Annotated in this window: 52 protein-coding genes (1 of these 52 running past the window's edge); 27 read left to right on the top strand and 25 right to left on the bottom strand. The window is 43.9% G+C overall.

Annotation, left to right across the window (positions count from 1 at the left end; all coding sequences use genetic code 11):
- A protein-coding gene (locus AACT18_RS02920) for a DUF3612 domain-containing protein (protein ID WP_013868076.1) crosses the window boundary here: on the bottom strand, positions 1 to 71 show its start. Its footprint begins 1,447 nt before the window's first position; the window shows 71 of its 1,518 coding nt (coding positions 1–71); the start codon lies at positions 69 to 71; its stop codon lies beyond the left edge, outside the window.
- A 161-nt stretch (positions 72 to 232) separates the two neighbouring features.
- Between AACT18_RS02920 and AACT18_RS02915 the strand changes: the two genes are divergently transcribed.
- Positions 233 to 811: a malate synthase gene (locus AACT18_RS02915; RefSeq protein ID WP_094125681.1), complete on the top strand. Its 579-nt coding sequence runs from the start codon at positions 233 to 235 to the stop codon at positions 809 to 811.
- A gap of 118 nt (positions 812 to 929) precedes the next feature.
- Here the strand turns inward: AACT18_RS02915 and AACT18_RS02910 are convergent, their stop codons facing one another.
- Positions 930 to 1,946 (bottom strand): GGDEF domain-containing protein, encoded by a 1,017-nt coding sequence (locus AACT18_RS02910; protein ID WP_017045993.1) that lies wholly within the window; start codon positions 1,944 to 1,946, stop codon positions 930 to 932.
- A gap of 232 nt (positions 1,947 to 2,178) precedes the next feature.
- On the opposite strand from AACT18_RS02910, the gene AACT18_RS02905 reads away from it, so the two are divergent.
- Positions 2,179 to 2,556, top strand: coding sequence for an MmcQ/YjbR family DNA-binding protein (locus AACT18_RS02905; RefSeq protein WP_017045994.1), 378 nt, complete (start codon positions 2,179 to 2,181; stop codon positions 2,554 to 2,556).
- Here the strand turns inward: AACT18_RS02905 and AACT18_RS02900 are convergent.
- A complete protein-coding gene (locus AACT18_RS02900) occupies positions 2,553 to 3,470 on the bottom strand; it encodes a chemotaxis protein (protein ID WP_019281245.1) in 918 nt (305 codons plus the stop codon). The genes AACT18_RS02905 and AACT18_RS02900 overlap by 4 nt on opposite strands.
- Positions 3,471 to 3,655: 185 nt before the next feature.
- Here AACT18_RS02900 and ppiC point away from each other — a divergent pair, with 185 nt between their 5' ends.
- Both ppiC and AACT18_RS02890 read left to right on the top strand, forming a co-directional pair.
- Positions 3,656 to 3,934: a peptidylprolyl isomerase PpiC gene (ppiC, locus tag AACT18_RS02895; RefSeq protein WP_094125682.1), complete on the top strand. Its 279-nt coding sequence runs from the start codon at positions 3,656 to 3,658 to the stop codon at positions 3,932 to 3,934.
- 375 nt (positions 3,935 to 4,309) lie between these two features.
- A complete protein-coding gene (locus AACT18_RS02890; RefSeq protein WP_013868071.1) occupies positions 4,310 to 4,981 on the top strand; it encodes a LuxR C-terminal-related transcriptional regulator in 672 nt (223 codons plus the stop codon).
- Positions 4,982 to 5,051: 70 nt separating this feature from the next.
- Here the strand turns inward: AACT18_RS02890 and malK are convergent, their stop codons facing one another.
- Positions 5,052 to 6,170: a maltose/maltodextrin ABC transporter ATP-binding protein MalK gene (gene malK, locus AACT18_RS02885; RefSeq protein ID WP_017045996.1), complete on the bottom strand. Its 1,119-nt coding sequence runs from the start codon at positions 6,168 to 6,170 to the stop codon at positions 5,052 to 5,054.
- 657 nt (positions 6,171 to 6,827) lie between these two features.
- On the opposite strand from malK, the gene malE reads away from it, so the two are divergent.
- From malE to malG, 3 genes are all read left to right on the top strand, one after another.
- Positions 6,828 to 8,009, top strand: coding sequence for a maltose/maltodextrin ABC transporter substrate-binding protein MalE (gene malE / locus AACT18_RS02880; RefSeq protein WP_094125099.1), 1,182 nt, complete (start codon positions 6,828 to 6,830; stop codon positions 8,007 to 8,009).
- A gap of 76 nt (positions 8,010 to 8,085) precedes the next feature.
- Complete coding sequence (malF, locus tag AACT18_RS02875) at positions 8,086 to 9,660, top strand: maltose ABC transporter permease MalF (protein ID WP_013868068.1); 1,575 nt, start codon at positions 8,086 to 8,088, stop codon at positions 9,658 to 9,660.
- 12 nt (positions 9,661 to 9,672) lie between these two features.
- Entirely contained in the window at positions 9,673 to 10,563 is an 891-nt protein-coding gene (gene malG, locus AACT18_RS02870; RefSeq protein WP_010317575.1) for a maltose ABC transporter permease MalG, read from the top strand.
- 320 nt (positions 10,564 to 10,883) lie between these two features.
- Here the strand turns inward: malG and AACT18_RS02865 are convergent, their stop codons facing one another.
- Positions 10,884 to 11,129, bottom strand: a complete 246-nt coding sequence (locus AACT18_RS02865; protein ID WP_094125098.1) for a hypothetical protein — start codon at positions 11,127 to 11,129, stop codon at positions 10,884 to 10,886.
- A gap of 93 nt (positions 11,130 to 11,222) precedes the next feature.
- Positions 11,223 to 11,708: an acyl-CoA thioesterase gene (locus AACT18_RS02860; protein ID WP_010317579.1), complete on the bottom strand. Its 486-nt coding sequence runs from the start codon at positions 11,706 to 11,708 to the stop codon at positions 11,223 to 11,225.
- Between the two features lie 300 nt (positions 11,709 to 12,008).
- Here AACT18_RS02860 and AACT18_RS02855 point away from each other — a divergent pair, with 300 nt between their 5' ends.
- Positions 12,009 to 12,590 carry an acyl-homoserine-lactone synthase gene (locus AACT18_RS02855; RefSeq protein WP_017046000.1) on the top strand — a complete coding sequence of 194 codons (582 nt, stop codon included), beginning with the start codon at positions 12,009 to 12,011 and terminating at the stop codon, positions 12,588 to 12,590.
- 3 nt (positions 12,591 to 12,593) lie between these two features.
- Here AACT18_RS02855 and AACT18_RS02850 read toward each other — a convergent pair whose 3' ends face one another.
- From AACT18_RS02850 to AACT18_RS02835, 4 genes are all read right to left on the bottom strand, one after another.
- Positions 12,594 to 13,316, bottom strand: coding sequence for a helix-turn-helix transcriptional regulator (locus AACT18_RS02850; protein ID WP_094124992.1), 723 nt, complete (start codon positions 13,314 to 13,316; stop codon positions 12,594 to 12,596).
- Positions 13,317 to 13,454: 138 nt separating this feature from the next.
- Positions 13,455 to 14,216 carry a DeoR/GlpR family transcriptional regulator gene (locus AACT18_RS02845; protein WP_013868063.1) on the bottom strand — a complete coding sequence of 254 codons (762 nt, stop codon included), beginning with the start codon at positions 14,214 to 14,216 and terminating at the stop codon, positions 13,455 to 13,457.
- Between the two features lie 196 nt (positions 14,217 to 14,412).
- Entirely contained in the window at positions 14,413 to 15,330 is a 918-nt protein-coding gene (locus tag AACT18_RS02840) for a sensor domain-containing diguanylate cyclase (RefSeq protein WP_094124991.1), read from the bottom strand.
- A 129-nt stretch (positions 15,331 to 15,459) separates the two neighbouring features.
- Positions 15,460 to 16,359, bottom strand: coding sequence for a DMT family transporter (locus AACT18_RS02835; protein WP_094124990.1), 900 nt, complete (start codon positions 16,357 to 16,359; stop codon positions 15,460 to 15,462).
- Positions 16,360 to 16,458: 99 nt separating this feature from the next.
- Here AACT18_RS02835 and AACT18_RS02830 point away from each other — a divergent pair, with 99 nt between their 5' ends.
- Complete coding sequence (locus AACT18_RS02830) at positions 16,459 to 17,247, top strand: AraC family transcriptional regulator (protein WP_026028665.1); 789 nt, start codon at positions 16,459 to 16,461, stop codon at positions 17,245 to 17,247.
- Between the two features lie 132 nt (positions 17,248 to 17,379).
- Here AACT18_RS02830 and AACT18_RS02825 read toward each other — a convergent pair whose 3' ends face one another.
- Positions 17,380 to 18,291, bottom strand: coding sequence for a M14 family metallopeptidase (locus AACT18_RS02825; protein WP_176428322.1), 912 nt, complete (start codon positions 18,289 to 18,291; stop codon positions 17,380 to 17,382).
- 280 nt (positions 18,292 to 18,571) lie between these two features.
- Between AACT18_RS02825 and AACT18_RS02820 the strand changes: the two genes are divergently transcribed.
- The 3 genes from AACT18_RS02820 to rlmC all read left to right on the top strand — a co-directional run bounded on the left by AACT18_RS02820 (position 18,572) and on the right by rlmC (position 22,184).
- Positions 18,572 to 19,900 (top strand): HD-GYP domain-containing protein, encoded by a 1,329-nt coding sequence (locus AACT18_RS02820; protein ID WP_094124988.1) that lies wholly within the window; start codon positions 18,572 to 18,574, stop codon positions 19,898 to 19,900.
- A gap of 135 nt (positions 19,901 to 20,035) precedes the next feature.
- Complete coding sequence (locus AACT18_RS02815; protein ID WP_094124987.1) at positions 20,036 to 20,947, top strand: DUF808 domain-containing protein; 912 nt, start codon at positions 20,036 to 20,038, stop codon at positions 20,945 to 20,947.
- A gap of 88 nt (positions 20,948 to 21,035) precedes the next feature.
- Positions 21,036 to 22,184 carry a 23S rRNA (uracil(747)-C(5))-methyltransferase RlmC gene (rlmC, locus tag AACT18_RS02810; protein ID WP_176428323.1) on the top strand — a complete coding sequence of 383 codons (1,149 nt, stop codon included), beginning with the start codon at positions 21,036 to 21,038 and terminating at the stop codon, positions 22,182 to 22,184.
- 73 nt (positions 22,185 to 22,257) lie between these two features.
- On the opposite strand, the gene pyrC is transcribed toward rlmC, so the two are convergent.
- Positions 22,258 to 23,286, bottom strand: coding sequence for a dihydroorotase (gene pyrC, locus AACT18_RS02805; protein WP_088729749.1), 1,029 nt, complete (start codon positions 23,284 to 23,286; stop codon positions 22,258 to 22,260).
- Between the two features lie 208 nt (positions 23,287 to 23,494).
- Between pyrC and AACT18_RS02800 the strand changes: the two genes are divergently transcribed.
- The 4 genes from AACT18_RS02800 (at position 23,495) to AACT18_RS02785 (ending at position 29,627) form a co-directional block, all read left to right on the top strand.
- Positions 23,495 to 25,312, top strand: a complete 1,818-nt coding sequence (locus tag AACT18_RS02800) for a hybrid-cluster NAD(P)-dependent oxidoreductase (protein WP_094124985.1) — start codon at positions 23,495 to 23,497, stop codon at positions 25,310 to 25,312.
- Between the two features lie 586 nt (positions 25,313 to 25,898).
- A complete protein-coding gene (locus AACT18_RS02795; protein WP_013868046.1) occupies positions 25,899 to 27,107 on the top strand; it encodes a NupC/NupG family nucleoside CNT transporter in 1,209 nt (402 codons plus the stop codon).
- Between the two features lie 198 nt (positions 27,108 to 27,305).
- Positions 27,306 to 28,538 (top strand): peptidase T, encoded by a 1,233-nt coding sequence (gene pepT, locus AACT18_RS02790; protein WP_094143031.1) that lies wholly within the window; start codon positions 27,306 to 27,308, stop codon positions 28,536 to 28,538.
- A 210-nt stretch (positions 28,539 to 28,748) separates the two neighbouring features.
- On the top strand, positions 28,749 to 29,627 hold the full coding sequence (locus AACT18_RS02785) for a mechanosensitive ion channel family protein (protein ID WP_094143029.1): 879 nt from the start codon (positions 28,749 to 28,751) through the stop codon (positions 29,625 to 29,627).
- Positions 29,628 to 29,720: 93 nt separating this feature from the next.
- Here AACT18_RS02785 and norR read toward each other — a convergent pair whose 3' ends face one another.
- Positions 29,721 to 31,307 carry a nitric oxide reductase transcriptional regulator NorR gene (gene norR / locus AACT18_RS02780; protein ID WP_094125336.1) on the bottom strand — a complete coding sequence of 529 codons (1,587 nt, stop codon included), beginning with the start codon at positions 31,305 to 31,307 and terminating at the stop codon, positions 29,721 to 29,723.
- Positions 31,308 to 31,510: 203 nt separating this feature from the next.
- Between norR and hmpA the strand changes: the two genes are divergently transcribed.
- Positions 31,511 to 32,698: an NO-inducible flavohemoprotein gene (gene hmpA / locus AACT18_RS02775; protein ID WP_094125622.1), complete on the top strand. Its 1,188-nt coding sequence runs from the start codon at positions 31,511 to 31,513 to the stop codon at positions 32,696 to 32,698.
- A gap of 191 nt (positions 32,699 to 32,889) precedes the next feature.
- On the opposite strand, the gene AACT18_RS02770 is transcribed toward hmpA, so the two are convergent.
- Together AACT18_RS02770 and AACT18_RS02765 are read right to left on the bottom strand one after the other, a co-directional pair.
- Positions 32,890 to 33,435: a YaeQ family protein gene (locus tag AACT18_RS02770; protein WP_094125621.1), complete on the bottom strand. Its 546-nt coding sequence runs from the start codon at positions 33,433 to 33,435 to the stop codon at positions 32,890 to 32,892.
- A 70-nt stretch (positions 33,436 to 33,505) separates the two neighbouring features.
- Positions 33,506 to 33,715 (bottom strand): cold-shock protein, encoded by a 210-nt coding sequence (locus AACT18_RS02765; protein WP_010318975.1) that lies wholly within the window; start codon positions 33,713 to 33,715, stop codon positions 33,506 to 33,508.
- 796 nt (positions 33,716 to 34,511) lie between these two features.
- Here AACT18_RS02765 and AACT18_RS02760 point away from each other — a divergent pair.
- The 4 genes from AACT18_RS02760 to AACT18_RS02745 all read left to right on the top strand — a co-directional run bounded on the left by AACT18_RS02760 (position 34,512) and on the right by AACT18_RS02745 (position 36,932).
- Positions 34,512 to 34,874: an NADH:ubiquinone oxidoreductase gene (locus tag AACT18_RS02760; protein WP_094125347.1), complete on the top strand. Its 363-nt coding sequence runs from the start codon at positions 34,512 to 34,514 to the stop codon at positions 34,872 to 34,874.
- A gap of 209 nt (positions 34,875 to 35,083) precedes the next feature.
- Positions 35,084 to 35,323 carry a hypothetical protein gene (locus tag AACT18_RS02755; RefSeq protein ID WP_017046015.1) on the top strand — a complete coding sequence of 80 codons (240 nt, stop codon included), beginning with the start codon at positions 35,084 to 35,086 and terminating at the stop codon, positions 35,321 to 35,323.
- Between the two features lie 164 nt (positions 35,324 to 35,487).
- Positions 35,488 to 36,492, top strand: a complete 1,005-nt coding sequence (locus AACT18_RS02750) for a response regulator (RefSeq protein ID WP_017046016.1) — start codon at positions 35,488 to 35,490, stop codon at positions 36,490 to 36,492.
- A 2-nt stretch (positions 36,493 to 36,494) separates the two neighbouring features.
- Positions 36,495 to 36,932, top strand: a complete 438-nt coding sequence (locus tag AACT18_RS02745; RefSeq protein ID WP_017046017.1) for a PAS domain-containing protein — start codon at positions 36,495 to 36,497, stop codon at positions 36,930 to 36,932.
- Between the two features lie 78 nt (positions 36,933 to 37,010).
- On the opposite strand, the gene AACT18_RS02740 is transcribed toward AACT18_RS02745, so the two are convergent.
- Positions 37,011 to 38,012 carry a 2-hydroxyacid dehydrogenase gene (locus tag AACT18_RS02740; RefSeq protein WP_017046018.1) on the bottom strand — a complete coding sequence of 334 codons (1,002 nt, stop codon included), beginning with the start codon at positions 38,010 to 38,012 and terminating at the stop codon, positions 37,011 to 37,013.
- A 565-nt stretch (positions 38,013 to 38,577) separates the two neighbouring features.
- On the opposite strand from AACT18_RS02740, the gene AACT18_RS02735 reads away from it, so the two are divergent.
- The 4 genes from AACT18_RS02735 to AACT18_RS02715 all read left to right on the top strand — a co-directional run bounded on the left by AACT18_RS02735 (position 38,578) and on the right by AACT18_RS02715 (position 42,795).
- Positions 38,578 to 39,621 (top strand): GMP reductase, encoded by a 1,044-nt coding sequence (locus AACT18_RS02735; RefSeq protein WP_064626434.1) that lies wholly within the window; start codon positions 38,578 to 38,580, stop codon positions 39,619 to 39,621.
- 794 nt (positions 39,622 to 40,415) lie between these two features.
- Complete coding sequence (locus tag AACT18_RS02725) at positions 40,416 to 41,486, top strand: DUF6765 family protein (protein ID WP_094124121.1); 1,071 nt, start codon at positions 40,416 to 40,418, stop codon at positions 41,484 to 41,486.
- Positions 41,487 to 41,520: 34 nt separating this feature from the next.
- Complete coding sequence (locus tag AACT18_RS02720) at positions 41,521 to 42,459, top strand: hypothetical protein (protein ID WP_094124122.1); 939 nt, start codon at positions 41,521 to 41,523, stop codon at positions 42,457 to 42,459.
- Between the two features lie 3 nt (positions 42,460 to 42,462).
- Positions 42,463 to 42,795: a hypothetical protein gene (locus tag AACT18_RS02715; RefSeq protein WP_017046104.1), complete on the top strand. Its 333-nt coding sequence runs from the start codon at positions 42,463 to 42,465 to the stop codon at positions 42,793 to 42,795.
- A gap of 874 nt (positions 42,796 to 43,669) precedes the next feature.
- Here AACT18_RS02715 and luxN read toward each other — a convergent pair.
- From luxN to AACT18_RS02695, 4 genes are all read right to left on the bottom strand, one after another.
- Entirely contained in the window at positions 43,670 to 46,249 is a 2,580-nt protein-coding gene (gene luxN / locus AACT18_RS02710) for a quorum-sensing autoinducer 1 sensor kinase/phosphatase LuxN (protein WP_094144269.1), read from the bottom strand.
- The gene (locus AACT18_RS02705) at positions 46,242 to 47,438 is read right to left on the bottom strand and encodes an acyl-homoserine-lactone synthase (protein ID WP_094125229.1); all 1,197 of its coding nucleotides are present in this window, start codon (positions 47,436 to 47,438) and stop codon (positions 46,242 to 46,244) included. Before AACT18_RS02705 ends, luxN begins: the two co-directional genes overlap by 8 nt.
- Positions 47,439 to 47,700: 262 nt before the next feature.
- Positions 47,701 to 48,549 carry a universal stress protein gene (locus AACT18_RS02700; protein ID WP_017046034.1) on the bottom strand — a complete coding sequence of 283 codons (849 nt, stop codon included), beginning with the start codon at positions 48,547 to 48,549 and terminating at the stop codon, positions 47,701 to 47,703.
- 10 nt (positions 48,550 to 48,559) lie between these two features.
- Positions 48,560 to 50,050, bottom strand: a complete 1,491-nt coding sequence (locus AACT18_RS02695) for a SulP family inorganic anion transporter (RefSeq protein WP_017048956.1) — start codon at positions 50,048 to 50,050, stop codon at positions 48,560 to 48,562.
- 284 nt (positions 50,051 to 50,334) lie between these two features.
- Between AACT18_RS02695 and AACT18_RS02690 the strand changes: the two genes are divergently transcribed.
- Positions 50,335 to 50,664 (top strand): metalloregulator ArsR/SmtB family transcription factor, encoded by a 330-nt coding sequence (locus tag AACT18_RS02690; protein WP_017044464.1) that lies wholly within the window; start codon positions 50,335 to 50,337, stop codon positions 50,662 to 50,664.
- An 83-nt stretch (positions 50,665 to 50,747) separates the two neighbouring features.
- Entirely contained in the window at positions 50,748 to 51,842 is a 1,095-nt protein-coding gene (gene arsB, locus AACT18_RS02685; RefSeq protein ID WP_094125228.1) for an ACR3 family arsenite efflux transporter, read from the top strand.
- A 98-nt stretch (positions 51,843 to 51,940) separates the two neighbouring features.
- Here arsB and phoU read toward each other — a convergent pair whose 3' ends face one another.
- The 5 genes from phoU to AACT18_RS02660 form a co-directional block, all read right to left on the bottom strand.
- Entirely contained in the window at positions 51,941 to 52,693 is a 753-nt protein-coding gene (phoU, locus tag AACT18_RS02680; protein WP_017044462.1) for a phosphate signaling complex protein PhoU, read from the bottom strand.
- Between the two features lie 21 nt (positions 52,694 to 52,714).
- Positions 52,715 to 53,461, bottom strand: coding sequence for a phosphate ABC transporter ATP-binding protein PstB (gene pstB / locus AACT18_RS02675; RefSeq protein WP_237666673.1), 747 nt, complete (start codon positions 53,459 to 53,461; stop codon positions 52,715 to 52,717).
- A gap of 98 nt (positions 53,462 to 53,559) precedes the next feature.
- Complete coding sequence (gene pstA, locus AACT18_RS02670; RefSeq protein WP_176428324.1) at positions 53,560 to 54,930, bottom strand: phosphate ABC transporter permease PstA; 1,371 nt, start codon at positions 54,928 to 54,930, stop codon at positions 53,560 to 53,562.
- Positions 54,931 to 54,946: 16 nt separating this feature from the next.
- Positions 54,947 to 56,329, bottom strand: coding sequence for a phosphate ABC transporter permease subunit PstC (pstC, locus tag AACT18_RS02665; protein WP_094125226.1), 1,383 nt, complete (start codon positions 56,327 to 56,329; stop codon positions 54,947 to 54,949).
- A 67-nt stretch (positions 56,330 to 56,396) separates the two neighbouring features.
- Entirely contained in the window at positions 56,397 to 57,419 is a 1,023-nt protein-coding gene (locus tag AACT18_RS02660; RefSeq protein WP_094125231.1) for a substrate-binding domain-containing protein, read from the bottom strand.
- Between the last annotated feature and the right edge of the window lie 252 nt (positions 57,420 to 57,671).

Genomic DNA, 57,671 nt, shown 5'->3' with positions numbered 1-57,671 from the left:
CGCTTTCTTAAGTTTCTGACTTTTGTCCCTAAGAAATGTGACTGACGAACTAAGCTTTTTGATAAGGCCATTTTGTAAAATTCACACTGTAAAATTTTTGTTGTGAAATTGTAGTAAAAAATTGGTTAATCTACCAAGTAAGCAAGGTCACAAATTTGCACAAAGGTTAAACGCAAGTTTGGAATAATTGCTCTAGAACACAAAATGTTGAGTTACCTATAAGGAAAAGACGATGAATATGCTGACATTCGATAAAACAGAAATCCAAAAACTAGATAAACCCTTTATCGCTGAAGCCGTCTTCGCCGTCGAGACTATCAGTGCTAATCAACAAAATGAAAAGCAGAGTAGAGCGAAGCAACTACTCGATAGATTGTTCCCTTTGGCGACGGGCTCTCATCAAGATGTGACCAGTTATGTGATCGATTACCGCCATGTGTTGGCTTATTTCAAGGATGGGCGTCATAGTGGTTTGAAGCACCCAAAACATTTTGTTGCCTTCAATGGTGAAAAGGAGTCACCATGTTCGATCTTGTTCCGTGATGGAAGTGGTAGCCATGTTGAAGTGATGTTAGGCTGCACTAAAGGGACTGGACGCGTTGAACTGATAGAGATTAATGATATTCAGTTAGAAACGTGTACCACATTTAGCCAATCGGTGGAAGAAATGCCCAGCGCCGCAATGCGCCACTGGGTAAGCCTAGTCAAAGGTGATGAAAAGGGTAAGCCTCAAGCTTGTAGTGAAGATAAAGAGTACACCGCAAAAGATGGTGAAGACTACTACTTAAACTACAGTTTTAACCTTGCTTAGGTTATAGATGCGTATTGGGATTAAATGGGGCGTGGCGCCCCTTTTACTTTTCTATCCATAAATTGAGGTTTATGGAAATTGTGATTGCTTTTCAGCTACCCATAAGAGGTTGAAGCGATTAAAGCGGCATAACACGGTTGCGGCCTAATTGTTTTGCTTCATAGAGCAGTTTATCGGTTCTTTCTATCAAAGACTCGGACGTATCACCTAGTTGTAATTCTGTCACACCAAAAGAGGCGGTAATATTACCAACTTGGTTTCCTGAACGGCGATCCTTCACGCTCATTTTTTCTATCGAACGGCGCAGTGATTCTGCAAACTGTCTGGCAATGCGCAGTGTTTTATTTGGAACAATTAAAACGAACTCTTCACCGCCAAATCGGTAGGCAGTAATGCCATCTCGGCAGCTACTCTGAAGCTTTTTAGCGATGCCTTTGATGACGGTGTCACCAAATAGGTGGCCGTAATTGTCATTAAAAGATTTGAAGTGATCGATATCTAATAAGATCAGGCTTATTGGTTGCTGCGCGCTTATTAGGGTAAAGAGATCATCATTGAACGAACGGCGGTTATATAAACCGGACAATCCATCGAATAAAGCCTCTTTTTGCACCTCGGCAAGCTGCTCTTTCAGTCGATGAATTTCTTTACTGGCACTATTAAGTTGACCATTTAGAAACTGAGTTGAATGGCGAATATCTCGCGATTCAGTGACCAATTGGCGAACCACTTTCATCACCTCTTCGATCGATAAATCATCGTTTTCGACTCGTTCTAATTCACTAAAACTTTTATCAATCACTCTGGCAAATTCGCTGGTATCGGTTAGGGTATCTGACATTGAACTTGCGACTTCATTGACTAACACTTCAATGTTGTTGCGTAGCGTGCTTAAACTGGTTTCAGAGCGCGATGCGACATAGCTGTTATAGAGTTGAGAGCTTGCCGCGGGAGGACAAAGGCCAAAGTTTTCCAATACAGAATCGAGTTCTCGATTGAGTTGAGGTATGGCGTTGTCAACATAGGTATACCAAAGTGCATAGTTAGCAGGTGTTGCCGCCACATGATTTTTCATCATCAACGGTACTGCTTTTTTCAAATTGGCTGTAGATCTCTTAAAGTCGTCGCTGGTCATTATCGTAAAATTAATAGACAGTCACAGATATTCATACCGCTAAGATTAGCGGATATCCCAAAGTTATGCGCTAAAAAAATGCAACTAAAGTTTGAAGTTGAATTTTTATTTACAGTGAACAATCGATTCTTGATGTAGATCAAACACAACAGACAGACATAGTAGGGGGTTTTTTATATATTGAATCGCTGAATGATTAAAATAAGTTGGTTACTGAATCAAGGAGTAATAGATGGAGATGTATGATATTGAATCGTTTTTGGATATTTTACCTCAGGTAGAAAGTAGCTATCCGTTTGGTCCTGATGCGTTGGTTTTCAAAATTCGCGGTAAAATGTTTGCCTATACTTCTCAGTCGAGAGAAGAGCCGTTTGTGACATTGAAGTGCACTCCCGAAGATGGTGAAGTTCTGACCAGTGCCTTTTCCGCTATTCGTCCTGGTTATCATATGAATAAAAGACACTGGATCTCCGTTAAGTTAAACGGAGATGTTGACCAGATGATGTTAGAGGAATTATGTGAACGCTCTTATCAGCTTGTAGTAAGTAAACTGAAAAAATCAGATAGAGAAGCGCTTCAGGCTCTGTTTGTGCAAGCAAAGCTTGATTAAGCGGTATCCTTACGTTGTTCCAGTTTTTTTGCGCCACGCAGCATCGCTTCTATCAATTCTGTCGCGTTAAATTTTTCCAAAGCTTCGTGGGCTCCGACTTGGTGAGCTCTATCCAAACAGATCTCACTGGAAAGCGAGGTGTGAAGAATACAATAAGCATGGCTCAGCATTGGATCATTTTGAACCTCAAAGGCCAGTTCATATCCATCAAGGCCCGGCATTTCAATATCACTGACCAGCAAATCGATTGCACGTTGATGTTGAGCGTCTTGACGCATCAGCTCAATGGCATCAAGTCCATTTTTACAGATTTGGTAAGGGATGTTGATACTGTCTAAGGCATCTGACAATTGTTTACGTGCAATAGATGAATCATCCACCAGTAAAATACGCAATGCTTTTAATCGCTCACGTTCAATATCAGTCAGCATCGGGATCTTAGTTGATTCATACTGTGGATAAATTTTTGAAAGTAATAATTCGACGTCAAGTAACTGCACAATCTGTTTTTGATAGCGGGTTATGCCAGTGATAAAAACGTCTTTTCCCGCCACTGCAGGTGAAGACTCGATTGTTCGCCAGTCACACTCGATGATTTTCTCAATGCTACGTACCATAAACGCAACTACAGTTCGCAGGCAGTCCGTCACGATTAAGTAGCATTGTTTATATTCGCTAGGTTGAATTGCTCTAAAGCCAATGGCGGCAGCCATATCAATGACAGGTACCGTCAAGTTACGGATAGTCACCGTTCCGATCACATGGTGATGAGAATATGGGATTTGTGTCATTGGCATGTAAGGGACAATCTCTCGTACTTTCAGAGTCCCGATAGCAAAAAGCTGTTTCTGAGTGTTCAATGTGAACATCAACATGCCTTGGGATTGGTTTGCCTTACTGGGGGTTTTAGCCATAACACCTTACTCAACGTTGTTTCTTATGCTTAATACTAAACGATCTCTTACTGACGGCAATGCGTTAAATGCAAATAAACAGTATAACCGTATGTTTATTGATCTTTTGCACTCTTACATTGGGGTTGGACTCTTGAAAAGCATCCGTTACACTATTTGCAGTAGCAAATTTATTGAGAAAAATGATGGCAAGAACGGCAGCGGCTCTTCACATTTTAGTGAAGCATAAAGAACAAGCTGAAGATATTATCGCTCAGTTAAAAAAAGGAGCGAAATTTCAAACATTAGCCAGAAAATATTCTACCTGTCCTTCTGGTAAAAAAGGGGGCGATCTGGGTGAGTTTCGTCAGGGGCAGATGGTACCTCAATTTGATAAAATCTGTTTCACTAGTGAGGTACTGACACCCCATTTGGTGAAAACCAAGTTTGGTTGGCATGTTGTAAAAGTTCTATATCGGACCTAGCCTCAATAGGGTGATTTTCTCATCGATGTTGATTTTTAAAGTAATAGTCAATGAGCAGTGAGTGCCACGCTTTTTCTTAACACCAGAAGTGCGTGGTGCTTTTCATTCGTTAGGAATGACACTCGATTCTTTATCTTTTTTATTCCATTACCTTTTATAGAATGGCCTACTACACCCAAACTACTTCAAGTAGTAAGGTATATAAATAAAACAGTCATTTGTTCTCATAAATAAGAATCCACAATAACTTCATGAATTAAATGGATTTATTCATTAGGTTTTTTATTAAAATGAGAGCGGGTTATTTTGAGATATTGACTTATAGTCGCTTAACGTTAGTTTTATCAAGTGAGCGGTATGATCTAGGAGTTTAAAATGAGTGAAGAAAAAAAAATTAACGTTCGATTGCTTTCTGATGTTTGTATGCAGTCTCGCTTACTTAAAGATTCGCTAGAGTCAAAGTTGCCGATTAGTATTGATATCTCTCCGCTTTGCGATACGTGGATGAATGATAACAGTCTATCATCCTATAAAATTCAATTGGTTATCATCGACTATTCTCGCGTTGATGAAAATAATTTTGCTGATTACTCAGCATTTAAACGCTTATCCTGCCCTGATGCAAAAGAAGTGCTTATTAATTGCCCGCTAGATATTGAACCTAAAATGCTCTTTAAATGGCAGAATCTTGTGGGTGTATTTTATACCAATGATCAGCTTGAATCTTTAGTTAAGGGCATGGAAAAAGTGCTTGATGATGAAATGTGGTTTAATCGAAAATTGGCTCAGGAATATATACAGCATTATCGTGCAGGTAATTCATCTATTACCTCTCAAGCTTATGCTAAATTAACGAAAAGAGAGCAGCAAATAATTAAGCTACTTGGCTGTGGTGCATCTAATATGCAAATTGCAGATGAGTTGTTTGTAAGTGAAAATACAGTAAAAACACATTTACATAATGTATTTAAAAAGATAAATGCTAAAAATAGACTTCAGGCATTATTATGGGCAAAAGATAATATTGGTATTGAAGAGTTTAATTAAATTTTATTTATTTTTAAATAAGACAGCCCCTTTGATAGGGGCTGTCTTATTTTCTTAACTGAATTTCTTTTTATTCGGCTTCGATGCCTTTTTCTTTGTAAAGGCGGCGGCATGCACGTCCATCGCTGTGGAAGAGATGGCAGCGATGCCCTGGAATACCAATTGTCAATGTATCACCTGTTTCAACGCCCAAAGTATCAGGCTGGCGGTAAATTACATCAGAATCAGAGCCTTTCAAGTTCATGTAGACTTGTGTTTCATTACCGAGTTTCTCAACCATCATCACCTTGCCTTCAATTTTCGCGTCGCCATCTTCAGCGCTCAGCAAGTGCTCTGGACGTACACCTAATGACATACGCTCGCCGCGAGTGATCGTGGTGCCATCGACCAAAATCCAAAATGAGGTTCCATTAGAGAGTTGAACTTTCACACGTTCGGCTTCGACATCTTCGATGAATACGCTCATGAAGTTCATTTTAGGAGAACCGATGAAGCCTGCGACGAAACGATTTTCTGGGTAATGATACAACTCAAGTGGTTTGCCTACTTGTGATACGAAACCAGCATCCAAAACCACGATTTTGTCAGCCATTGTCATTGCTTCGACTTGGTCATGGGTAACGTAAATCATAGTGCAGCCCAATTTGCGTTGCAGTTTGGTTATCTCTGAACGCATCTGTACGCGCAGCGCTGCATCTAGGTTAGACAGCGGCTCATCAAGCAAAAATACATTCGGTTGTGAGACTAAAGTACGCCCAATCGCGACACGCTGACGTTGGCCACCTGAAAGAGACTTAGGTTGACGTTCGAGCAAATGGCTGAGCTGGAGAATATCGGCGGCGTGCTCAACACGTTGCTCGATCTCCTTTTTATCGGCTTTGGCCAACTTTAGGCCAAAAGACATGTTGTCGAAAAGATTAAGGTGCGGGTAGAGCGCATAGGATTGAAATACCATGCCGACGCCACGTTTAGAAGGTTCAACATCATTCATTCGCTTATCGCCAATAAACAAGTCACCCGAGGTGATATCTTCTAGGCCTGCTATGCAACGCAGTAGGGTGGATTTCCCACAACCTGACGGACCGACAAAGACGACAAATTCGCCTTCTTGAATTTCTAAGTCGACATTTTTAGAAATTAATACATCACCGTATGCTTTACATACATTTTTTAACGTGACACTCGCCATAGAGCTCGTCCTCGATCAATATTTTTTATAAATCACTGCCCATCATTATATGAGTTTTCTTGCAGGCAATGACAGCAGGAATTGGGTAAGGTGGTTAATAATGTAAGAAAAAGGGTGATGTCTTCAAATTAAGGGAGTTTGAAGAAAGCATCACCCATCCATGCCAATGATTTAGTTCACTTCCCCTGCACATTGAGCGTCTCCCCCGTTATAAAATCAATTACCACGAACGCTCATTTATGACAGCAAACCAATCTAGCGATGTAAGCCAGTAAACGATGAGTTACTGGAAAAGGCTCTTACTATCCACTCTGGGATGACTGTATTTTGTGTGATGTGTGTGTTTGATACATCCTCCTAATTGAGTTTTTTATAGGGGGGAGTAGCGATGGATGCGATGGAGGAGGGGTTTAAGGGCTGAGTTAGATCCAGTTCAAATAATTAATGGCTGTTAAGTGGAAGCATGTCACAAAAAGGTATTTTTTTGTGATTGAGCTCTCTAACCTTGAGCGATGATGATCACGAAAATAGTCCATAATATCGAGGGCGTAGGGCGTAGGAGGATGAGTCAAGTTAGGTTTTCTCTGATTATATATGACGAAATACGGCGAAACCTGTTGGTGAGCCCTACAACACAAAAATAAAAAGGATATGAACATGAAAAACGCCCTAAGCACAGTCGCGCTAAGTACTCTAGTTGCTCTTGGTTCGTTTGGTGCACATGCTGCTATTGAAGAAGGACAACTCACCATTTGGATTAATGGTGATAAAGGCTATAACGGTTTGGCTGAAGTGGGTAAGAAATTTGAGGCGGACACGGGTATCAAAGTGACCGTGGCTCACCCTGACGCACTTCAAGATAAATTCCCACAAACCGCAGCAACGGGTGATGGACCTGATATTGTGTTCTGGGCTCATGACCGTTTTGGTGGTTATGCAGAAGCTGGCTTGCTGGCTGAAATTAAACCTTCAAAAGCGATTCAAGAGGGTATCGTGGATTTTGCCTGGGATGCGGTGAAATACAACGGTAAAATCATCGGCTACCCAGTCGCGGTAGAATCCTTGTCTCTCATCTATAACAAAGATCTTGTGCCAAACCCACCAAAAAGTTGGGAAGAAGTGGAAGCGCTGAACGGCAAACTGAAGAAAGAGGGCAAAACGGCCATCATGTGGAACTTGAAAGAACCGTATTTCACATGGCCTCTTATGGCGGCTGATAGCGGCTACGCATTCAAATACACGATTGATGGTTATGATGTGAAAGATGCGGGTATCGCGAATAAAGGCGTAAAAGATGCGATGAATTTCGTGAAAGGTTTGGTGGACAAAGGCGTGATCTCTCCGGATATGGATTACTCTGTTTCTGAAGCGGCGTTTAACCAGGGCAAAACGGCAATGACGATCAACGGTCCGTGGGCTTGGGGCAACATTGAAAAATCAGGTATTAATTACGGAGTGACGACATTACCGAAATTTAACGGGCAATCTTCCAAGCCGTTTGTAGGCGTATTGACGGCTGGTATCAGCACCGCTTCTCCAAATAAAGATCTTGCGATTGAGTTTATCGAAAACTACTTACTCACCAATGATGGTCTGCGCATGGTCAATAATGACAAACCTCTTGGCGCGGTGGCTCTTAACTCTTTCCAACGTGAGCTTGATGCAGATACACGCATCGCCGCGACAATGGATAACGCAATGAATGGCGAAATTATGCCGAACATCCCTCAGATGAATGCATTTTGGGGCAGCGCGAAAAGTGCAATTATCAATATTGTAGATGGCCGCCAAACTGTCGATGCCGCACTGGCTGATGCAGAAAAACAAATGACTAAATAATTCGGTTTTGGTCAAGCCCTTAAGGAGAGGGTAACCTCTCCTTCATTTTACGTTTATATCGCTAGCAGGTTCTTCTATGCAGTCAGTTCAAGGTACAGATGCTTTGTCAGCACCCGAAACGGCACTTCCTTCCAGTAAAAATGTGCTCATTAAATGGGCATTATTAGGTACGGTTGGTATCGTTAACGGTTACGCCACTATTCTTATGTATTCTCGCGGTGAGCTCGCCTTTGCGCTGCTTACTCTCATTCTTACCGCTCTGGCCCTTTATATTTTCGGCAGTAAACATACTTACGCACACCGCTATATTTATCCGGGTATCGCGGGAATGATCTTATTCATCCTCTTTCCTTTGGCCTACACCGTTGGTCTGGCTTTTACTAACTACAGTGCTAAAAACCAACTCTCTTTAGAACGTGCACAGACCGTGCTGTTGGATCGAACTTATCAGGGCGGGGAAAGCTATCCTTTCACTCTATACAAAACGGAAAGTGGCTATCGAATTGCAATCGAAGATGGAGAGCAGACGCTCGCTACCGACGTGTTTTCCTTAAATGGCTTATCGGTGACCGATATGGACCTTCAACCTATTGAGGGTATTGAGGGCACCAAAGAGCCGATTAAAACCATTATTAATCACCGTGCTACGTTGAGCTCAATTGATCTGCATTTCCCTAGTGGTGAAGATGTACGTATGAGTGGCTTGCGCAAGTTTGCCGCCGTATCGCCGCTTTACACCATGCAAGATGATGGCGAAACGCTGGTCAATAATCAAACAGGCGAAATACTACGGCCGAATATGGATGTTGGCTTTTATCAACCAGTGGACGAAAGTGGTCAATTTATCGGTGCGACAGTATCGCCTGGTTTTGTGGTGAAAATTGGCACACATAACTTTGAGCGTGTATGGAAAGATGACGGTATTAAAGAGCCTTTCATCAATATCTTTATCTGGACGGTCGTTTTCTCAACCTTAACCGTGATTTTCACTCTTATGATAGGGCTAGTGTTGGCTAGTGTTGTGCAATGGGAAGAGCTTAAAGGTCGCGCCGTTTACCGAGTGCTATTAATCCTGCCTTATGCTGTTCCTGCCTTTATTTCTATTTTGATCTTCAAAGGCTTGTTCAACCAAAGCTTTGGTGAGATCAATATGGTGCTCAACAGTATTTTTGGCATTAGTCCTAGCTGGTTCTCAGACCCCTTTCTCGCTAAAAGTATGGTGCTGATCGTCAATACTTGGCTTGGTTTTCCTTACATGATGATTTTGTGTATGGGTCTTTTGAAAGCGATTCCAGAGGATTTATATGAAGCATCGGCGATTGATGGTGCAGGTTTTTTACACAACTTCACCCGTATCACATTGCCGCTCATGATCAAACCAATGACTCCGTTACTTATTGCGAGCTTTGCGTTTAACTTTAACAACTTTGTGATGATTCAACTTCTGACACAAGGTGGCCCGAATATGATTGGTACTTCAGAGCCAGCCGGCTACACCGATTTACTCGTAAGCTATACCTATCGTATTGCGTTTGAAGGAGCTGGTGGTCAAGACTTCGGTTTGGCTAGTGCCATCGCAACCTTGATCTTCTTACTGGTTGGTGGGTTAGCACTACTCAACTTACGTTTTACGAAGCTGTCACAGAATTAAGGAGTAATCGTTATGGCGATGGTACAAGGTCAATCTCTCAAATATCGCTTATGGGCGACTCATGTTGCTCTGTGGGCATTTTTATCGCTGATCATTTTCCCACTATTGATGGTCATTGCGATTTCATTTCGTGAAGGGAACTTTGCCACAGGCAGTTTGATCCCAGATAACCCATCTCTAGAACACTGGAAATTGGCATTAGGTTTTGCTGTCACTAATGCTGATGGCTCTGTTACACCGCCGCCATTTCCGGTTCTGACTTGGTTATGGAATTCAGTGAAAGTAGCAGGCATTACTTCAGTGCTCATTGTGGCCCTATCGACAACATCTGCTTATGCCTTTGCGCGCATGCGTTTTAAAGGTAAAGACACCATCCTAAAAGCGATGATGATTTTTCAAATGTTCCCAGCGGTACTGGCACTGGTTGCGATGTATGCACTGTTTGACAAATTAGGTCAATACATCCCATTTCTTGGCTTAAATACGCATGGTGGTTTGATTTTCTCCTACCTAGGTGGTATCGCACTGCACGTATGGACGATCAAAGGCTATTTTGAAACGATAGATAACTCATTAGAAGAAGCTGCTGCTTTAGATGGAGCTACACCATGGCAAGCCTTTAGACTGGTGCTGCTACCACTCTCTGTGCCGATTCTTGCGGTTGTGTTTATTCTCTCGTTTATTGGGGTGGTTGGTGAAGTACCAGTGGCATCTTTGCTACTTTCTGATGTAAACTCATATACATTAGCGGTGGGTATGCAGCAGTATCTTTATCCTCAGAACTATTTGTGGGGAGATTTTGCAGCAGCAGCAGTGTTGTCTGCTTTACCTATCACTGTCGTATTTTTGCTTGCACAGCGCTGGTTAGTCGGAGGACTTACGGCTGGCGGTGTGAAAGGATAATAACGATAGGGCGACCGTGAGGTCGCCCATATTGTATTAGCTTAACGTATTTGGTTTGGCCGCCGATCAGTTAAGTAATATGCAAATCTGGCGTTACGCATAGCTGGCTGTTAGCTTTATTTCCTTACTATCCAACAAACTAACAGTTTTTGTAACCAAGACCCGAGCATTGCTTGGGTTTTTTTATATCTGTATTAAAGGGTGCTATTGGTAACGCGCATGCATTATATGATGAATTGAATGTCTCAAAAGTGAAATGATGTTTGGATGCGACTCACATCTGAAATCTTTGTGTAACGTCGTAAAGGAAGGCTAAAAAGTTAGAACTCACGGCTAGAAGGGGCGCAGCCTAAGTATTGTAAAAGGACATACAAGCTCTCTTGCTGCAGCGCAACGCGGCGAAACAAATCGGCGAAGGTATCATCTCCGCCAAAGCAGGTACGGATATAGTGGTTAATTTCTTGGGGCTGGTAGCCTTCAACGTAAAGCGTTCGGACCCAGTGATACTCAATTGACTTTGGGTCGACTAACGTCGATTCGCTCAAGGTAATCTCTTTGAGAGTCAAAGTATTTTCCTACCATCGATGCAAAATGTCAGAGAGCTCGATTTAAGCAAATAAAGATGAAGGAAAAATGACAACTGAGTGCATCATGTGTAGCTATTTTAAGTACTTAACGTGAGCTTCCATCTCTTCCCCTATCTCTTTACGCATGTTCATTAAGCGTATCGCTGATTGGCGTAGGGCAATATCTTCTGCCGTTTGTGGTACCCATTCTGGGATGGGGGTTGGCTTGCCTTGCTCATCGACAGCCACCATGATGACAATACAATGGGTAGTCAGTTGGTTTTTCAACTCTTTTGGATCGCTTGCTTGCACATCAATGGCGATATGCATTGAGCTTGTTCCGGTATAAATGACTTTTGCGCTGACTTCAACGAGGTTCCCTACGTGGATAGGAGCGACAAAGCGGATCCCTCCAGCATAAGCGGTGATGCAATATTTACCGCTCCAGCCTGCTGAGCATGCATAGGCCGCTAGATCTATCCATTTCATGACAGCGCCACCGTGGACTTTACCACCAAAATTCACATCACCGGGCTCTGCTAAAAAACGCAAAGTTATTGCACGTTGGCCACTACTCATTGGGGAATCCTTGTTTTTTATTAACGGAATCATAAATAACAAAGCGTTAACCAAACTGCAATATTATTTTGAATGCAGCAGATATAAAAAATCCTCTTAGTTGCCTAAGAGGATTTTTAAAGCCGAGCGGTACGAGTTATTTACTTTATGTTGTACCTTATTGAGCCAACTGAGCGTTAGTTATTCAGTTGCGTTAATAATAGTTTAAACAGTATTTCGACGTAACTGTTCGATCGAACAGGTTCTATCTCTGATGAGATTGTTTAGCGTGATTTCTCCAATAACCTAAGGAGAAGTCACATGACTATTTCAATTTATTCACATACCTTTCAAAGTGTCCCCCAAGCTGATTATGTGTCATTGCTGAAGTTACGCTATAAGGTTTTTTCGCAACGCTTGCAGTGGGAGCTAAAAACAAATCGAGAAATGGAGACTGATGAGTACGACGTTCCAGAAGCACACTATTTGTATGCCAAAGAGGAACAGGGTCATTTAGTGGGGTGTTGGCGAATTTTGCCAACGACGTCGCGTTATATGCTTAAAGATACTTTTTCGGAATTACTCGGTGTGCAGCAAGCACCCAAAGCAAAGGAGATTTATGAGCTGAGTCGTTTTGCGGTCGATAAAGATCATTCGGCGCAATTGGGCGGCGTGAGTAATGTTACGCTGCAGATGTTTCAGTCGCTGTATCATCACGCCCAGCAATATCACATCAATGCCTATGTAACGGTCACATCGGCCAGTGTGGAAAAATTGATTAAGCGGATGGGGATCCCATGCGAAAGACTCGGTGATAAAAAAGTGCATCTTTTGGGAAGTACACGTTCTGTCGCTTTGCATATTCCAATGAATGAAGCATATCGTGCAAGTGTCAATGCATAAGCCTTATAAATAGGGATTGATATAGCCACCTAAAATAGCTTTAGTGATCGCTTGGTAGCGATTCGTCGCGCCAAGCTTTTTACAAGCATTACTGAAATGGAACTTCACGGTACGTTCTGACGTATTAATAATCGTTGCAATTTCCCATGCGCTTTTGCCTTCGGCCGCCCAAGCTAAGCATTGTACTTCACGTGCGGTGAGCACCGCTCTCGGTTTTGCGTCTTTATGGTAACGGGTGATGTTGCCAATATTATGAGCCAGTAACGGTACAATGAGCTGTGAGGTATGGATACTTTGTTGATTCAAATCGTAAGACTTGGTATCTGAGGTTGCAAAACTTATCATGCCAAATTCCCCCCTAAGTCCATGGATTGGAATGCTAAATCCCGCTTTGAGTCCATTGCAACGCGCCTCTTCAAAAATGACTCGTCCATCATCATTGACTCGTTTAGCGTCATCCCAGCGAATGGGCAAAAAATTGGTAATACTGTATTTGACAATTGGATCGATATGCATGAAGCCTGATTCATCATATTGCTGTCGCCAGCTATTGGGGTAATTGTCCGTGACAAGCGTTTCACTGGTTTTTAACGTGGGTTGAAAAGAGAGGCCAAAGAGGAAAAATTCATGATCAATTAATTTATTGAGCCCATTGAGTACATTTTCCAAATCATCGTGGCTAGTGATTTGTTGGTTCTCTTGGATCAGTCTCAGAATTTTGTACATAAGCCGAAAGTTCTAAATTGCGTCGTACTATATTGGCATTTATATCAAAAAAAACCGTAACAGTACGAGCAAATAATGAAATAGTTTATCTATTTGGCGGGAAAATCTAGTTCAAATGTCGGTTTGGCCTCAATCTATCTATACCACCTGAATGGTTACTTCATTTTCACGAGCGAATGCATCAATTTCTTCTGGTGGTTGAGCATTGGTAATGATCAAATCTACATCGGCAATTGTGCCTAGCTTCACCATGGCATTACGTCCGAATTTACTGTGGTCGACACCGAGATAAACACAGCGACTATTTTCGATGATCGCCCGTTTGACTCTCACTTCGTGATAATCGAAATCTAAAAGTGAGCCATCATAGTCAATGCCGCTAATCCCTAAAATACCGAAATCGAGACGAAATTGTGAAATGAAATCCAAAGTGGCTTCACCCGTCACGCCACCGTCTTTATTACGCACTTCACCGCCCGCTAAGATGACATTGAAATCCGGTTTGGCCATTAAAATCGTCGCCACGTTAATGTTGTTGGTGACAATGCGCAGATTTTCGTGATTGAGCATTAATGCCCGAGCGATAGCTTCAGGTGTCGTGCCTATGTCGATAAAGAGCGTTGCGCCATCGGGAATGTGTTTGACTAGCTCGGCAGCCACTTTCTCTTTTTCTTGCTGATAAGTTACTTGGCGAGTGTGGTAAGAGGAGTTTTCAGAACTAGACGCGATGGTAGCGCCGCCGTGATTGCGTCGTAACTTATTGGCATCTGCAAGTTCGTTGAGATCTCGGCGGATGGTTTGTGGGCTGACATTGAATCGCTCGACTAAATCATCGGTACTCACAAATCCGTGTGTTTGAACTAATTCGATAATTTCTTGATGGCGTTTAACTGCTTTCACCTTAAATATCCTTATTCATTGAAGCTTAAATAGGTCAATACCTTGAATGCTTACTTTGCGTAAGGCACTACGACTTTGTGAGTGTACGGTTTAATCGACCAAATTCAATCATTAGTGAATGGGATACGCGAGTATTTGCTCGTTTTAAGTGATAATTCACATTAAACGAACATTATAGGCTCTTTATGGAACATAGTTATGTTTCTTGGAATGTGGCACATTGATTCCGTCCAGCGAGCTTGGCTTTATAAAGTGCTTTGTCTGAGCGGCGATAAATTTCGAAAAAATCGGCATCGTTGCCCGCAATTTCAGAGATACCGCAACTGATACTAAAGTGTGCGCCGTTGTCAAAAAATGCGTATGCATAAAATTCTTTACGTAAACGATCTGCCACTTGAAAGGCCTCATGCGCATTGGCCTTATGCAGAACAATCAGAAACTCTTCACCACCAATTCTACCGCAGGCGTCGCCATGGCGTGTGTGCTTTCTCGCTATCTCTGCTAACTGCCAAATCACATCATCTCCTCGCTGGTGGCCATAGGTATCGTTTACTAACTTGAAGTTGTCGATATCAATCGCGATACAACTTATCGGATAATGATCACGCTGAGCCAACGTAAATTCATTACACGCTTCTCGCCACAACTTGCGGCGATTGTAGAGCTGCGTTAAGTCATCGGTATTGGCTAGAGTGTGAAGCTGTTCTCGCAGTTCGACAATATCGGTAATCTCAGTAGAAACACCGATAAGGCCAATCACTTCACCCGTTTGTGTACTTAGAATAGGTTTCTTTATTGCGCGGTAGACGCGTACTTTGGTATCAAATTTTGCTTGTGCACGTTCTTCACTGATGAAAGGCTGTTTGGTATCAAATACCATTTGATCGCTGTGTAAAATATCGGCGAGCAGTTCATCTTGAAAAAAATCGTGATCAGTTTTGCCTTTGAGTTCTTCCAAAGTTGTGCCGAACAGTTTTAGTGTTAGCTGATTTGCATACAGATACTCACCTTGACGGTTTTTTACGAACACGTATGAACCGAGCTCGTTGAGAACAAGCTCATGCAAGGCAAACAAATTATTGCTATACACATCTTCGATGTTATCAAGAATCATTATCTGGCCACCAAATTTGCTAGGTTGCCTAACGGATCTGACGTAAAGGATCCCTCAATACATTTCATTTTTGTTTATTTTTATTCTTCTTCCATAAACATAGCTCGAATCGATGCTAGATGCTCAATTTTATGGTTGTATTGCGCCCTCGATAGCTGTTGTACGGCTTTTTGTCAGTTTTATTTGGGATAAAAGAACCCCGGAAATTACCATCGTTCCACCTAAAAGATGGTAGTTTTGCACTGTTTCACCTAACAGGGTTGTGGCAAGCGAAACCGCCACCACAGGTAACAAATTCATAAACATCGCACTAGAGTCTGCACCAATTAAGTCGATCGCTTTTACCCACATCCACGGAGCCAATAAGGATGCAGCGACAGAAGCGTAAGCGATTAGGGGCAGTGAGCCTTCCGTGGGTAGGAGATGTTCACTGGTCAACCATAATGGTGTCAGCATTAAGACAGCAAACAACCCTTGCATATAAATAAGCGTCCAATTGCTTAGCGGCATTTTCCACCGTTTAAGTAACACACAATAAAGTGCGTAAACGGTTGCAGCCACCACCATTAATGCATCACCATGTGTAATATCTTGATGCAAGAAGAAGCTCATATCGCCTTGACCTAGCATAAAAGCAAGCCCTGCGAGAGAGAGGACTCCTCCGACAACACTCAAAGCTGAAATGCGCTTATGGAGCAGAGGGACGCTGATGAACACACTGAGCAGTGGTACCAGCGAAGTGATCAACGACATATTTGATGCAGTAGTCGTTAGCCCTGCGTAATAGCCAAGAGACTGATTCAGTACCATGCCTAACATGGCTAAAAAAGCCAGTTTAGTTAAATGGGGCTTGATGATTACCCATTGGCGGATCACGGTAGGTAAGCAAAAGGGGGTTAGCAACAGCATCGCGACAAACCAGCGATAAAAACTCATCGCACTTGGTTCAATGGTTTCTGCGGCGAGCTTGTTGATGATAGAGTTACCACCCCAAATTAGAACCGTGAATAGTGGAAGAAGATATACCATGTGAGCCTCGTCGCAAATTGTGCTGTGAAGTATAGTGTGGCAGGTCTCTATAATTATATATATCTCCAAAACGACATTGCGAGCGATAGGAAGACAAGTTTGAAAAAAGCGCCCAGAAATCTTCACCCTTCACTATCGATTGACAGTGCGCCATCGGATGTCTTTATGAATTTCGATGCGTTTTTGTCAAACACAGAAACGCGAACTCATAGCCATCCATGGGGACAAGTGCAGCTAATTTCCGGCGGGATTTTGGAAATGGAAGCGCAAGAAACGCGATTTCTCGCACCGCCTCATCTAGCGATTTGGGTTCCTGCGGGGGTGAAACACTGCAGCTATAATCGTAAGCCAATTGAATATTGTTCGCTCAATATTGATCGGGCTCTCACCCATGGTTTTCCCAAGCACACCAGTTTGATAAAAGTGACGCCCATCGTTTCTGCCATCATTGAGGATTTTCGATCGCGTGAAATCAGTGTGGCTCAAAACGCGCAAGATAAACGTTTAGTTCAAGTATTGCTCGACCAATTGGCAACGCAAGAAACGCAGCATCATTTTTTGCCTTCCACTAATCACAAATATTTAGCCCCGATTTTAGCGGCGGTAGAAGAAAATCCGACCGATGATACGACATTGGCTTTGTGGGCTGAAAAAGTACATACCACAGAGCGAACATTAGCGCGTCATTGCCAAACGGAACTCGGGATGAGTTTTACCGAATGGCGATTAAGAGTACGCTATCTCTATTCCATGGATTTACTGCGCACAGGACATTCAGTGAAAGAGGTAGCATTAACTCTTGGCTACAACCAAGCCAGTCCTTTTATTACTATGTTTAAAAAATACTCCGGTCAAACGCCGGAACAGTATAAAAATCGTTTGTTATAATATTGCTTAAGCGTATGTAGGCACTTCATCCTGATCAAACTATAAAGAAGTGCCTTAGACTTAATTTGGTAATTTTTTACAACGTCTATTACTCATGAATCCATGACATAGGTGGTTGGGTGTTTTATCGTTTTAGCGGCACACGTAGTCCAAAGCGCCAACAATGGCGGCGACTTGTGCGTCATTACACTCTTGCGCTGTGACTTTTGGGCTATCTGGGTACACTTCGGTGGTGGTGCCGAAGTAGCAATTTGTGATGCCACCGCATAACCCTAACGCTTTCATGGAGTAGTTAATTACTCCCTCTTGAGTGATGGGAGAGCCGATGATCTCGCCTTTACTATCGGCTGGTGCAATGTGCGTGACTTTACGTACCGATTCAATAATGGCTGCTTGGAATTCTGGCTGCGGATTTTCCGTATCGCCGACAGTATAAAACCCATCGGGAATCGTATCGGCTTCATATCTAATCCCATCGCGCGCTGCTAGTGCAGGGCGAAACTCGCTTTCATCACTGTCTGTAGTTTCATGCAAATCAATATGCACCAGCACGTCACCTAAGCTTGCGACCCAGCGTATTAAGCTTGCCGACTCTTCGGCTGGGCTATTGGCGTAAAATGAGCGATTAGGGTCAAGCGCTGATGGGTTCCAACGATTGATCGTTTCATAGCCCCAAGGGCTTACGCACGGGGCAACGGCAATGTTGAAATGAGATTGATACTGCTGTGCTTGAGTCGCTAAAAACTGCAACGCGCCGTGTACTCCACTGGTTTCGTAACCGTGTACGCCACCTGTGATCAACACCGTTGGTTTGTCAGGGTTCCATGAGCGGCTTTTTAAGGCAAATAATGGGTAGCGATCTTTGTCTATTGATAGTGCACCGTATTGCTCTACCTCAAAATCCGTTGCCAAAGCGTTAATTTTCGGCACGACTTCTTGCTGATATTCTCGTTTAATCGTCGTTTGTGCGAGCCACGCTTCGCGTTCTGCTGCTTGCCAAGGTGTGCCTGGCGTACCGATAGGATAAGTATAAACAGAGTACATGAGGGTTCCTTTCTGACTAGTTGCCCACAGAGTAAGAGGTGTGAGTGTTAAGAGCAATCAAAAATACCAAGCTGGATTTACCACAGCCCGTTAACAGGGTTCATTACCTCAACCTGTTTTTGGGCAATGCAGGTTTGTTAGAGCAAGGAAATAGTCCAACTCTGGCCTGATAACTGAGGTAAATCATTGGCTAAACCGAACGGTCACATCTAAACTGCAACCAGACCAATGCAATTGAGTGAGAACACGATTGGAGAATAGTTTCCCCCTTTCTGAACTAATGATTTCGCTAACGACCGCCTTAGACATGACGGAAGGCCAACCACCGGAGCACTGCATTCGTTGTTGCTGGGTTGGTATGCATATTGGCATGCAATTAGAGCTCGATCAGGCTGAGCTGCATGATCTGTTTTTTACCTTGCTATTGAAAGATGCGGGCTGCAGTAGCAACGCCGCGCGAATTTGCGAGTTGTATGCCACTGATGACCTCGCTTTCAAACGGCGTTATAAAACCGTCGGAACCAGTCTATCGAGTGTGATTAACTTTATCGTCAAAAATACCGGTTCAGAGCAGAGCTGGGCAGAACGTATTTTAACTACCATCGACATTTTGAAAAATGGTAATGATTATGCACAAGAGCTTATTCAAACTCGTTGTACTCGTGGGGCTGATGTGGCGCGAGAGTTGCGATTTAGCGAAGTCGTCGCGCATGGGATCCACTCACTGGATGAACATTGGAATGGTCAAGGGCGTCCTCAACAGCTAAAAGGTGAAGCCATCCCCCTTTTCTCGCGGATTGCGTTATTAGCTCAAGTATTTGATGTTTTTCAAATGGAACATGATTTGGACGAAGCAATACGCGAGGTTACAGAGCGTAGTGGTGTATGGTTTGACCCACAACTGGTTGAGATTATTGAGCAGTTGGTGGATAACCCGCACTTTGTGGCTAGCCTCAAAGCCTCTGATATCAGCCAACGAGTGATGCATTTACCACCGGCACAAGCGCATCAGCCTTTGGATGAAGCGTATTTAGACTGTATCGTCACGGCATTTGGCAAGATTGTTGATGCAAAAAGCCCCTATACCGCAGGGCACAGTGAACGAGTGGCTGTGTATACTGATTTAATCGCACGACAATTAGCCATTTCGGAAACTGATCGATCTTGGTTGAGACGCGCGGCATTACTGCACGACATTGGTAAGTTAGGGGTCAGTAATGCCATTTTAGATAAACCCGGTAAGTTAGACGATATGGAGTGGAAAGCCGTTCAGGCGCATGCCGCGTTTACTGAACAAATCTTGCGGAAATTATCGCCCTTTAAGACGTTGGCACGTATGGCAGGGGCACATCATGAGAAACTTGATGGTACTGGCTATCCGCGTGGTGTAAACGGTGATGAGATCAGCGTGATGACTCGAATCATCACGACGGCCGATATTTTTGATGCTCTCAGCGCGGAACGCCCTTATCGCTCCGCGATGCCAATTGATAAAGCACTTTTGATCATGCAAGAGAATCTACATACTGCCATTGATCCTGACTGCTTCGCCGCGTTACAGAGCGCTCTGGCTCAATTGCCAGCCGAATATACTCAGTCACTGAGCTAGTGTCCTTTACTGCTTTGCTACTTGAAGCGTCAGCACTGTTGGTGGTGGGGCCGCATAGCGTGTTTCCCTTCATCAGCGCTTGGTGTTACATTTTGTCACGCTTTGAATAATGAAAATGAATAAGAGAGAATTTGCATGGCAGGCGCGAGCTTACTTACCCTTCTTGATGATATTGCAACCGTGCTCGATGATGTGGCGTTGATGTCAAAAATGGCCGCGAAAAAAACGGCAGGCGTATTGGGGGATGACTTGGCGCTCAATGCTCAGCAGGTGTCTGGTGTTGCCGCTGAACGAGAGATCCCAGTGGTATGGGCAGTGGCTAAGGGCTCATTTCGTAACAAATTAATTTTGGTTCCCGCCGCCTTGCTGATGAGCTCGTTAGCCCCTTGGCTGATTATGCCGCTCTTGTTAGTCGGTGGACTTTTTCTCTGTTTTGAAGGGGCAGAAAAAATCTTAGAAAAAGTATTTCATACCAGCCATCACAGCACCGCTGACGCGGATGAGCGCATGCTCACTGACGTATCGATTGATGACTATGAAAAACGTAAAGTCGCTGGGGCGATTCGGACCGATTTTATTTTATCGGCCGAGATCATCGTGATTGCGTTGGGGACAGTGCAAGGCCATAGCATGGTGACACAAATTTTGGTGGTGAGTTTAATTGCAGTGGTCATGACCATCGGCGTTTATGGTTTGGTAGCAGGCATTGTGAAATTGGACGATTTAGGTTTCTACCTAGAGCGCACTTCAGATGGCGCAGGGCTGCGTGCTCGCTTTGGTAAAGGGTTGATCAGTTTTGCGCCGAAGCTGATGAAAGCATTAACTGTGGTTGGCACAGCCGCGATGTTTTTAGTGGGCGGTGGCATTGTGGTGCACAACGTCTCTTTCGTTCACCACGCGCTTGAACCTGTGATTGCAGCCGTTGCTGAACTCTCTTTATTAGCAGTAGTGATGCCAACCTTGCTTAATGGTTTCGTTGGTTTACTCGCTGGGCTGGCTGTGGTTGCAGTGTGGGGGATGGTGAGTAAATTGAAACCGTCCCATTAATTTTTTTTATGGTGATGATAATCATATTGAATGGTGATTTGCCCGCAGACGAATAGACTAGCGCTTTTCGTTTTTGGCAGTTCCCATTATGCAGTGTGCGTTTTTTGATCAACAGCTGTGCCGTTCTTGTACTCATTGCGCGGTTTCTTATTCAGAGCAGGTGAAGCGCAAAGATTTGGCACTAAAAGCGCTGTTTTCAACGCAGATGCCACAGCAGTGGCTAGAACCTGTCATAAGTGAAGAGACGGGTTTTCGTAACAAAGCGAAAATGGTGGCTCTTGGCGCGGCTCATGCACCGATCTTGGGTGTTGAATCCATGGTTGATGGGCAATCAACGCCCGTGTCGTTAGTGCAATGTGCTCTCTACCCACAAGAGACACAAGTGCTATTAACTTATCTACAAGATTGGATCCGTAGCTCGGGCATTCCTCCCTATAATAAAGCCAAGAAGAAAGGCGAACTCAAATACATATTGCTCACACGCAGCGAATATTCAGGTGAGTTTATGCTGCGTTTTGTACTGAGAAGCCGCGAAGCTTTAGGCCGAGTTGAGCAAAACCTCGCGCGGCTTCAGGCGCAGTTTCCAACCATTCGCGTCGTCTCAGTTAACCTTCAACCCATCCACATGGCGCGCCTAGAAGGTGAAGAAGAGATTTTTTTAACCGAGTGTGAGTATTTGATTGAGCAGTTTAATCAGGTGCCTATGGTTATTCGCCCGAAAAGTTTTTTCCAAACCAACCCGCATGTAGCGAAGCAGTTGTACGCGGCGGCGCGTGATTGGGTGAGAGAGATAAACCCAAGTCACATGTGGGATCTGTTTTGTGGCGTGGGTGGTTTTGCCCTGCATTGTGCCAGCTCAACCACGGCAGTCACAGGCATTGAAATTGAACCAGAAGCGATTGCCAGTGCTAAACGCTCTGCCAAGACGATGGGCATTACCAATTTAGACTTTGCTGCGCTGGATTCTGCCCAATTCTCACAGGCTCAATCAATCGCGCCTGATCTGGTGCTAGTCAACCCTCCGCGTCGTGGTTTAGGGATTGAATTAGTTGAGCGATTGGTGGCTTTATCACCCAAACACATCATTTACTCAAGCTGTAACCCGCAAACGCTGATCACTGATATGCAAGGTATTGTGGGCTACTTACCCAAAAAACTGCAATGGTTTGATATGTTTCCACATACCGATCATAGCGAAGTGATGGTGCTGTTAGAGCGTCAGCCTAAGCTGAGATAAGCGCTGTGTAGTGCAAAAATGATAATGATAAAGAGAGGGAAGCCGCGGCTTCCCTTTTTGATGCATTAATGGGCTATTTTACTGCCCACGCGACCGTTTCACCGGCGCGGATCGGCACCACAATATCTGAGCCAAATGGCATACTTTCAGCGACTGGCCACTCTTCTTTGACCAAAGTAACGGTGTCGTTATTACGGGGTAGGCCGTAAAAATCAGGGCCATTGTGACTGGCAAACGCTTCAAGGTTGCCAATTTTACCAACTTGCTCAAACACCTCTGCGTATAACTCTAAGGCTGCGTGCGCTGTGTACGATCCAGCGCAACCGCAAGCTGCTTCTTTTTTGCCTTTGGCATGAGGCGCAGAATCAGTACCCAAGAAAAATTTCTTATTGCCCGATGTCGCTGCCTGAATCAGCGCAAGCTGGTGGGTGTTGCGCTTAAGGATTGGCAAACAGTAAAAATGAGGGCGAATACCACCAGCAAGCATGTGATTGCGGTTATAAAGTAGATGGTGCGCCGTGATCGTTGCCGCTACATTCTGGTTCGCATTTTGTACAAACTCGGCAGCATCGGCGGTGGTGATGTGTTCTAACACTATTTTCAGATTTGGGAAATCATTAACAATAGGAGCAAGCACTGTATCGAGGAAGGCTTTTTCTCGGTCAAAAATATCCACATCGTGAGCGGTTACTTCGCCATGAATCAGCAGCAGCATGCCAACGTCTTGCATCGCTTCCAATACAGGGTAAATATTTTGAGCGCAGGTTACGCCAGAATCTGAATTGGTGGTCGCCCCAGCCGGATAAAGTTTGGCTGCCACGACAGCGCCAGAAGCTTTGGCTTTGCGGATCTCATCAGGTGTCGTGTTATCGGTGAGATAAAGCGCCATGAGTGGCTTGAAAGAATCACGTGGTTTTTGCGCCATGATGCGCTGTTGGTACGCTAATGCTAATTCTGTGGTGGTGATCGGCGGGACCGTATTGGGCATGATCAGTGCACGGCCGTTGTAGCGACTGATGTCTCGTACTGTATCGGCCAACACATCACCATCACGTAAGTGAACATGCCAGTCGTCTGGACGAGTAATCGTTAATGTTTTCATTGGTTGCTCCCACCGGAAAATAAATTGATTGGAGCTTAAACGGGCTTCGCTTTTAATGTGCGCGCAATCGCTTACGTTTAAGCGACAGGATGATAGAGGAAACAGGGGTGAATTTCATCCTTTAATTTTCCATAGGGTTAGCCAGCTTTGGCGATTTCCATTATCATCGCGTTATAAAAATACCTTCAAAAAAGCATAAGGATAGGCCATGTCGTCAGCTCAACTCTCACAAATTAACGTTTACCCAGTCAAATCGATAGGTGGCCTATCGCAGTCCGCCGCTTGGGTTGAAAAACAGGGGCTGGCTTTTGATCGACGCTTTATGATCGCGTTAGCTGATGGTTCAATGGTCACTGCGCGTAAATATCCAAATATGGTTAAGGTGAATTCAATACTGGTTGCGGATGGTTTGATCTTCACGGCGGTGAACCAATCTCCGTTAAAACTGCGTTATGCAGATTTCAAAATGCAACCTTCTCCAGCGCAAGTGTGGGACGATAACTTTACCGCTTACACCACAACCGATGAAGCGGATGATTGGTTTAGCCAAGTGTTAGACCAGCGTGTTGAGTTGCTGTTTACCGGAGAGCAATCAAACCGAATGCGTGAAAAAGTGGGTCACAATGTCAGTTTTGCTGATGGCTATCCAGTGCTGGTCATCAGCCAAGCTTCACTTGATGAACTTAATCGCCGCAGCCCTGAAGTGCACAGCATGGATCAATTTCGTACCAATCTAGTGGTACGAACCGATGAGCCTTTCGCTGAAGACAGCTGGAAGCGGATCCGAATTGGTGAGGTAGAATTTGAAGCGGTAAAACCTTGCGAACGCTGTATTCTCACTACTGTTGATGTGAATAAAGGGGCTTTTCGTCCAACCAAAGAGCCGCTAAGAACCTTGTCACAATTTCGCGCTAACGAAAGAGGTGGGGTGTTTTTTGGGCAAAATTTAGTCGCAAAAAATGAGGGAATGATTCGCGTTGGCGACAGCGTTGAGGTGCTTGAGTACAAAGAGAAAGAGTTTTATCGAGATTTGGGCATGAGTCACCATGTGATGACCTGTGTTGAGCGTGAAGCGATTGCGCGTGATTTTGTCACGTTCTGGCTAGAGCCGAAAAAGGGTGAAATGCCAAATTATCAACCTGGGCAGCACCTACCAATCGAAGTTGTGATCGATGGCGAGAACGTGGCGCGCCGCTACACTTTGTCATCTAGCCCATCGCGCCCGGGTCGGTTAGCGATTTCAGTCAAACGTATTGATGGCGGTAGAGTTTCTAACTGGTTGCTTGATCACTTGCGGGTAGGAAGTACATTGACCACGCAATCACCGGATGGCTCGTTTCATCTGTCGACTCAGCACCAACAACCGTTGTTACTGTTGTCGGCTGGAAGTGGCGTGACGCCTATGTTATCGATGTTGCGCTATCTTGCCGATAATCAACAAATTCAAGATGTGGTCTTTTATCATCAATGTCGCGGTATTGAGGATATTCCTTGCAGGGCTGAACTTGAAGCGCTTAAGCAGCGACATCCGGGGTTGAAAGTCTTCATTTCGCTTACTCAAGCTCCCATCGATTGGTTGGGGCTGAAAGGTCGGCTCTCTTTATCCCATCTTAAGCAAATCCAACATGTGACTGCTCGCCAAGTGTTTGTGTGTGGGCCTGATGGTTTTATGCAGAAAGCAAAAAGCTTATTGTTGAAAAAAGGGCTTGCGGAAGAATCTTACCACCAAGAAGCATTTGGTGTGGCGCACACCGTCGCAGCTGAGCTGAAAACGTTACAACTGAGCGTCAATGGCCATGTATTTGAGGGTAATAACCAAACGACCTTATTAGATCAAGCCGAAGCCGCTGGCATTGCGATTGCCAACAGTTGCCGAGCAGGGTTCTGTGGTGCGTGCAAGGTGACTGTGCAGTCGGGCAAAGTGCATCAACCTGACGTGCCAGCACTGCCTGAGCATGAACGTCATCTTGGTTTCGCTTTAGCGTGTTGTTGTATTCCTGAAACCGATATTGAGGTTGTAAACTAGTTTTCGCCTCACGCTGTTGCACTACAGTGACTTTGTCCAATAAAAATGCCTCTTGGGTCAGTGTTGACCGCAAGAGGCGTGACGTTGCTAGTGATTTTTATTCGAAACCGTTTCAGTCTCTTCAAAGTGACTCTCTTAAAGCTAGTTGGCAAAGTACAGAAATACCAATTATTCGTTTTTATATAGTTAAATTAGTTTAAATTTGTGATGAAAATTCCATATTTTTTTGTTTATTTTCCATCCAATCTTGCCTGTGTTTGATGTTTTTTTAGAATAACTGTCGAATAAATGAGCGCTTGAACGTTTGCGTAAAAATATGTGATGAAACTCTCATTTTGTTCGCTATACTTTCCGCCCGGTTATGAGCCGGTGCTCAACCCATACAAGCCGTCACACGGAAATGTGAATGACCCCAAGGACTGGACCAGCTAAGTTCCTCTGCTTGTATAAGGTGATCTTAGATGAACAATATGTTCGCATACCCCTCTTTTTGTCATGCTTTTGTTGTGCAAAAGGACAATGATTCCTCCTTTGCCAAGTTTTTTGGTTCTACCCTTATTTCCAAATTTCAAACTAGGTAAATACAATGAATATTCTTTTTGGCCTCGTCGGCATTTTAGCGCTGATCGCTTGCGCCTACCTGCTCTCTGAAAATCGATCTTTCATCAATTGGAAAACCGTATCACGTGCTTTATTGCTGCAAGTTGGTTTTGCCGCGCTGGTGCTCTACTTCCCATGGGGACAAAGCGCACTAGCCAGCATCAGCGGCGGTGTGTCGAGTTTGCTGGGTTTCGCTGATGCAGGAATCCGCTTTCTATTCGGTGATTTAGCTGATTCCGGATTTATTTTTGCTGTTCGTGTTCTGCCTATCATCATTTTCTTCAGCGCTCTTATCTCTGCCCTTTATTACCTTGGTATCATGCAAAAAGTCATCGAGTTTATCGGTGGTGGTATTCAAAAATTTTTAGGTACGAGCAAAGCAGAATCTCTGGTTGCTACGGGTAACATTTTCCTGTCACAAGGCGAATCACCACTGCTTGTGCGTCCCTTTTTGTCGCGCATGACACGTTCAGAACTGTTTGCCGTAATGGCCGGAGGTATGGCCTCTGTCGCAGGTAGCGTGTTGGGTGGCTATGCCGGTCTAGGTGTTGAGCTTAAATACCTTATTGCAGCCAGTTTTATGGCGGCACCCGGCAGTTTGATGATGGCAAAAATCATCGTACCAGAGCGCGATGTTCCACTTGATCAAACCAATATTGAGATGGATAAAGCGCAAGAAAGTAATGTGATTGACGCACTGGCGAGTGGGGCGATGAATGGCATGAAAGTGGCGGTGGCCGTCGGTACAATGCTGGTTGCATTTGTGAGCGTGATTGCGATGGTTAACACTGGGCTTGAAAGTTTCGGTGAGTTATTGGGTTTGAACGGTATAACCTTGCAACTGCTGTTCGGTTATCTATTTTCACCACTGGCTTGGTTGATTGGTGTACCAAGCCATGAAGTCTTGATGGCGGGCTCTTACATTGGGCAAAAAGTGGTGATGAACGAATTTGTGGCTTTCATTGATTTTGTTGACCACAAAGCGCTGTTGTCGGAACACACCCAAGTTATCATCACTTTTGCTCTGTGCGGCTTTGCCAATATTGGTTCTATCGCGATCCAATTAGGCTCTATCGGGGTTATCGCTCCTGAACGCCGTGCAGAAGTCGCGAATTTAGGTATTAAAGCGGTGATTGCAGGTACGCTAGCTAACTTAATGAGTGCATGTCTAGCGGGCATTTTCATTCTGCTTTAAACGCCCTGTTTGCTTCTCTCAATGCTCACTGTGGTGGGCATTTTTGATCCCTTTTTTGAATGATTGACACCTCAGTAATTGCTGAAAAGCTGATTTATAGCAAATTCCGTTTCTGATGAGCGCGTAGTATAGCTTGCAATTAACTGCGTATCCCAACATAGGCGATACGCTGACATGCTAACTTATTGAGTGCTTGCTATGGAAAATCTTGTTGAACGCTTTTTGCGTTATGTCTCTTTTGATACTCAATCTCACCCTGCCAGCCGCCGTTGCCCGAGTTCAGTAGGGCAAATGACGTTTGCCCATACACTGCATGAAGAATTAATCGCATTAGGCTTAACCGATGCTACGGTTGATGAACACGGCTATGTTATGGCGAAGTTGCAATCGAATGTTGATTACTCTGTTCCTGCGATTGGTTTTATTGCACATATGGATACCGCGCCAGACGCGTCAGGCAAACACGTTAAGCCGCAAATTGTGGAGAATTATCAAGGTGGAGACATTGCTTTAGGTAAAGGGGATGAGGTGCTGTCACCTATTCAATACCCGGATTTGCATCAACTGCATGGGTACAATCTGATCACAACTGACGGCACCACACTGCTTGGTGCCGATAATAAGGCAGGCATCGCTGAAATTATGACGGCCATTGAGAGGTTAATTGCCGACCCAAGCATCGCACATGGTGATATTTGTATCGGTTTCACTCCCGACGAAGAGATCGGCCGGGGCGCGGACTTATTTGATGTGGAGAAGTTTGGCGCACAGTGGGCTTATACCATTGATGGTGGCCCGGTGGGTGAGTTGGAGTATGAGAATTTCAATGCGGCGAGCGCTGATGTTATTTGCTATGGCGTGAATGTTCACCCTGGGACCGCGAAAGATAAAATGGTGAATGCCATCAACATCGCCGCACAATTTCAGCTTATGATGCCAGCCGATCAAACCCCAGAGACCACGCAGGGCTATCAAGGCTTTTACCATTTAAAATCCGCAGAGATGAGTGTGGCTCGCTCAACCTTGGGTTACATTATTAGAGACTTTGAACGAGAAGGCTTGGAAGCTCGTAAAGCGTTTATGCAGCAGCAAGTGGACCAGTTAAATGCCCGTCTTGAGAAAGGACGAGTTGAGTTGGTTGTGACGGACAGCTATTTCAATATGAAAGAGATGGTCGAGCCTCATCCACAAGTCATTGAACTGGCTAAACAAGCCATGATTGCTTGTGATGTTGAACCGCTGATCAAACCTATTCGAGGTGGTACGGATGGTGCGAGGCTCTCATTCATGGGCCTGCCATGCCCTAATATTTTCACTGGCGGTTATAATTTTCATGGTATTCATGAATTCATTACCATTGAAGGGATGGAACAAGCGGTAAACGTGATTGTAAAACTGGCTGAAAAGACAGCGTTGGCGAATCAACACTGATAACAAACCTTTCCTTTCGCCAATCTCAAAGGGAGTTTCTCTTCCAAAGCTATGACAGGGCGCATAATAATTGCGCCTTATGCCGACGTTAACTATTCACTCAGTTACAATACCTTTCTAAAATTTCTAACACGATCTCAATCTGCTGCTCTCTAGTGGCTTAGATGTGTTGCTGCTCATTATGCATAAAAATAAAAGAAGGGGATTGATATGGAGAAAGTGGTCGCGGTGTGGGACTTTCTTATCACTCATAAATTGGTGTTTAGTATTTTAATCATAACGTTGATTATTTTGACGCGGCGAGTTGTGCTTTCTCAAATTCGTGGCGATGTCGCACTGATTACCGAAAAGCAGCGTAAATGGATGTCACGCACCAAGAATGGCACCTTTGCGTTTACTTTGGTCATCCTCTTCGTATTGTGGCAATCGGAGATCAACGAATTTGCACTGTCAGTGACTGCGATAGCGGTCGCCATTGTAGTCGCATCAAAAGAGATCATCTTGTGTTTTACGGGTTCAATTCAGCGAGCGAGCTCTCGCTCATTTCGTATCGGGGATTGGATTGAAGTCGGAAAACTGAGCGGTGAAGTGATCGAACACAACTTGATGGCAACCGTGATCCAAGAAATCGACTTGAATCATGGTCAATACCACTACACTGGAAAAACTGCGACCTTGCCAAACAGTATGTTCTTCTCGTTTCCGGTAAAAAACCTTAATTTTATGAAGCGTTATGTGTTTCATAACTTTTCGATAGTAGTGCCTGAATTTGTAAATTTGTATCCTTTATTGCCGATTATGCATGAAAAGATTGAGAGCCACTTTGCCCATTTTATTGATGTTGCAAGGCGCTATAACAGCATGATTGAAAAACATGCGGGTGTAGATTTGCCCAGTGCTGAGCCGCACATTCAGATCAGCAGCGCAGCCGCAGGAGAACAGATCGTGCATTTCATGATTTTTTGCCCAACAGAGCGGGCCAACCATTTAGAGCAACTGATCCGCCAAGACTTTATGCAAGCGTATGAAAACGCATTTCCACGCGCTTTAGTTGCAACAGAAGTGCTGCCGAGTGAAGTGGGTAGCTAACCGCCGAATAATGAGCGCTCACACAGTATGGTGAGCGTCTTACCTGCAATTACTGTTTGGGTGAGAAAAGATATATTAGTGATGAAAGTGAGATTAACGCTCAATTGCGTGTGTTTTTTTCACCGAAATCCCTAAGCGTTTTGAAAGCCGAGTGAGATTCGCGCGATCCACTTGCAATAATCTTCCCGCTTTTGCCCAATTGAAATCGGATTGGGTCAATGCTTCACTGATCAATTTACGCTGATATTCATCCGTTGCTTCTCGCAGCCCACGTTGCCACACCTTCGCTGTGGTTTCTGTGTCGCTCAACGTACTTGGCGTGTTAACCAGGGGTAGGCTGAAATCTAACTCACCTATGTCGTAGCTGTTGACTGTGATCAACGCTTGTAAGCCTTGTCTGGCTCGTGCTTTCAGCGCTGCGCGGTTGATCACGTGTTCTAATTCGCGAACATTACCGGGCCATGAGTAGTTGAGTAACCCAGCCAGTGCGTTGGGATCGATTTTGAGCTGTGTGATACCGAGCTTGCGACGCGCTTGCTCTAAAAAATAACCTGCCAACAAGGTAACGTCACCATTTCGCTCTCTTAGCGGAGGGATATGAACAGGGTATACGCTGAGTCGATGGTAAAGATCGGCTCGGAATCTTCCCGCTTCCACCTCTTGCTTTAAATCTCGATTTGTCGCTGCCAATATCCGTACATCAATAGTTTGGACATGATCTTGTCCTACGGGCTGAATTTCATTGTTCTGCAATGCACGTAAAATCTTGCTTTGGGCAGCCAATGGCAGTTCACCGATTTCATCGAGAAATAAGGTTCCACCGTCGGCTAATGCAAACTTGCCTAAGCGATGCCGTTCTGCTCCAGTAAAGGCTCCTTTGACATGGCCAAATAGTTCACTTTCGACCAAGTTTTCTGGAATTGCGGCGCAGTTGACATAAATAAGGGGTTGGCGTTTACGCGCTGATAGTTGGTGCAGTGTTCGTGCGACCAGCTCTTTACCGACACCCGTTTCACCATGGATTAAAATGTTGAAATTAGAAGGGGCGACCACTTCCAAATCGGCTTTCATGGCCAGCATCGACGCACTTGAACCGATGATCTCTCCACCTTCTCTGTCCCATGCTTCTTCATTCAGCTCTTCTAAGCGTTGCTGTGATTGTTTGGCTTGTGCTTCAAGTTGAGAAAAGGTCAGTGCCATTTTCAAGGTAGAGGCCGCGATTGCCGACAACGCTTCTAGGCTGCGTTTGGGAATATGCTCAAACATGTTGGGATTAAGGCTATCAAGCGTCAAGATACCGAGCAGTTTGTCACCAAACAAAAGGGGCAGGCCCATACAAGAGTGCATGGGAAGGTCGCCATCATGATCCATTAATAAACCATCGAAAGGATCGGGTAGTGATGAATTCGCATCGAAAATAACCGGCCCATCAGCGTGGCAAATCTCACTAAAGCGCGGATGTTCATCAATTAAAAAGCGTCGGCCTAAGGTATCGCGAGTCAAACCTTGCATCGCAAGGGGGATTAACAAATCACCTTGGCGTGAAAGCAGCATCACACAGTCGCATTGAATGGTTTTACGAATCGCATCAAGCAGGCGATTGAACCTATCTTGATCATTCAAACCACTTGCGAGTCCTATGGTCATTTCAATCAAGGTAGAGATGGAAAAATCTTGCATGGTAAGCACTCAGGTGATGTTTTTAGATATTGTAGTGTCATAATGACATTTTTTGAAGTGTTATTTTGACCTGATTATTTAATGATTTTTTATTTTCTATTTAAAAATCAATAGATTAATGTTGGTATGCTTTGTGCTATACAAGCTTCAGTATCAGAGCGAATCTAATTCGCCATTTATAAAATCTGAGGAGAAAGCTCAATATGCTCAATAATCAACACATCGCCATTGTCAAAAGTACCATTCCTTTGCTTGAATCTGCCGGGTCAGCGCTTACGGCTCATTTCTATCAGAGAATGTTTACTCACAATCCTGAGCTAAAAGATACTTTTAATATGACCCATCAACATACTGGCCGTCAGGGCGTTGCACTGTTTGAGGCGATTGCCGCGTATGCGAAAAATATTGAAAATCTCGCCGCATTAACCAGTGCAGTGGAACGTATTGCCCAAAAGCACACCAGCTTTAACATTCAGCCAGAGCACTATCAAATCGTCGGTCATCACCTTATTGAAACGTTGCGAGAGCTTGCTGCCGATGCCTTTACTCCTGACGTTGAAGCCGCATGGACGGCGGCTTATCTCTTTTTAGCGCAAGTCTTTATTGATAGAGAAGGAGAGTTGTACTTACAGCGTAAGCAGGCGATCGGTGGTTGGGAGAACGCGCGTGAGTTTGTGTTGCAAGATAAAGTGAAAGAGTCTGAATTCGTCACTAGCTTTATCTTTGAGCCTGCTGATGGTAAAGCTGTATTAGATTATCAGGTAGGTCAGTATATTGGGGTTGAACTTAAGCCGGAAGGTGCGCCATACAGTGAAATTCGTCAATATTCCTTGTCACAAAAACCTAATGGAAAAAACTACCGCATTTCTGTGAAGCGTGAAGGCGTGGATACTGAACATCCTGGGACAGTCTCTAACTATTTACATGATTATGTTGAAAAAGGCAGTCGAGTGAAACTTTATGCGCCAGCGGGTGATTTTTTCTATGTTGAGAAGCTCGCTCCCGTTGTACTTATCTCTGCAGGTGTCGGGGCAACACCGATGCAAGCCATACTTCAACAGCTTGCGTCAGTAGGAAAAAAAGAGGTGACGTATCTGCATGCTTGCAACAATTTATCACAACACTCCTTTATTGATGAAACCGCGACATTAATGGCGGTGCATCCATCATGGCAGCAAGTGGTCTGGTATCTGAAAAGTGAGCAAACACCAGCCAAGCAAGGTTCTATGATCTTGCATGAAGTTTGCGAGCAACTGCCGCTAACACAGGGGGATTTTTATATCTGTGGCCCCGTTGGTTTTATGCAGTTCATTGTTGAACAGCTTGAATTGCTTGGCGTAGCAAGAGAGCGTATCCATTACGAAGTCTTTGGTCCACACGCCTATTTATAAAGTATAAAGCGCTATCTAAATCTAGGCTCTTTTAAGGGCCTATACCCTTCCCATTTAAAGCTGCAGCGGTGTTGGTTACGTTCGCTTACCCCAATCACATAGTTTATCTATGCTCATGGGGATGAGCTCACTTGCCGTCTACCTGCAACTTCAAGTTGTTTGGGTATAAATACTGAAAAGTGGGCTGGGAATTAATGCTCACTTTTTATTTGTAGTGCTTGCCAAGTAATTTCATCGGAATGGCTATCGCTATCAATAAAAATAGAAGACCCACTAATCATCACTGAAATATCCATACCTCGGTTCAAGGAAGTAGAGAGTTTTTCAATCGCTGCAGCATCAAATCGAAATAGATCGACATTGAGGTGAGAGAACTTTCCCTTGTTTTGCTCCCACCAAACCTGTGATTTCGTGTTAAAGCTGTAGACTTTCACCTGTTTTGCAAGCCGTGTGGCTTTTTTAATGCGATCAGCATCGGGTTCGCCGACTTCAATCCAGAGCTGAATTTGGTCATCTAATGATTTTAGCCAGAGGTCAGGTTCTTCAATGGAAGAAAGTCCTCTAGTATATGTTAGCTCGGGTGAAGCATTAAGACAAAACGCCAAAATGCGTGCCATCATTCGTTCGTTGCTTTCTGAAGGATGCTGAGCAATGGTGAGATTTAAAGAGTCATAATGATCGCGATTAGTATCCGTCAGCGCAATACGGAACTTATAGATTGTCGGTTTAAGAGCCATTGGAAGAATGCCAAGAGGTAAAAACGAAAATAGCCAGCAAATTGCTGGCTATTAGAATACTTAGTAAAAATTATACTAGGCGGATGTTTTCAGCTTGAGGGCCTTTTTGACCTTGAGCTACTTCAAACTCTACCTTTTGACCTTCAGCAAGAGTGCGGAAACCGTCACCTTTAATTTGGCTGAAGTGTGCGAATACGTCTGGACCGTTTTCTTGTTGAATGAAACCGAAACCTTTAGTTTCGTTGAACCATTTTACTGTGCCAGTAACTGTGTTAGCCATTTTTATACCCAAAATCAAAAAAAATTTTACAGCCGAATACGGCGCGGATAGCGTGGAAAAGTAGATTGCTATTGCGTACGACACGACGGGGGAGTTACAAGTAATCCAACGAGACGTATGTGTATACAAAGAACTGCTTTCTAGCTAGTGCAAAGTCTAGTTCAAACTTTTATCTTGTCAATCATAACTCGATAAAACTCGAAAAACTTTCTTAAAATTGTTAGGTTTTATGCTCTATGTTGCATTTTCTTATGATGAGGCTTGAAATTAACATTACTATTCTATTACCCATTGACATAGTTGAAGTTTTAGCCAGAGTTAGTGGTCAGATGAGTTCGATGGTTGAAGCCGTTTATTACTGGCCAATGTTCATTGAGTGAGGAGAAGGGTTAGGTTTACTTTCCTATTTAATGGCTCTCTTTTTGGGCTGAATGACTCTCCTCAAAACTGAGGAAATTTTTCCCTATCAAATAGCATCTTCAAGTTGTTTTGGCGACAACTCGGAACGTTGCGCTGTACACATCACAAATTTGCACTTTCAATGAAATATTTACTCGGTTAAATAATTGTTACAATTAGTTCCATTTTGAAGTGTTTTTTTGGGTAATGCCATGTCCCATCTAATTTTCGGGTTTTCTATTGTTAACCACTGATTAACAATTGTTTTATTCTAAGCCAACAAGGAAAAATTGCTTGTTTTTTGAACTTGAAATTCTTATTTAATGGAGGAAAATGTATGTAAACTGAGTTTTCGAAAATGAATGGATACTTTCTCATAAAAAGAGAGGTTTACAACATGAAACTAATACTGATTTTAATGGCGTCTGTCTCGGCGGGTGTGGCCTCTGCTGATCACTTTCATTCATTTTTGCTTGGGCTTTACATCTCGTCACTCGCAGTAGGCAGTTGTTACTGGTTTGCGTTTCGAAGTACTAAAGTGCCGGAGTTTGCCCTTTTTCTTCTCATCTGTGGGCTTCTTGCTAAATTGACAGTGACCATTATCGGTGTTGCGTGGGGGATATCGGCGCAATTGATCACATCGCCTTTTATCTTTGCTTTGTCGTATCTCTTCTTCTCTATTGTCGTGACATACCTCTGGTTCAGTTATCGAGATAAATTAACCTCTGCAATCTCTAAAACAACGGCGCATCACGCGTAGCGCACTTAATGCATAGCGTCTTTATGCGTAATTTACGCGTAAGATGGTTAATGTGATAGTGAACTAAATTATTTCTGTTAATGCAAAAGGGCTTCCTCACTGGGCCCTTTTGGTGCTTTTGCACTTTAGACTTTTGTCCAAGAGTGGCGCTCATCTTTTCGATATACACTGTTGGCAATGATTATTTATCTCCTGAACAAGGAAGTACTATGGGCATCGGATTATTTTGGGCAGAGAAAGTTATCTTAATACTGGGCATCATTTTTATTCTGACGAGTATTGTGCGGTATGGTAAACGTAGCCATGACTGGAAAGGTGTCATCACGATGTTTTATCGTCGCATTCCCATGTCAATTGAGGAATATAAGTGGTACCGCTTGGGAGTGGCATTCATTGTTACCGCTATTGTGTTGCGGATTGCTGTACTGACCTTCTGGCCCTCACTATGAGGTTGAAATGAGCGAACATTGCTGTTTGCTAACCGATGTTTCGCTTGAGTGTGTAGCCTTTTATAATCCCTAAAACTTTTTAATTAATTTTTTGCGCAACTCGCATCTACGCGAGGTTTAGGTATACACTCTATTTATCGAATTAATAAATAGAAGGTGATTACATGTCTTTCCCCGTACTCATCTGTGATGACTCTGCACTGGCTCGGAAGCAGATGGCTCGTTCACTTCCCGCCTCTCTAAACGCCGATATTACTTTCGCAGTCCATGGTTTAGATGGCATCAAAAATCTTGAAGAGCATGATTTTAAATTAATGTTCCTCGATTTAACTATGCCTGAACTGGACGGCTACGGAACGCTAGAAGAGATGCAACGCAGAGGGATGACAACGCCTGTTGTTGTTGTTTCTGGTGATATACAGCCGAAAGCGAAAGAGCGAGTATTGGCGTTAGGGGCGCGTGCTTTTATTCAAAAGCCGATTGATAAGGACGTGTTAAATAGCGTACTACGAGAGTTAGTCGAACCGCCAACACAGCCTCGTATCGTTACGCCTATCTCTGTTGAACTACCTATCTTAAAACGTCGTGACATCTATATGGAAGTTGCGAACGTTTCGATTGGTCGAGCAGCTGATGCTCTGGCGCGGCACTTTGATGTATTTGTTCATTTACCGCTACCAAACGTCAATATTTTTGAAGTGAGTGAGCTACATATGGCACTTCGTGACTTGGCGGAAAATGATCAAGTTTCTGGTGTATGCCAAGGCTTTAGCGGTGAAGGCATTGCAGGTGAAGCACTGGTGCTCTTGAGTGATTCCAGTGTTTCTGACCTGAAAAAATTAATGAAAGTGCCAGCAGACAGTGAAGAGCTTGAAGAATTAGAACTGTTAATGGATGTATCAAACATATTAGTTGGTTCTTTTCTGAATGGATTAGGCGAGCAATCGGAGGTGCGTTTTTTTCAAAGCTCTCCAGTATTGCTTGGGCAACACATCTCCATTGACTCTGTGATCAATTCAACCGCTGGATCATTTAAAAAAACGATGACGTTTGAAGTGAGCTACAACATTGATCAAACGACGATTCGCTGTGACTTGCTCTTTATGTTTGTCGATGAGTCTCTTCCGTTGCTAGACAGTAAATTAGCGTACTTGATGGAGGATTTTTAACGATGAATCTCCCTGCAGAATTTGAACAGTTCCACTGGATGGTGGATATGGTGCAGAATGTCGATATGGGGCTGATCGTGATTAATCGTGATTACGAAGTGCAAGTGTGGAATGGATTCATGACACACCACAGCGGTATTCAAGGGCACGATGCGATTGGTAAAACCATTTTTGAACTGTTTCCTGAAATCCCCCAAGAGTGGTTTAAGCTCAAAACTAAACCTGTGTATGACTTAGGTTGTCGTAGTTTTATTACTTGGCAGCAGCGCCCATATCTCTTCAAATGTCGTAATGTTCGCCCTGTCACTCAGCAAGCCGATTATATGTACCAAAGCATTACTTTAAACCCGATGCGAACCACGACGGGTAAAATTAACTCATTGTTTTTATCAATACAGGATGCCACATCTGAAGCGTTAGCCTCTTTACAAATACGTTGATAGAATCAGGGTGTTAATGATTTCGAAGCCTCCTTTTGGTGTTTCATCAAGGAGGCTTCATGTTAGTGATGGGTTCAATTAATCAAGCGTTACAAGCTCATTTCCGCAACGTTGATTGTTTGCAAAGGCACGAATGTTATCCAAAGTTGTCTGAGCGATATTGTGTAGTGCATCTTCAGTCAAAAAGGCTTGATGTCCTGTAAATAGTACATTGTGGCAAGCCGATAGGCGTCTGAATACATCATCGACAATCACATCATTCGACTTATCTTGGAAGAAAAGATCCTTTTCATTGTCGTAAACATCTAAACCAAGAGCGCCGATACGACCTTGTTTCAGTGCTTCAATTGCTGCAACTGAGTCGAGTAATTCACCTCGGCTGGTGTTTACAATCATCACGCCATCTTTCATTTGGGAAAATGCGTGGCTGTTGAGTAAATGGTAGTTCTCTGGCGACATTGGGCAGTGAAGCGTAATCACATCACTTTGTTGGTAGATTTCCTCAAGGCTGCAGTAAGTTGCACCGAGTTCAATCGCCAGAGGGTTCTGATAAGGGTCGAAGCACAGTACCTTCATTCCCAACCCTTTCAAAATACGCATTGTGGCAATACCAATTTTTCCTGTGCCAACAACTCCCGCGGTTTTACCGAAGAAGTTAAACCCGACCAACCCCTCTAATGAGAAGTTAGCGTCTCGGGTACGTTGGTACGCCTTGTGAAAGCGGCGATTCAAACACATCATCATTCCTACCGTGTGCTCTGCCACCGATTCTGGTGAATATGCAGGCACTCGCACCACTTGAATACCCAGCTCTTTTGCGGCATCGAGATCGACTTTATCAAATCCGGCACAGCGCATTGCGATAAGCCTCGTCCCATTTTCATACAATTGGCTCAATACTGGACGACTTAAGTCGTCATTCACAAAGGCACACACCACAGTGCATCCTTGGGCCATTTTAGCTGTGGCTGGGGTGAGTCGAAAATCGTGAAAGTGCAGCGAGAAGATCTTTGTATCACTGACCTCTGAGAAAGAACTCGCGTCATAAGATTTTGCGCTGAAAAATGCAATGTTGATCATGTTCTCTTCCTAATTAGACTTATAATTTTCACTATAAATACGCCTAATATCACAGAAAATAAACCACAAAATAACTATGTCTTTGGGCTGGTAGGAGTTGCGGTGTGATGTCACTAAAATCGAAAACGGACGGATTAATGATAAAAATTCACCACAATCTGTAAAAATCGCCGATAGAAATGTCTGAGTCACCTCTTTTGTGAGTGTGATTTTTCTCACATTTTCGGCGCAATGCTGAACAAGGTAACGTTTGCTTATAGTATGAAAGCTTTCGCTAAAATGATGCGTTCTTTAATAACGTATTGAAAAATAAAAATTTACACGATGAGTATTTGAGAGAGACAAGCTTGAGAAGTGTCGGATATGAAAGTTTCGAGATAGTACCACAAAAAAAATGCAAATATCAGACTTGCTGATAAGAAATCCGGGCCTATAATGCTGAAAACCGGAGCGTCTGCCAACGCTCCGGTTTTTTTGTGTCCAAAATGTACTGACGTCTGCCAACGAAGGTACTACGCACTCTGCAAAAGAGACACAAATGGTCAATTAATCAAGGAATTACATAATGCGTATCGAACAAGAACTTAAGTTAGGTTTTAAAGATGTCCTGTTTCGCCCTAAGCGTTCAACACTAAAAAGCCGTTCTCAAGTAAATTTAACGCGCGATTTTACATTCAAGCATAGTGGGCGTCAATGGTCCGGCGTGCCTGTTATTGCGGCGAATATGGACTCGGTAGGCAGTTTTGCTATGGCGAAGTCACTTGCTGAACATGATGTAATGACAGCGGTTCATAAACATTACTCAGTAGCTGATTGGGCTGAGTTTGTTAAAAACGCCGATACATCAACACTTAAGCATGTGATGGTTTCTACAGGTACATCTGATGCTGATTTTCAAAAAACCAAAGACATCATGGCGCTTAGTGACGATCTGATTTTCATCTGTGTTGATATTGCTAACGGCTACTCTGAGCACTTGGTCGATTACGTACAACGCGTGCGTGCACAATTTCCAGATAAAGTGATCTCAGCTGGTAATGTTGTCACCGGAGACATGTGCGAAGAGCTAATCCTTGCGGGTGCGGATATCGTAAAAGTTGGTATCGGCCCGGGCTCGGTTTGTACCACTCGCGTGAAAACAGGTGTTGGTTATCCTCAGCTTTCAGCCATTATTGAATGTGCCGATGCGGCGCATGGATTAGGCGGGTGTATCATTGGTGATGGTGGCTGCACATGCGCAGGTGACGTTTCTAAAGCCTTTGGTGGTGGCGCTGATTTTGTCATGCTTGGTGGCATGCTTGCAGGCCATGAAGAGTCTGGCGGCGAAGTGTTTGAAAAAGAGGGCGTGAGCTACATGAAGTTCTACGGCATGTCGTCACAGTCTGCAATGGCGAAGCACTCTGGCGGCGTTGCAAAATACCGCGCAGCGGAAGGCAAAACTGTATTGCTACCTTTCCGTGGCAGCGTTCACGACACCATCTCTGACATTCTTGGTGGTGTGCGTTCAACTTGTACTTATGTCGGTGCAGCTAAGTTAAAAGAGTTAACTAAGCGCACCACATTTATCCGCGTACAAGAGCAAGAAAATAACGTGTTTGGCCGTGAGTAAATCAATAGTTTTAACAACTATAATTGTTGAAACAACCATAAAGTGATAATTACAACCATATCTTGATAATTATCACAACCATAATTTGATATTGCCTCTTCATAGTCTAGACTTATGTAAGTTTACGACAAAATCGTGAAGAGGCAATTTCATGACAAGCTTACCTGCGCCCTCAGCAATTACGACTTCTGCTTTAGAGTATGCATTCCATACTCCCGCTCGTAACCTAACGAAATCTCGTGGAAAAAATATTCATCGTTATGTCAGTGTAAAGATGGGTAAGAGGATTACGGTAGAATCTACTCTAGAGTGTGACGCCTGCTATCATTTTGATTTTAAACTGACAGAAATGCTATAGAGCAATCAGTTCTAAAACATTTTTGTCCAATTTCGAGTCAGTTAATAATGTGTGATTGGCGAAAAGCTCCTGTATTGCCTCTGTTGATATTATCGAATGATATTGTTTCCTATATTCCAGAACGTTACTTGTTAAACATTTCCCCATCACGGTTACGTTCTAGGAAAATTATTTTTCTAGCGCTAGCCTACTTCGATCAAACATTTGATTAAAGTACATAACTATTTGTGACCCACCTCGTTTACATATTTATTTCTCATATGAATTCGACTTCAGTATTGTTATATTTCCAGAGTTTCATATTCAGTATGCAGTGACAAACAGACCGTTCAAAAAACGCAAGTAAGCCGAGATTGATACTGTTTAGCCATTCGGCGGTTGTGACTCTATTCGCTGCAGCATGCTTAATGTAATAGTCATGCCAATGGAGGCCCGAATGCAAATAGATGGACATCATACTCTAACTTACGTTATCGCTCGGTATGCGGGGATTGAGCATACCGACGCTGAAAAAGTAGCGTATTCGGCTCAATATGTAGATGAGGCCACAAATGATAAGCCAATCCATTTTGATAATGGTGCGATGTACGACCGTATTGTATCTGCTCACAAAATGCTCGACTATCGAAACACGCAAGAGCTTGCAAATCATAAGGTATGGATACCATTTCACTTTCTTCCAGGCAACCAAGGCTTTCCTTCAAACGTTAAACCAGATGGAAGGTTTATACATCGGCTAGTTTGCAAACCAGACAGCGCTGTTGCAAGAGATATGCTGAGAATGGTGGCAACACATTGGTATAAGCCCTACGGCGTTCATCTGATGGGGATTGCCATGCATGTTTATGCAGATACTTTCGCCCATCAAGGTTTTGCTGGGGTGATCCACGACTACAACAAAGTAGATAACCTCGAATCGTCCTCCAGCTCTCTGTTACAACGAATTAAAGATGATTTGTTTAGTGGTGGGGTATCTGCTGCTTCTCCTCTTGGCCATGGTGCGGCCCTATCTTTTCCTGATAGACCTTACACTTCTTGGAATTATCTAAATGGAGAAGGGGAACACGTAGTAAGAGACAATACCTTGATATTTCTACAAGCCGCGGATGCGATGTGCAAAGCATTGCAATGTTGGAAACATGGTGACGCCGAGATCAATATCGATAATCAACCAGGTTTGACCACGCAGCAGCGCTCTTTAATAGAACACGCTTTAACAACCATAGATGATGAAGATGGTGAAGCTCGCCATACCAAGTGGCTTGAGTGGCTGCGAGAAGGAAAATTTGGCTTTGCTGCAGTCGATTTGTCGTTTGACAAGGATGGAGAGAACAGTTGGAAGCAACAGGCGAGGGGGCAAGGTTTTACACAAGACGGTAAATTTGTTTATCGCTACTCGTCATCCTTTTTAAATTCAGACTGGAAACTCTTTCATGATGCGCTCAAAACCTATCGCATAGAAGTGATCAGAGATGTCCTACCTAAGTACGGGATTTGTATCGCTTAGTGCGTCCACTCCTTAATAGTAAAAGGGAAAATACATGACTAAATGGTTTAAAGTCTCCGCTGTTACAAGGTTGAGGTTTATCACAACGGCTTCGCTGGTAGTGATAGGCCTTAGTGGCTGTGCATCGAATGAATCGATTACAATGGTGGGAGAGTACGCCAAGCAATCTACAGAAGTTCAAGACGCGCTAATCGCTGTATATGAATCTGCCGATGACGCGCGCATTAACGCTGAACTGATGAAAGCAACACGGGATGGTGTCACTGGCTCAGACCTAAATATTTCTACCATCAACAATGCCGGTCAAGAGGCTCTACTCAAAAACTTGAATACATTTTCCCAGAGTATTTATCTGCTTGCGACCGACGATAGAAGCGAAGCTCTGGATAAATACTCGGAGAAGCTAAATTCGTCGTTGGTATCTCTATCCCGGATGCCCCAAGTCGGAGAGATTGATGTAAACGACGTTGAATTACTCTCAACTAGCGTGAATGCAATCGCGCGTGCTTATACGGAGAAAAAGCGTTATGACCTATTAAAGAAAATCGTCATTGATTCAGAGAATATAGTTCAAAGCGCATTTAAATCATTAGAGGGTGAATTGGACTCTTGGAAGAAAGCGACAAGGATTTCTTTGGAAAAAGAACTGCGTATTCGCCTGTATCTACTCAACAACCCCAATCGCTGTGAAACCAGTGACAACATACGCTGTGTGACGTTCTATCATTCACTTGAAGAGCGAGCTGATGCTTACAAGAAAGCTTATGAGATCAGAGTACGTATAAACGAGCTAGATGCGAAGTTTGCAAAACTTGAACGTGCCTTAGTGGATATTCAAAAGTTGAACCAATCGATAGTCATATCTTTAAAAAATGATGACGACTTAACGAAGGACGCGGCCAAGAAAGCGCTCAAATCTACTAAGACACAGATCGATGCGATCAAAGAGTTTCGCGATAGCCTAGAGGACTAACTAATGGACCATAGCCACAACACTGTATACGCTGAATTGGAAAGTATGTATGACGAACTTCAAAGCTACCTTGACTCCGTCATGTTAGATCCAGAAGATGAGCCGTTGTTACTACAATGCGAACAACTGGGTGACCAAATTTATGCCTACAATGTGGTCATACTAGAAAACAATTCGGTCACACTCGCTAAAGGACAAGGAAGTCTTAAGGAGCTTATCAATCAAGCGAAAGGAGCGAAGGAAGCTTTAAAGAGCGCGGAAGACAAGGTTAAAGTGCTAGCTCAGGTAGCTAATGCAATCGATAAGGTATTAGTACAGTTGGCTAAATTCTTATAAGCGTTTTCGTTTTTTGCATCTTAACACCTATGTAGTGGATGGATTTAATTAGCCACTCAATTAGAGGTTTTGCAATACTTTGTGTATTTAATTAAATGCTAATTTAGTCAAATCGCTGAGAAAGTTCTGTCCAGAAACGTGTTTCAGCGGATGGTCAAGACTTTGTGATCATCGAGCGATTCTGTCGTACCTTAATTACCAAGCAACTTTGTCATATGTTAACTAGCGGCTGAATTTGTCGGTGAGGAGAGGGGATGTAGGGGTATTTCTCTGTAAGAAAGTTTCCTACATAAAAATTTGGTCTCGATACTGCGTATCACAAAAATATCAACTTATGGTTGTTTTGGTTGATATCAATATATGGTTGTTTTGTGGTTAAGTTACTGATTATAAATAATTATGAAATATCACTTTATGGTTGTTGATGCAACCATAATTAATCAGAGCCGCTTTTGCGGCTCTGATTAATTATGCCCCTCACTACGAAGAGTGTATCGCGCTGTTAAAAAGAAAATAATTGCCTAGCAAGAAAAAAGCCGCCAAAAATAGGCGGCTAAAAGTGTGCAAGCAAAGGTGCTGTTTAAGTCGAACCTGTCTTTCGCTACAAACAATAGACTGAAAAGGTGAGGTGCTCAACCCTGTCGTTCATGAAATTAGATTTGCAACAAGGTGTATATGTAATTGTTGCATGTATAACTTGCATGGGTTCATTAGATATTCAGCTAGAACCACTTGGGATAACTCAGGTCAAGGCTTGGCGAGTGTAGGTAGTAGACGGTTTATAATAGATTATGCAGTTTAAAATATCAGCCAGCACCGAAATGGTTTTGGTACTGGCTGAGTTTTTCTCTGGATGTTGGTGTCTTCAATTACGTCAAATAACCGTTCCACTCTTTGCTGTATGAGCATTGGGTACAACGTCTTTATTTAACCAATGGCTGATTACTTGCTGTAACGCATTTAATGACGTCGGTTTCTCTAAACGACCGTCCATCAGCTTGCTAATCATTTCTAGCTCACGTTCGCCAGATTCACCTGACAGCGCAATGATCGGAATCTGCGGAGAATGCGCCTTAATGATTTGGCTGGCTTCAAAACCATTCATAACTGGCATTTGAATATCCATCAAGATCAAATCGATGGAATTCGCTTTAAAGATTTCTACTGCATTTTCACCGTTGTTTGCCTGCAAGTTGTTAACACCAAGTTGGTTCAGATACATTTGAACTAGTGAGCGTTGTACTTCTTTATCGTCAACGATGAGCACAGTGGGTGCTTTGTTATTGATTAGAAATGACTTATCGATTGGTTGTATATCGTCAACGGTTCTTTGCTCTGTATTAGGTTTAGGTTGTTGCCAACTTTTGAAATCAGGAGTACGAAGCGAGTCGGCTTGGGGAGCATTGGGTACCATAGGAAAGTATAAGTGGAATTCAGTAAACTCCCCCAGTTTCGATTTGCATTCAACTCGGCCGCCAAAAGAGCGCATGACACGCTGGCAATAGCCGAGCCCCAGACCGCTGCCTCCGCTTTTTTGATAAGAGAAAAAGTCATCGAAAATCTTATAAGAAATGGCGTCGTCAATCCCCGGGCCTGTATCTCTGAAGATTAAAATATTTTCATAAGTACCGATTTGAGTTGTGATCTCAATTTGGCTATTTGGGTAGGAATCAAAATAATAAATTGCGTTACGAATCAAGTTGAAAATAACAAAGTTGAATAAGGTTTCATTAAGTTTTGCTACGAAGTCATCTTGTTGTGGTAAGTGAATTCGCTCAATTACTTTCTCGTTCTCAAAGCCATATTGACTGACCGCCTGATCAACGGCTTTGTGGATCGACGTCATCGTAATCGGTTCGTGTTCAGGTGAACTATCGCTGACCTCGCGCAAGATAATATCAATCAACTGCCGCCCACGTTGAATAGCCGCTTGGCCGTTCTCAATATCCTGTTTAATTTGTTGTGCGGGCGCTTGACTATCAATATGTTGCTTTAAAATTTCAAAATGTAATTGTACTTGAGCGAGCGGGTTACGCATTTCATGCGCAATTGAATTCGCTAATGCGCGACTTTGGCAGACACGTCTATCCGCTTCAATAATACTTTGTATTCGTGTTAGCAAGGTTTGAAGTGCAGCGATTTCTTCATTAGAAAACATCTGGTTATTGATTTTGTGTGGCGAGATTAATAAATGTGTGACCAATTTGCTGTGGCCAAACAGCGGCATAACCAACGCTGTATTGTTTGAGCTCATTTTGTCATAGAGGGCTTTGATCGAGTTTTTTGCCGCGGTTTTGTTGTCTAATTTTTCAAACAATTCATCAAACACTAGTGCGGTTTGTTTGGATGAAAGGTAACGTTCGTAGACGGTTTCGTTATAGTTACTATTAACGAACTGCAGCTTATCATCGGCGATGTACAATAACTGGCCTAAACGGCGCATCGCATCATCAATTGACCGCTTGAAATCGTCTTCCAAAGCGAGAATTTGCTCTACAGGAGTCTGCTGATTGCCGTAAATCAGTAAAGAGGCGTAACGGCTCAAGCGTTTGTAGAGTGGATTCCAAGTAATACCAATAAGTGCACAGAGTGGTATTGCAATCAGCCATTGGTTGCTGTCGGTGAGAGGGATGAAGATCGCGCCGAGCGGTATGAATAAAACCCCACATACTAACGCAGTATTGAGACACAGGTAAGCAAGGTATTTCACACTGTAGAAGCGTGAAGTGATAAGAGCATAGCCAACAAACATCATTTCGCTGATGGAGAGTGCCGGAGGCAGCCAAGTGAGTGAAAAGTTTTGAAGGAAAAAAGGCATTGCGACTTGCATTACGAGTGTTGAAAGCATGAATACCAAGATTCCTGCAATCATATAATTGGTTTTAGTCAATATGAGTTTACTGCTGTTGGCTCGTAAGGCGACTATGTTGGCTAAAGTAAGAGCAAGAAAGCTCATTAGTCCAATAAAAAAATACTTTGTATGAGGACCAAATTCGATAACGAACTGACTGGGACCCGTAATCTCGACATGTTTTATGGTCAAATCAGGAAGGAAATTAATATAAAGGGAATAAAACGTCAGGATAATAAAGAATGTTTGTTGCCATAAGCGTACCTTATTTTTGAGCTGATCGGGTAATAGTCGGTAAGAAAAGTAACATGCAAAGGCAAACGCAGAAAAAGAAGCGAGGTTGGCAAGTTTGGCCATAAATACGGCCGATGAAGCTCCAAGAATAGGCAATAAATCAGTATGAAAGTAGGCATTACTGCTGATCCACGCAACGATACATATCGAATATGCTATGTAGGGTAGGTGATGTGTCCCCCAGATCACTTCATTTTTTTGTTTAAGACGATAACAATAGTAGGTTAGCCAGACTAGTACCATAGCTACCGCTGTGATAAGCGTTATTGCCTTAGGATAGAGAATTGGCTCTAAGCTGAAATTAAGCATACTCTTCCTTTTTGATTAAATCGTACTTTCTGCTTTGAGAAACCGCATGTTTATAGTCACGAAAATCGGCATTACTGAAGACGCGGTTCATTGATTCGAAATTCCAGAAACCACGATAAGTTTTTACTCCGTCGTTATTCAGATCGCAATATCCACAATGGAAGTACGCTTTCGGGTTAATAGCTTGATAAAAACTGAGCATGAAGGGTTGTTCGATAATGGTGAAACCGATTTTGTATCCTACCTGATGCATTACTTGCATGAATTTTTTTTGAGCAAGATAGAGAAAATAGAGCTTTTGCTGAGCGTTACCACTGACGGTTAAACGCAGCACTTCACAGACCGCTCGCTTATCAGCCAATTGTAGCTGGAATTGCTGATCGAATTCTGGGAGAGAGTCGCATTTCGACAGTGCTGGTTTGAAAAGCTGTAATTCCATCAAAACATCGTAACTATGATCGGGTAAGCAGAACTGCCACTGCTTATTACTGAACTGTGGCACATAGCTGAGCCAAGTCTGATTTACTGACCAATCTTGTACCAACATTGAAGCGACCAGTGTGGGAGATGCTTCGTTATTAGGATGCTTGAGTAAAACAAAGTGCTTCCCTTTTTGTGATAAGGACAATAAAGGCAGCATCTCGTACCACTTTTCGCCTTTAATAAATAGCTCAAGATTGCTCAAGGTGATCGCATCTTTGATGGGCACTTTTTGCGGGTGACTGGGCGTTGTGACCCAAAGTTCAGAATCCTCTATCTGGTCGATCAAAAAACCACGGTAAGCACAGTCTTTAAGTGGCAGTTCGATACGAGGAGGAGCATCTGCTTCGATAGGGAATAGTGTTTTTATAGCCGCAATTTCGCATTCACACCAGAAATCTAGCCAATGCGAATAACACTCGCTGACGGCTTGCTCAAGATGTGCTATCTCTTCATCTAATGTATTCGGATAGCGCCGGATGAGCTCTCGGTAGTCCATCAATTCAAACAGTACTGAGAAGCTTTTATTGTGATGTTCAGGAAATAGGTTGAGTAATTGGTTTTTGCGGTGATCTGTAACGGCGCGGAAAAGATCAGCCCGTTGCTGTGGTTGATAAGTATTGATGACGAACTCTACCAGAGCCCGCTGTTTTTTTTCAATAGGCAGACTGCTTGTCAGCCGTGAGCCTAAAGATGATATTATTTTCATAGAGTTAACCTAGCCTAGGTTTATTTAATTATTTTTTATTAGTTTTATTAGATAGGCTCCAGTAAATGAGACTTTGATTTAGGAGGGTATTTGGCGTCACGTCAGTTAGTAGCAGTAACCGCGATTTTATTTGTACCTAACATCCTAAGTACCAGTTGCATATCCGCAGCAAGTTTACTACTTGCACTTACCCTCCACAACAGCGTTTTATAATAAAAGCCTTCCGAAGAAGGCTTTATCTATATGGTTAATTTATCAATTATTATCGTATCAATAGCATCGGTACGCTTGATTCGGCTAAGAGCCGAGTGGTGTTACTGCCAACAAAAAACTGACGAAGTTTAGAGTGTCCAAACGCGCCCATGACGATCATGCCAAGTTGGTTTTGTTGTTGGTACTGAAGAATCGCCTTATGAACTTCGCCAGATAAGCACGCTTCCACAACGTGAATACCGTGTTCACACAATTTTTCGGCGGCAGCTTTAAACGCGATCGCTTTATCGTGGTTATCTTCCACCATCACCAAATGGCACTCCAGCCCTTTTAGCAGCGGTGTTTTAATGGCTTTATCCACTAGTTTTTGGCTAATTTCACTGCCATCAAAGGCTAATAGATAGCTTTGTGGTGGTGTAAAATCACCCGTTGCCACTAAGGTGTGCGACTTCATTGTACGCACGATACTCTCTAATTGAGATCCAACAGCCATGGCGTCGTTTTGGTGCACTTCACCTGATTTACCGACCACCAATACACGAATTTCGTTTTCAAGATCAAGCAAAGTCTCCAGCAGGTTGCCGTGCTTTTGCAGTTTATGCACATCTTGTAAACCTTGTTCATGAGCTTTGGTTTCTAGCTCATTGAGTAACGCTTTACCGTGCCTTAAGGCCAGTTTAGAACGCTTTTCGTCTAGTTCAATAAGCTCTTTCAGTAGCTGTTCTCGGCTGCCTAAACCGATGTTACCAGACAGCTCACTTTCGGTTTGATTGGCCGCTTTATCAAGTACGTGCAGTAAGGTTAACGGTGCTTGTAAGCTTTTGGCGGCCCACACGCTTAAATTGGCGACCGACTGTGAATAAATCGATCCATCGATGCAAGCAATAATATTGGTCATAATCTGTTCCTTAATGTCCGCCCATCAGCTTTTCAACTTCTTCTGGCTTACCATGCACGCCGAATTTATCGACAATCGTTGCTGTTGCTTCATTCATACCGATGATGTTTACATCGGTCCCTTCGCGTCGGAATTTGATAACAGCACGATCTAGCGAAGAAACCGAAGTAATATCCCAAAAGTGCGCTGCAGAGAGGTCGATAGTGACACGCTCTAAGACCTCTTTGAAGTCAAACGCGTTCATAAATTGATCTGACGAAGCAAAGAAGACTTGCCCAACAACACGATAGGTACGCTCTTCTCCATTTTCAGAGAGTTCACTTTTAACCACCATGAAGCGGCCAATTTTGTTAGCAAAGAAAAGAGAAGCAAGCAGCACGCCGACACCGACACCGATCGCTAAGTTATGGGTTGCAACCACAACAACAACGGTCGCGATCATCACGATGCTGGTAGAAAGTGGGTGAGTTTTGAGATCCTTTACCGAACTCCAAGAGAAGGTTCCAATGGAAACCATGATCATTACCGCCACTAAAGCCGCCATCGGGATGAGCTTGAGCCAATCACTTAAAAACACCACCATGATGATCAGTAGAATACCGGCGCAAAAAGTAGAGAGCCTGCCGCGTCCGCCAGATTTAATGTTGATGATCGATTGACCAATCATCGCACAACCAGCCATGCCTCCAAGAAAGCCGGTGGCAATGTTGGCGATACCTTGGCCTTTACATTCACGATTTTTATCACTGCTGGTGTCGGTTAAATCATCAACAATAGTTGCTGTCATCATTGATTCTAATAAACCGACAACGGCCAATCCGGCTGAATAAGGAAATATAATCCATAAGGTTTCAAGGTTGAGCGGAACATCTGGCCATAAAAATATCGGCAAAGTATCTGGTAATTCACCCATATCGCCCACAGTGCGAATATCAATGCCAAAGCTGATAGCAATCAGAGTTAAGGCGATAATGCACACTAATGGCGAAGGTAGCAATTTGCCAACCACAGGAACGTAAGGGAACAGGTAGATAATCGCCAGCCCACCGAGTGTCATGGCGTAAACATGCCATGTTACATTGGTCAGCTCTGGTAATTGCGCCATAAAAATCAGAATCGCCAGCGCGTTCACAAACCCCGTCACGACCGAACGTGATACAAAACGCATCAAATCGCCCAGTTTGAGGTAACCGGCCAGTATTTGTAGAACCCCGGTCAAAACAGTGGCTGCCAGTAGATATTGCAAGCCATGCTCTTTGACTAAAGTGACCATCAACAGCGCCATTGCACCAGTGGCTGCTGAGATCATGCCGGGACGTCCACCGACAATTGAAATGATCACGGCAATACTGAATGAAGCGTAAAGGCCGATTTTAGGGTCTACACCCGCGATGATAGAAAAGGCTATTGCCTCAGGAACTAATGCTAACGCAACGACAGTGCCAGCTAGAACATCCCCTCGCACATTGGAAAACCAATCGCGCTTAATATTTTGTAGCATACTTAATCTCTAAAAAATGAAATAAAAAGGTGAGTTGTGAGAGGTAAAGATCAATCTAGGGCGGCGTAAGCAGCATTCGCAACATCTCTTGGTTGATTTTGAAAATGTGATCCTAATCATTGATGTGGTGTAGGTCAACCAAACGATCACTATTTGTATTGCAGTCGCGTTATCACGCTGTTTTTCAAGCGCTGCCGGTCGTACGCGAGGATAGTTCTGGTGTTTGACTTTTATTCTTTTGCTCCTTACACTTGAACACATTCGATATTCCATATGTATTGTTTATGTGCCGCAGTTTATCTTTTTATAAATCCTTGTCTGAAGAGACGAGGCTTAAATCCTTGCTGTTGATGAAGCACAAAGGGCAGTTGTGTGTGTGTGATTTAATGAATGCGTTGCAATTAAGTCAGCCTAAGGTGTCACGCCATTTAGCAGAACTGAGAAAAAATGAATTAGTGATTGATGAGCGGCGCGGCAAGTGGGTGTACTACCAAATTAATCCTGAGCTGGAAAGTTGGATGGTGCAGATATTGGACATCACGCTGAGCCACAATGCTGCATTGATTGCGCAAGAGCTAACGCGCATTGCTCACCCATCTTGCCAAAGTGAATGAAATTTTAGCGTTGCTATTTCGCCATGGCTGTAAGTATAAAGTTGTGCGCGGCTCCCTTTTAGACTTACCGAGAGATGTGATGTATGAGTGAATTACCTGTCTGCGCAGAAGCCTCTGCAGCAGAAAAAATGAGTTTTCTCGATCGTTATTTAACCTTGTGGATTTTCCTTGCGATGGGGTTAGGGGTAGCGATCGGTGTCTTCTTTCCGCAAGTAGCGCAATGGAATGAAAATATGTCGGTCGGTTCGACCAATATTCCGCTGGCGATCGGTTTGATTTTGATGATGTATCCACCGCTGGCAAAAGTGAATTACAGCCTGCTAGGTGAAGTGACTCGTGATAAACGCGCCATCACACTCTCTTTAGTGATGAACTGGATTGTCGGGCCTATTTTAATGTTTGCGCTGGCGATCATTTTCTTACGCGATTATCCGGGTTATATGGTCGGACTGATCCTAATTGGTCTGGCGCGCTGTATCGCAATGGTGCTGGTATGGAATGATATTAGTGGCGGTAATAAAGAGTACGGCGCAGCGCTGGTGGCGCTCAATAGCGCATTCCAAATCGTCACCTACAGTTTTATGGCGTGGCTATTTATTACTGTTTTGCCGCCGTATTTTGGGCTAGAGAGCTTTGTAGTTGATATTACCATTCTCGATATCGCCGAAAGTGTACTGATTTATTTAGGCATCCCATTTTTAGCTGGCTTTTTGAGCCGCAAATGGTTGGTGGCCGCGAAAGGTGAGCAATGGTACAACGAGGAGTTTATTCCGCGTATTTCACCGATTACGCTGGTGGCACTACTAGCGACGATAGTTTTGATGTTCAGCCTGAAAGGCGAGATGATCATTGAGCTGCCGATGGACGTGATACGCGTTGCGATACCTTTGGTGATTTACTTCTTGGTGATGTTTTTTGTCAGCTTTTTCATTGGTAAAAAACTGGGCATTCCTTACGATCAAAATGCCTCAATTGCTTTTACCTCATCAGGCAACAACTTTGAACTGGCGATTGCGGTCTCCATTGCTGTGTTCGGTTTAAATTCCGATCAAGCATTTGCGGGTGTGATTGGGCCCTTGGTTGAAGTGCCGGTGTTGATTGCCTTGGTCAACGTCGCGCTGCGCATGAAAAAGAAATATTATGCCATTCATCCTAGTGATAAACCGCATAATGCTTAAGGCAGAATGGGGACGTAACGGATTTAAACACCGGATTGGTCTTCCGAAAAAAATCAAAGGCTGCGAATTTGCAGCCTTTTTACCAATGAGCAATATCATTACGAACGGGTTTTCTGACTCGCTAAAAGATCGGCAATCGCTTGATCTTTTTGGTGGCGCACATCTAAGCCAGTGACAAAATAAATCGTGTACTCACAAACGTTGCGCGCGTGATCGCCAATCCGTTCGACCGCGCGACCTATCCACGTGATCTCCAAAATGGTTTGATAGTGAGTGCCTTGCACCAGCATATCTTTATCATTTTGACGCAAAATATCGCCGTAGCTGTTGTCGATTTGTTTATCTAACATTGCTGCTTCTAGCGCATCGTGTGCATTGAGATCGTGAAAAGCGTTCATCGATTTTTGCAGCATATTGATCACGTTCGCGTTAATTGTTTCAAACGCATCTTCTTGTAATTCAATGCCATCAAAATAGTCTTTGTCACCCGGATGGTGCTCCTTTAAACGCAACACAGCATGGGCGATCCGTTTAGATTGATCGCCAATTCGTTCAAGATCCATTATCGCTTTCATGATCGAAAACACCGCACGTAAATCGCGGGCTGCGGGTTGGCGTTTGACTAAAATATCAATGCAGCGTTGATCAATGGCCAGTTCTAACAAATTGATATTATGATCGTGTTCAATTACTTGCTTGGCCAGTTCGGTATTGCCTGTCATAAACGCATCGAGTGCGTCCCGCACCTGTACGATGACTAAATCACCCATATTCACCACGCTATCCACAATAGAGCGCATTTCGCTATTGTAGCTATGAGAGGTGTGCCCATCGACACCATGAGTTGTCATAAAGTTCTCCTAAAACAGTCGTTAACCGAAACGGCCAGTAATGTAATCTTCAGTGCGGCTATCACGTGGGTTGGTGAACAACTCACGTGTTTCGCTCAGTTCAACCAAGTTACCTAAGTGGAAGAAGGCGGTTTTATCTGAAACGCGCGCCGCTTGCTGCATGTTGTGTGTCACCATCGCAATGGTGTAGCTGCCTTTGAGCTCATCAATCAGATCTTCAATGATCGAGGTCGCGATAGGGTCAAGCGCCGAACAAGGCTCATCCATCAAAATCACTTCAGGGTTAACCGCAATCGCACGAGCAATACACAAACGCTGTTGCTGCCCACCAGATAGCCCGGTGCCCGGTGCTGATAAGCGATCTTTGACTTCTTTCCACAAGCCAGCGCGGCGTAAGCTGGTTTCGACGACTTCGTCTAAATCGGATTTGTTATCCACTAGGCCATGTAATTTAGGGCCATAGGCGATATTGTCATAAATCGATTTTGGAAAAGGATTAGGCTTTTGGAACACCATGCCAACTTGAGCGCGCAGTTGCACCACATCTAAGCTAGGGTGATAAATATCTTGCCCATCCAAGGTAACTGAACCTTCAACACGAGCCGTGTCGATGGTGTCGTTCATACGATTTAAACAGCGTAAAAAGGTCGATTTACCGCAACCTGAAGGGCCGATAAAGGCGACCACTTCATGCTCAATGATATCCATATTGATGCCGTGTAGCGCCTTGGTTTCACCATAGAAAACTTTCACATCACGCGCGGCCATTTTAATTTGTGTGGCTTGGGCGGCTTCTTTAGCTGTGCTCTTTACCTGTGGTATCTCAAGGGAGTGTTTGTTCATAATAGCTTCACTTATCATCTTTATTACCACCGAGTTTCAAAGCGTCGACGCAACCAAATCGCCAGCGCGTTTAAGCTAATCATTAATGCTAACAATACGGTGATTGCAGCAGACGTTCTTGCTTCAAAAAAGTTACGCAGTTCGTTACCTTGCCAGAGGAAAATCTGCACTGGTAGCGCGGTTGATTGATCGAGCGGTGTCGCAGGTACGCTGGCGACAAATGAGCTCATGCCAATCAAGAGCAGTGGCGCAGTTTCACCTAATGCTTGGGCGATACCCAAAATGGCCCCAGTCAAAATGCCCGGTAGTGCCAAAGGTAATACGTGATGGAAAACGGCTTGAGTTTTGGACGCGCCGATACCCAGAGCTGCTTGGCGAATGGATGGCGGAATGGCTTTTAGAGTTGAACGCGTTGCAATGATCACCGTCGGCAACGTCATGAGGGTTAGCACCAAGCCGCCGACAAATGGTGCCGAAAGCGGTAACTTAAACCACAAAATAAACACTGAAGCCCCCAGTAAACCAAACACGATAGAGGGCACTGCCGCCAGGTTGTTGATGTTCACTTCAATCAAATCGGTGAGTTTATTTTTGGGTGCAAACTCTTCCAGATAAATCGCTGATGCGACGCCAATCGGAACGGCTAAGACCATCACAATTAACATCATAAACACCGAGCCCATAAAAGCGCCGGCCAAACCAGCCGAAGCTAATGAGCTGCGAGAATCGACGTTCATAAACAATGCAGTACTGAACTTGTTTTGGATAACGCCACGCTCAGCAAGCTCATCGGCCCATGCGCGGGTACGAGCACTCAACTGCTGACGAGAGTCGGGGAGGTCACGGTCGATGTTGCCTTTCAACCACACATCGACGTTGGCTTCCGCCAGTAAATCAAGACGTAAGGTTTGGCCGACCAGTGAAGGATCATTGACTATCATATCGCGTAAAGCAAAACGCTCGCCGCTGGTGATCAATTTGATCGCATCACGCTGGTAGCGAGTCACTTCAGGGATTTCATTAGCCAAACTGTTGACAATAATACGGTTGAAATTAACCATGCCAACACTGCTTTGCCATGTCAGCATGCGCTGTCTGAATTGTGCCGGGCTCTCATCGCTTTGCTGGATGGGCTTAGGATCAATTTTCACCACATCTGGGTCAAAATAGACATCTAATGTCACGGTGGCTTGCCAAAATGCCGGAATGCCTTTGGAAAGAATCGAAGTAAATAGTATCGCCACAAAACTTAACGCTAAGGCAACCGCGCCAATACCGAAAGCTCTAAAGCGGCGTTCACTGTTGTGACGTTTTTTCAGCGAGCGAGCAATGCGCTGCTTGGTTTCGTCACGCCGTGCTAAGATGTTATCCTTTGAAAGGTTAGAAGTACTCATGGTGTTTTCCATAGTGTTACTCATACTGTTCGCGGTACTTACGCACGATAACGAGCGCGATCACATTAAGGCATAGCGTGATCACAAACAGGGTTAAACCAAGTGCAAAGGCCACTAAGGATTGTGGGCTAGCAAAATCGGTATCGCCGGTCAGTTGGTTGACGATGGTAACCGTCATGGTAGAGACTGCTTCGAATGGTTTGGCGGTCAATACTGGGCTGTTTCCGGCAGCGAGAACCACAATCATGGTTTCACCAATCGCACGGCTGGCGGCGAGCAAAATAGCGCCAGTGACACCGGGTAGCGCGGCGGGTAGAACCACTTTGCGAATGGTCTCTGATTTGGTTGCGCCAAGGCCAAGCGAGCCATCTCTTAGTGTTTTGGGCACTTGAGTAAGAATGTCGTCGGATAGAGAGGAAATAAAGGGAATCACCATTAAGCCCATCACAATCCCCGCTGTTAGAGCGGAGGTGGCACGAATATCGATATGGAGCCACTGTCCCAATTCGCTCAGAAAGGGACCTACGGTGATTAAAGCAAAAAAGCCGTAGACGATGGTGGGAATGCCTGCGAGCACTTCAATAATCGGTTTGGCTATCGAGCGAACGCGACTTGGCGCATATTCAGCCAGATAAATGGCGCACATCAGGCCAATAGGAATAGCGACGATTAAGGCAATCAACGCGATTAAAAAGGTTCCTGCTAGTAATGGCAACATACCAAAGCCGGTTTGGTTCTCTGTTCCTACGGTTGAGAAACGTGGGTTCCAAGTCGTACCGAAGAAAAATTCGCTCGGGCTAACAAAACTAAAGAAACGTAACGCTTCTCCAACCATAGAAAGAACAATGCCTACCGTGGTTAAAATCGCCACACCAGAACACAGAATCAGCAGTATATGCAGTGCACGTTCGACTGTGTTGCGTGCGCGAAGATCAGGGCGAATTTGTCGAGTGCTGAAGACTAATCCGGCCGCGGCAACCGTTGCCATCAAACCAGTGAGTAATAAATAGCTGCGTTGTTCTAACTGCTTTAAGTAGTCTGCGGTGGTAATTTCTTGAGGAGAAAAGCTATCGAGTACAGCGAAACCGCTGGCGATATTATGCAGTTTATTCATCAGTACGTGAGCACCCTCCACGGCCGTTGGCTGCAGATCCGTAGGAAGGCTATCAACTACCATTTGCTGAATCAGTATGGGAGAACATAGGCTCCATACGATCCAAATTAACAAAGCAGGAACCACACACCAAAGTAGGGTTAGCATGCCGTGATAAACAGGGCGAGAGTGTAAACGCTGAGTTCCAGCATTGGTTGATGCTACTTTTTTACTGCGCGTCAGCCCTAAGTGGTAAGCCAGTGTCATTACCGCCAGTAGTACCACCATCAGCATCAGATTATTCATTGTTATTCTTACCTTATTAAAGCGTTAGCTTGAGCCGAAAACACTGGCCCAAGCTAATCAGAGAGCCTTAAAGGAGTTTGCGATTTTTAATGTTTTGCGACACCTGGGCGCGCTCTTTATCATCCATTGGGATAAGGCCTGCCGCTTCAAGTTGGCTACCCGTTGCGCCCATTTGTTCGCTCACAAAAAACTGTGCGTATTCGAGGATTCCCGGTACTACACCGACATGAGCATTCTTGATGTAGAAGAACAGTGGTCGAGAAACTGGGTATTGTCCGCTGCCAATGGTATCTAAGCTTGGTGTCACGCCGTTAACGGTCGCCACTTTCAAGCGGTCACGGTTTTGGTCGTAGAAGCTTAGGCCAAATACACCAAGTGCATTTTTCTGAGCATCAAGACGAGCGAGGGTTTCGGTATAATCGCCAGCGACTTCAACTACGCGGCCATCGGTGCGAATCGCATTACAGAAGTTGCCTTTGGCTTTTTTGTCCATCGCTTTGACTTCGGCAAAAGTCTCACAACCTGGGTGAACGACTTTCTCTTCGTACACTTCACGCGTGCCGTGGTTAGAGCCAGGGATCACAAGCAGAATTTCTTGGTCAGGAAGAGATGCGTCAATTTGCTTCCAATTGGTGTAAGGGTTTGAAACCATTTTGCCGTTCTGTGGAATTTGTGCTGCACCCGCTTTAAACACATGCTCTGGCTTAAGGGCAAAAGTGCCACTGTCGGAACGAGAAGCGAACACGATGCCGTCATAGCCGACTTTGACTTCAATGATTTCTGTCACACCATTGGCGCGGCAGCTTTCAACTTCAGAAGATTTAATTGCGCGTGATGCGTTGGCGATGTCAATTGTATTAACACCGACACCTTGACAGAACTGACGTAAACCGCCACTTGAACCACCTGAACCGACCACTGGCGTGTTAAATTGTGGGAAGGTTTGGCCGAACTCTTCTGCAACGATAGAAGAAAATGGCAAAACGGTTGAAGAGCCAGCGATTTGGATCGTATCACGTGCCATTGCTTGGGCAGAGATCGCGGTTGCGATGGTTGAAGCAAGCAAAAGCGCATTGCGTCCGAACTTCATAATATTTCCCTCATTAAATTTCATAACCGTAGACTGTTTTGAAAAGTCTTCCGTAAGCAGCTTTGTATTGTTTAGCTGAGGTGAATTTTGAGAGGGCAATGTGACAATAAAATAGACTTTATGTGACAAATTTATGACTGGTCGGGCTTTTTTTGTTTTATAAGTAGATTGTTTTTATTAAAAATCAGCAGGATATATTTATTTATTCAGTAATTATGGGGTGATTGAATGTTTAACGGTGTGAAATATTTG

The sequence above is a fragment of the Vibrio sp. V04_P4A5T148 genome (genome assembly GCF_963875605.1).
GTDB classification, from domain to species: domain Bacteria; phylum Pseudomonadota; class Gammaproteobacteria; order Enterobacterales; family Vibrionaceae; genus Vibrio; species Vibrio anguillarum.
The sequence above is the reverse complement of the archived record's forward strand: the minus strand, read 5'-3'. Positions and strand labels throughout refer to the sequence as shown.

What these genes read in the sequence shown, in the direction of transcription:
- AACT18_RS02915 (WP_094125681.1), top strand. Translation starts at nt 233, where the DNA reads ATGAATATGCTGACATTCGATAAAACAGAAATCCAAAAACTAGATAAA.
- AACT18_RS02910 (WP_017045993.1), bottom strand. Translation starts at nt 1,946, where the DNA reads ATGACCAGCGACGACTTTAAGAGATCTACAGCCAATTTGAAAAAAGCA.
- AACT18_RS02905 (WP_017045994.1), top strand. Translation starts at nt 2,179, where the DNA reads ATGGAGATGTATGATATTGAATCGTTTTTGGATATTTTACCTCAGGTA.
- AACT18_RS02900 (WP_019281245.1), bottom strand. Translation starts at nt 3,470, where the DNA reads ATGGCTAAAACCCCCAGTAAGGCAAACCAATCCCAAGGCATGTTGATG.
- ppiC (WP_094125682.1), top strand. Translation starts at nt 3,656, where the DNA reads ATGGCAAGAACGGCAGCGGCTCTTCACATTTTAGTGAAGCATAAAGAA.
- AACT18_RS02890 (WP_013868071.1), top strand. Translation starts at nt 4,310, where the DNA reads ATGAGTGAAGAAAAAAAAATTAACGTTCGATTGCTTTCTGATGTTTGT.
- malK (WP_017045996.1), bottom strand. Translation starts at nt 6,170, where the DNA reads ATGGCGAGTGTCACGTTAAAAAATGTATGTAAAGCATACGGTGATGTA.
- malE (WP_094125099.1), top strand. Translation starts at nt 6,828, where the DNA reads ATGAAAAACGCCCTAAGCACAGTCGCGCTAAGTACTCTAGTTGCTCTT.
- malF (WP_013868068.1), top strand. Translation starts at nt 8,086, where the DNA reads ATGCAGTCAGTTCAAGGTACAGATGCTTTGTCAGCACCCGAAACGGCA.
- malG (WP_010317575.1), top strand. Translation starts at nt 9,673, where the DNA reads ATGGCGATGGTACAAGGTCAATCTCTCAAATATCGCTTATGGGCGACT.
- AACT18_RS02860 (WP_010317579.1), bottom strand. Translation starts at nt 11,708, where the DNA reads ATGAGTAGTGGCCAACGTGCAATAACTTTGCGTTTTTTAGCAGAGCCC.
- AACT18_RS02855 (WP_017046000.1), top strand. Translation starts at nt 12,009, where the DNA reads ATGACTATTTCAATTTATTCACATACCTTTCAAAGTGTCCCCCAAGCT.
- AACT18_RS02850 (WP_094124992.1), bottom strand. Translation starts at nt 13,316, where the DNA reads ATGTACAAAATTCTGAGACTGATCCAAGAGAACCAACAAATCACTAGC.
- AACT18_RS02840 (WP_094124991.1), bottom strand. Translation starts at nt 15,330, where the DNA reads ATGATTCTTGATAACATCGAAGATGTGTATAGCAATAATTTGTTTGCC.
- AACT18_RS02835 (WP_094124990.1), bottom strand. Translation starts at nt 16,359, where the DNA reads ATGGTATATCTTCTTCCACTATTCACGGTTCTAATTTGGGGTGGTAAC.
- AACT18_RS02825 (WP_176428322.1), bottom strand. Translation starts at nt 18,291, where the DNA reads ATGTACTCTGTTTATACTTATCCTATCGGTACGCCAGGCACACCTTGG.
- AACT18_RS02820 (WP_094124988.1), top strand. Translation starts at nt 18,572, where the DNA reads ATGATTTCGCTAACGACCGCCTTAGACATGACGGAAGGCCAACCACCG.
- AACT18_RS02815 (WP_094124987.1), top strand. Translation starts at nt 20,036, where the DNA reads ATGGCAGGCGCGAGCTTACTTACCCTTCTTGATGATATTGCAACCGTG.
- rlmC (WP_176428323.1), top strand. Translation starts at nt 21,036, where the DNA reads ATGCAGTGTGCGTTTTTTGATCAACAGCTGTGCCGTTCTTGTACTCAT.
- pyrC (WP_088729749.1), bottom strand. Translation starts at nt 23,286, where the DNA reads ATGAAAACATTAACGATTACTCGTCCAGACGACTGGCATGTTCACTTA.
- AACT18_RS02800 (WP_094124985.1), top strand. Translation starts at nt 23,495, where the DNA reads ATGTCGTCAGCTCAACTCTCACAAATTAACGTTTACCCAGTCAAATCG.
- AACT18_RS02795 (WP_013868046.1), top strand. Translation starts at nt 25,899, where the DNA reads ATGAATATTCTTTTTGGCCTCGTCGGCATTTTAGCGCTGATCGCTTGC.
- pepT (WP_094143031.1), top strand. Translation starts at nt 27,306, where the DNA reads ATGGAAAATCTTGTTGAACGCTTTTTGCGTTATGTCTCTTTTGATACT.
- AACT18_RS02785 (WP_094143029.1), top strand. Translation starts at nt 28,749, where the DNA reads ATGGAGAAAGTGGTCGCGGTGTGGGACTTTCTTATCACTCATAAATTG.
- norR (WP_094125336.1), bottom strand. Translation starts at nt 31,307, where the DNA reads ATGCAAGATTTTTCCATCTCTACCTTGATTGAAATGACCATAGGACTC.
- hmpA (WP_094125622.1), top strand. Translation starts at nt 31,511, where the DNA reads ATGCTCAATAATCAACACATCGCCATTGTCAAAAGTACCATTCCTTTG.
- AACT18_RS02770 (WP_094125621.1), bottom strand. Translation starts at nt 33,435, where the DNA reads ATGGCTCTTAAACCGACAATCTATAAGTTCCGTATTGCGCTGACGGAT.
- AACT18_RS02765 (WP_010318975.1), bottom strand. Translation starts at nt 33,715, where the DNA reads ATGGCTAACACAGTTACTGGCACAGTAAAATGGTTCAACGAAACTAAA.
- AACT18_RS02760 (WP_094125347.1), top strand. Translation starts at nt 34,512, where the DNA reads ATGAAACTAATACTGATTTTAATGGCGTCTGTCTCGGCGGGTGTGGCC.
- AACT18_RS02755 (WP_017046015.1), top strand. Translation starts at nt 35,084, where the DNA reads ATGGGCATCGGATTATTTTGGGCAGAGAAAGTTATCTTAATACTGGGC.
- AACT18_RS02750 (WP_017046016.1), top strand. Translation starts at nt 35,488, where the DNA reads ATGTCTTTCCCCGTACTCATCTGTGATGACTCTGCACTGGCTCGGAAG.
- AACT18_RS02745 (WP_017046017.1), top strand. Translation starts at nt 36,495, where the DNA reads ATGAATCTCCCTGCAGAATTTGAACAGTTCCACTGGATGGTGGATATG.
- AACT18_RS02740 (WP_017046018.1), bottom strand. Translation starts at nt 38,012, where the DNA reads ATGATCAACATTGCATTTTTCAGCGCAAAATCTTATGACGCGAGTTCT.
- AACT18_RS02735 (WP_064626434.1), top strand. Translation starts at nt 38,578, where the DNA reads ATGCGTATCGAACAAGAACTTAAGTTAGGTTTTAAAGATGTCCTGTTT.
- AACT18_RS02725 (WP_094124121.1), top strand. Translation starts at nt 40,416, where the DNA reads ATGCAAATAGATGGACATCATACTCTAACTTACGTTATCGCTCGGTAT.
- AACT18_RS02720 (WP_094124122.1), top strand. Translation starts at nt 41,521, where the DNA reads ATGACTAAATGGTTTAAAGTCTCCGCTGTTACAAGGTTGAGGTTTATC.
- AACT18_RS02715 (WP_017046104.1), top strand. Translation starts at nt 42,463, where the DNA reads ATGGACCATAGCCACAACACTGTATACGCTGAATTGGAAAGTATGTAT.
- luxN (WP_094144269.1), bottom strand. Translation starts at nt 46,249, where the DNA reads ATGCTTAATTTCAGCTTAGAGCCAATTCTCTATCCTAAGGCAATAACG.
- AACT18_RS02705 (WP_094125229.1), bottom strand. Translation starts at nt 47,438, where the DNA reads ATGAAAATAATATCATCTTTAGGCTCACGGCTGACAAGCAGTCTGCCT.
- AACT18_RS02700 (WP_017046034.1), bottom strand. Translation starts at nt 48,549, where the DNA reads ATGACCAATATTATTGCTTGCATCGATGGATCGATTTATTCACAGTCG.
- AACT18_RS02695 (WP_017048956.1), bottom strand. Translation starts at nt 50,050, where the DNA reads ATGCTACAAAATATTAAGCGCGATTGGTTTTCCAATGTGCGAGGGGAT.
- AACT18_RS02690 (WP_017044464.1), top strand. Translation starts at nt 50,335, where the DNA reads ATGTGCCGCAGTTTATCTTTTTATAAATCCTTGTCTGAAGAGACGAGG.
- arsB (WP_094125228.1), top strand. Translation starts at nt 50,748, where the DNA reads ATGAGTGAATTACCTGTCTGCGCAGAAGCCTCTGCAGCAGAAAAAATG.
- phoU (WP_017044462.1), bottom strand. Translation starts at nt 52,693, where the DNA reads ATGACAACTCATGGTGTCGATGGGCACACCTCTCATAGCTACAATAGC.
- pstB (WP_237666673.1), bottom strand. Translation starts at nt 53,461, where the DNA reads ATGGCCGCGCGTGATGTGAAAGTTTTCTATGGTGAAACCAAGGCGCTA.
- pstA (WP_176428324.1), bottom strand. Translation starts at nt 54,930, where the DNA reads ATGAGTACTTCTAACCTTTCAAAGGATAACATCTTAGCACGGCGTGAC.
- pstC (WP_094125226.1), bottom strand. Translation starts at nt 56,329, where the DNA reads ATGAATAATCTGATGCTGATGGTGGTACTACTGGCGGTAATGACACTG.
- AACT18_RS02660 (WP_094125231.1), bottom strand. Translation starts at nt 57,419, where the DNA reads ATGAAGTTCGGACGCAATGCGCTTTTGCTTGCTTCAACCATCGCAACC.